This is a genomic window from Alloprevotella sp. oral taxon 473 str. F0040 (genome assembly GCF_000318095.2).
GTDB lineage: Bacteria > Bacteroidota > Bacteroidia > Bacteroidales > Bacteroidaceae > Alloprevotella.
On record NZ_KB290714.1, the window covers coordinates 249017 to 306687 of the forward strand.

General features: G+C 48.2%; 44 protein-coding genes and 1 tRNA gene (1 of these 45 cut by a window edge). 13 read left to right on the forward strand and 32 right to left on the reverse strand.

The window, feature by feature from the left end:
• The 21 genes from HMPREF9999_RS10700 to HMPREF9999_RS10710 form a co-directional block, all read right to left on the reverse strand.
• Positions 1-586 (reverse strand): carboxypeptidase-like regulatory domain-containing protein (locus tag HMPREF9999_RS10700; RefSeq protein WP_009436995.1); only part of this gene is annotated, 586 nt, incomplete at its 3' end.
• Positions 587-928: 342 nt separating this feature from the next.
• Positions 929-2011, reverse strand: a complete 1083-nt coding sequence (gene queG / locus HMPREF9999_RS03545; protein WP_009436996.1) for a tRNA epoxyqueuosine(34) reductase QueG — start codon at positions 2009-2011, stop codon at positions 929-931.
• A gap of 79 nt (positions 2012-2090) precedes the next feature.
• Entirely contained in the window at positions 2091-2702 is a 612-nt protein-coding gene (locus HMPREF9999_RS03550; protein WP_044063029.1) for a polysaccharide deacetylase family protein, read from the reverse strand.
• A gap of 91 nt (positions 2703-2793) precedes the next feature.
• On the reverse strand, positions 2794-6168 hold the full coding sequence (locus HMPREF9999_RS03555; protein ID WP_009436998.1) for a DUF2723 domain-containing protein: 3375 nt from the start codon (positions 6166-6168) through the stop codon (positions 2794-2796).
• A gap of 459 nt (positions 6169-6627) precedes the next feature.
• Entirely contained in the window at positions 6628-7083 is a 456-nt protein-coding gene (locus HMPREF9999_RS03560) for a hypothetical protein (RefSeq protein WP_009436999.1), read from the reverse strand.
• Positions 7084-7120: 37 nt separating this feature from the next.
• Positions 7121-7498: a DUF1634 domain-containing protein gene (locus tag HMPREF9999_RS03565; RefSeq protein WP_009437000.1), complete on the reverse strand. Its 378-nt coding sequence runs from the start codon at positions 7496-7498 to the stop codon at positions 7121-7123.
• A 27-nt stretch (positions 7499-7525) separates the two neighbouring features.
• On the reverse strand, positions 7526-8368 hold the full coding sequence (locus tag HMPREF9999_RS03570; RefSeq protein WP_009437001.1) for a sulfite exporter TauE/SafE family protein: 843 nt from the start codon (positions 8366-8368) through the stop codon (positions 7526-7528).
• 181 nt (positions 8369-8549) lie between these two features.
• Positions 8550-9005 (reverse strand): biotin/lipoyl-containing protein, encoded by a 456-nt coding sequence (locus HMPREF9999_RS03575; RefSeq protein ID WP_009437002.1) that lies wholly within the window; start codon positions 9003-9005, stop codon positions 8550-8552.
• A 6-nt stretch (positions 9006-9011) separates the two neighbouring features.
• Positions 9012-9290, reverse strand: coding sequence for a hypothetical protein (locus HMPREF9999_RS03580; RefSeq protein ID WP_009437003.1), 279 nt, complete (start codon positions 9288-9290; stop codon positions 9012-9014).
• A 35-nt stretch (positions 9291-9325) separates the two neighbouring features.
• Positions 9326-10879 (reverse strand): acyl-CoA carboxylase subunit beta, encoded by a 1554-nt coding sequence (locus HMPREF9999_RS03585; RefSeq protein ID WP_009437004.1) that lies wholly within the window; start codon positions 10877-10879, stop codon positions 9326-9328.
• Positions 10880-11381: 502 nt separating this feature from the next.
• The gene (locus HMPREF9999_RS03590) at positions 11382-12074 is read right to left on the reverse strand and encodes a hypothetical protein (RefSeq protein ID WP_157049596.1); all 693 of its coding nucleotides are present in this window, start codon (positions 12072-12074) and stop codon (positions 11382-11384) included.
• 232 nt (positions 12075-12306) lie between these two features.
• Positions 12307-12999, reverse strand: a complete 693-nt coding sequence (locus tag HMPREF9999_RS03595; RefSeq protein ID WP_157049597.1) for a hypothetical protein — start codon at positions 12997-12999, stop codon at positions 12307-12309.
• A gap of 214 nt (positions 13000-13213) precedes the next feature.
• Positions 13214-14245 (reverse strand): YeiH family protein, encoded by a 1032-nt coding sequence (locus HMPREF9999_RS03600; protein WP_044063034.1) that lies wholly within the window; start codon positions 14243-14245, stop codon positions 13214-13216.
• 143 nt (positions 14246-14388) lie between these two features.
• Positions 14389-15135 (reverse strand): 2,3-diphosphoglycerate-dependent phosphoglycerate mutase, encoded by a 747-nt coding sequence (gene gpmA / locus HMPREF9999_RS03605; RefSeq protein ID WP_009437010.1) that lies wholly within the window; start codon positions 15133-15135, stop codon positions 14389-14391.
• A 255-nt stretch (positions 15136-15390) separates the two neighbouring features.
• On the reverse strand, positions 15391-15801 hold the full coding sequence (ybeY, locus tag HMPREF9999_RS03610; protein ID WP_009437012.1) for an rRNA maturation RNase YbeY: 411 nt from the start codon (positions 15799-15801) through the stop codon (positions 15391-15393).
• Positions 15802-15974: 173 nt separating this feature from the next.
• A complete protein-coding gene (gene ruvB, locus HMPREF9999_RS03615) occupies positions 15975-17021 on the reverse strand; it encodes a Holliday junction branch migration DNA helicase RuvB (protein WP_009437013.1) in 1047 nt (348 codons plus the stop codon).
• 179 nt (positions 17022-17200) lie between these two features.
• The gene (locus HMPREF9999_RS03620) at positions 17201-18163 is read right to left on the reverse strand and encodes a DNA/RNA non-specific endonuclease (protein ID WP_009437014.1); all 963 of its coding nucleotides are present in this window, start codon (positions 18161-18163) and stop codon (positions 17201-17203) included.
• Between the two features lie 167 nt (positions 18164-18330).
• Entirely contained in the window at positions 18331-19470 is a 1140-nt protein-coding gene (locus HMPREF9999_RS03625; RefSeq protein WP_009437015.1) for a carbohydrate binding domain-containing protein, read from the reverse strand.
• A 41-nt stretch (positions 19471-19511) separates the two neighbouring features.
• Positions 19512-20498, reverse strand: coding sequence for a DUF5689 domain-containing protein (locus HMPREF9999_RS03630; protein WP_009437016.1), 987 nt, complete (start codon positions 20496-20498; stop codon positions 19512-19514).
• A 13-nt stretch (positions 20499-20511) separates the two neighbouring features.
• Positions 20512-21591, reverse strand: coding sequence for a hypothetical protein (locus HMPREF9999_RS10705; protein ID WP_009437017.1), 1080 nt, complete (start codon positions 21589-21591; stop codon positions 20512-20514).
• Between the two features lie 60 nt (positions 21592-21651).
• Entirely contained in the window at positions 21652-23241 is a 1590-nt protein-coding gene (locus HMPREF9999_RS10710; RefSeq protein ID WP_009437018.1) for a hypothetical protein, read from the reverse strand.
• 282 nt (positions 23242-23523) lie between these two features.
• On the opposite strand from HMPREF9999_RS10710, the gene HMPREF9999_RS03640 reads away from it, so the two are divergent.
• The 4 genes from HMPREF9999_RS03640 (at position 23524) to HMPREF9999_RS03655 (ending at position 28036) form a co-directional block, all read left to right on the forward strand.
• Positions 23524-24663, forward strand: coding sequence for an endonuclease/exonuclease/phosphatase family protein (locus tag HMPREF9999_RS03640; RefSeq protein WP_009437020.1), 1140 nt, complete (start codon positions 23524-23526; stop codon positions 24661-24663).
• A gap of 173 nt (positions 24664-24836) precedes the next feature.
• Entirely contained in the window at positions 24837-26201 is a 1365-nt protein-coding gene (gene hisS / locus HMPREF9999_RS03645; protein WP_009437021.1) for a histidine--tRNA ligase, read from the forward strand.
• A gap of 70 nt (positions 26202-26271) precedes the next feature.
• The gene (gene prfB / locus HMPREF9999_RS03650; protein WP_009437022.1) at positions 26272-27387 is read left to right on the forward strand and encodes a peptide chain release factor 2; all 1116 of its coding nucleotides are present in this window, start codon (positions 26272-26274) and stop codon (positions 27385-27387) included.
• 169 nt (positions 27388-27556) lie between these two features.
• Positions 27557-28036: a CYTH domain-containing protein gene (locus HMPREF9999_RS03655; protein ID WP_009437024.1), complete on the forward strand. Its 480-nt coding sequence runs from the start codon at positions 27557-27559 to the stop codon at positions 28034-28036.
• Positions 28037-28287: 251 nt separating this feature from the next.
• Here HMPREF9999_RS03655 and nrdG read toward each other — a convergent pair whose 3' ends face one another.
• The 4 genes from nrdG to kbl all read right to left on the reverse strand — a co-directional run bounded on the left by nrdG (position 28288) and on the right by kbl (position 34542).
• On the reverse strand, positions 28288-28758 hold the full coding sequence (gene nrdG / locus HMPREF9999_RS03660; RefSeq protein WP_009437025.1) for an anaerobic ribonucleoside-triphosphate reductase activating protein: 471 nt from the start codon (positions 28756-28758) through the stop codon (positions 28288-28290).
• A gap of 192 nt (positions 28759-28950) precedes the next feature.
• The gene (gene nrdD, locus HMPREF9999_RS03665) at positions 28951-31050 is read right to left on the reverse strand and encodes an anaerobic ribonucleoside-triphosphate reductase (protein WP_009437027.1); all 2100 of its coding nucleotides are present in this window, start codon (positions 31048-31050) and stop codon (positions 28951-28953) included.
• A gap of 391 nt (positions 31051-31441) precedes the next feature.
• Complete coding sequence (locus tag HMPREF9999_RS03670) at positions 31442-33010, reverse strand: oligosaccharide flippase family protein (RefSeq protein ID WP_052316474.1); 1569 nt, start codon at positions 33008-33010, stop codon at positions 31442-31444.
• Positions 33011-33354: 344 nt separating this feature from the next.
• Positions 33355-34542, reverse strand: a complete 1188-nt coding sequence (kbl, locus tag HMPREF9999_RS03675) for a glycine C-acetyltransferase (RefSeq protein WP_044063036.1) — start codon at positions 34540-34542, stop codon at positions 33355-33357.
• Positions 34543-34879: 337 nt separating this feature from the next.
• On the opposite strand from kbl, the gene HMPREF9999_RS03680 reads away from it, so the two are divergent.
• Positions 34880-35833, forward strand: a complete 954-nt coding sequence (locus HMPREF9999_RS03680; protein WP_009437032.1) for an NAD-dependent epimerase/dehydratase family protein — start codon at positions 34880-34882, stop codon at positions 35831-35833.
• Positions 35834-35936: 103 nt separating this feature from the next.
• Here the strand turns inward: HMPREF9999_RS03680 and HMPREF9999_RS03685 are convergent, their stop codons facing one another.
• The 5 genes from HMPREF9999_RS03685 to HMPREF9999_RS03705 form a co-directional block, all read right to left on the reverse strand.
• Positions 35937-38579, reverse strand: coding sequence for a hypothetical protein (locus tag HMPREF9999_RS03685; protein WP_009437033.1), 2643 nt, complete (start codon positions 38577-38579; stop codon positions 35937-35939).
• 6 nt (positions 38580-38585) lie between these two features.
• Positions 38586-39380: a GLPGLI family protein gene (locus tag HMPREF9999_RS03690; RefSeq protein ID WP_157049598.1), complete on the reverse strand. Its 795-nt coding sequence runs from the start codon at positions 39378-39380 to the stop codon at positions 38586-38588.
• A 1042-nt stretch (positions 39381-40422) separates the two neighbouring features.
• Positions 40423-42501: a protein-disulfide reductase DsbD family protein gene (locus tag HMPREF9999_RS03695; protein ID WP_009437039.1), complete on the reverse strand. Its 2079-nt coding sequence runs from the start codon at positions 42499-42501 to the stop codon at positions 40423-40425.
• A 94-nt stretch (positions 42502-42595) separates the two neighbouring features.
• Positions 42596-43681 carry a TlpA disulfide reductase family protein gene (locus HMPREF9999_RS09920; RefSeq protein WP_009437040.1) on the reverse strand — a complete coding sequence of 362 codons (1086 nt, stop codon included), beginning with the start codon at positions 43679-43681 and terminating at the stop codon, positions 42596-42598.
• 840 nt (positions 43682-44521) lie between these two features.
• Positions 44522-46660, reverse strand: coding sequence for a DEAD/DEAH box helicase (locus HMPREF9999_RS03705; RefSeq protein WP_009437042.1), 2139 nt, complete (start codon positions 46658-46660; stop codon positions 44522-44524).
• 500 nt (positions 46661-47160) lie between these two features.
• Between HMPREF9999_RS03705 and HMPREF9999_RS03710 the strand changes: the two genes are divergently transcribed.
• Positions 47161-48066: a helix-turn-helix transcriptional regulator gene (locus HMPREF9999_RS03710; protein ID WP_009437044.1), complete on the forward strand. Its 906-nt coding sequence runs from the start codon at positions 47161-47163 to the stop codon at positions 48064-48066.
• Positions 48067-48334: 268 nt separating this feature from the next.
• On the opposite strand, the gene rpsT is transcribed toward HMPREF9999_RS03710, so the two are convergent.
• Positions 48335-48589, reverse strand: coding sequence for a 30S ribosomal protein S20 (rpsT, locus tag HMPREF9999_RS03715; protein ID WP_009437045.1), 255 nt, complete (start codon positions 48587-48589; stop codon positions 48335-48337).
• Positions 48590-48750: 161 nt separating this feature from the next.
• Positions 48751-48825: transfer RNA gene (locus tag HMPREF9999_RS03720), tRNA-Glu, on the reverse strand.
• 277 nt (positions 48826-49102) lie between these two features.
• Here HMPREF9999_RS03720 and recO point away from each other — a divergent pair.
• The 7 genes from recO to HMPREF9999_RS03755 form a co-directional block, all read left to right on the forward strand.
• Positions 49103-49825, forward strand: coding sequence for a DNA repair protein RecO (gene recO, locus HMPREF9999_RS03725; RefSeq protein WP_009437047.1), 723 nt, complete (start codon positions 49103-49105; stop codon positions 49823-49825).
• 99 nt (positions 49826-49924) lie between these two features.
• A complete protein-coding gene (gene dapB / locus HMPREF9999_RS03730; RefSeq protein WP_044063037.1) occupies positions 49925-50680 on the forward strand; it encodes a 4-hydroxy-tetrahydrodipicolinate reductase in 756 nt (251 codons plus the stop codon).
• Between the two features lie 134 nt (positions 50681-50814).
• Complete coding sequence (locus HMPREF9999_RS03735; protein ID WP_198144616.1) at positions 50815-52239, forward strand: S26 family signal peptidase; 1425 nt, start codon at positions 50815-50817, stop codon at positions 52237-52239.
• A 153-nt stretch (positions 52240-52392) separates the two neighbouring features.
• Positions 52393-53178: a WbqC family protein gene (locus tag HMPREF9999_RS03740; protein ID WP_009437051.1), complete on the forward strand. Its 786-nt coding sequence runs from the start codon at positions 52393-52395 to the stop codon at positions 53176-53178.
• 217 nt (positions 53179-53395) lie between these two features.
• On the forward strand, positions 53396-53560 hold the full coding sequence (rd, locus tag HMPREF9999_RS03745) for a rubredoxin (RefSeq protein WP_009437052.1): 165 nt from the start codon (positions 53396-53398) through the stop codon (positions 53558-53560).
• A 281-nt stretch (positions 53561-53841) separates the two neighbouring features.
• On the forward strand, positions 53842-54303 hold the full coding sequence (bcp, locus tag HMPREF9999_RS03750; protein ID WP_009437054.1) for a thioredoxin-dependent thiol peroxidase: 462 nt from the start codon (positions 53842-53844) through the stop codon (positions 54301-54303).
• A gap of 342 nt (positions 54304-54645) precedes the next feature.
• A protein-coding gene (locus HMPREF9999_RS03755; protein ID WP_009437057.1) for a hypothetical protein crosses the window boundary here: on the forward strand, positions 54646-57671 show its 5' portion. The gene runs 778 nt beyond the window's last position; only the first 3026 of its 3804 coding nucleotides appear in the window; the start codon lies at positions 54646-54648; the stop codon falls past the right edge of the window.

Sequence of the window (57671 nt, forward strand, 5' to 3'; positions counted from 1 at the left end):
CATCATTCACGGTGATGGCACCTTGGTCGAGCACTAACTCCTTGGTGACGTAGTTGATGGATTGAGGCACATCTTTGAGCAGTGTCGCAGTTTTGGTGCCCACAAATGACACCGTATTTTTATAGGATTGTTCTCTACGTCCCATCACATCGACTGTGGGCAGGTTGCCTTCATGTTCGTGAAGCATGAAATCCACATGACGATGAGCGTCTTTATTGTCAGAATTTCCGAGAGTGATGGCGCGTTCTTGTGCCACATATCCCATGGCTTGTACACTAAGAATATACTCACCAGCAAGGAGGTTGCCAATCTGGAAGAAACCACTTTTTCCACTATTCACTTTAATCTTTGTTCCTTTCACCGTGATAGAGGCTCCTCCGATAGCATTCCCATTGTTGTCGGTGATTTGTCCGCGCAATTCGAAGAGACGAGTGGTAGAATCGTGTAGTATCACTGAAGCGGGAGAAGAGATGGGGGAAACTGCTGAACTAAACGGTTTACTCTTTGTTTCGCTATGGGCATGAGCGTTGGAAGGCGTAGCTAAGGCTGTCACCAATAGTGCCACAGGAATGAGTGGGTAAGTCATAAGAAGTAAGTAGTTTGACGTAGAAAATTAGCATGGGGAGAGCGTTCTGTGTGGTTGTCTCCCCATAGTTCTGTGTAAAATCGATAAGGGAATGTGTCCTTTCCACGACAAAGTAGCCTACACATAGAGGTAACTTTGCCATTTTAGATCAGTCACATCGCATGGTGCACGTACTAAAGCGCACACAAAATTACGTGCTTCCCCTTATTTACGATGAAAATTTTACAATTTTTCTACACCAGTTTCTTATAAAATACTCACATCTAGTGATGAAATGAAGCTCATTTGCCGACCGATGATATTTAATAAATCTAGAGGGCTAGCTCAGCTCTAGTATTATTCCTAATACTTGCTTTTGAGGTTGGGATCAATCGCCTCGATGTTGCGCTTTAACCCCTCGTATTTGGCGCGTTTCACGGCAGAACCTTTGAAGAGGGTGCGATATTCCTCGATGGTGAGATGGCGCCAGTCTTCCCAAGTCATGGCAAGGAGGGCTGGAGAGGGCTGGAATGCCTCGATATTCGTGGGACGCGCCAGACGATTCCAAGGGCAGACATCTCCACAACGGTCGCAGCCGTAGAACATTTCTCCCATTTGTTCGCCTGTACCTTCGGGGAGCGTGTCGCCACGATATTCGATGGTGAGGTAAGAAAGACATTTTCTAGCATCCAATCCTCGTTCGCTGAGGCACTGTGCAGGGCAGGCACGCAAGCACTTTGTACATGGACCGCAACGATTCTCCACGGGCTGGTCGTAAGCATCGGCAGGGAGCGTGAGAAAGAGTTCTCCGAGGAAGAAATAACTCCCAGCACCTGGGATAATTAACTGAGAGTTTTTACCAATCCACCCTAGTCCCGACTTCCATGCCCAATATCGCTCATCGACTGGTGCGGTGTCGGTGAACACGCGTGAACCTTCTAGTTGTTCCGCTGCATCTGGATGTCCCGTCTCTATGAGATGTTGACGGATGTTTCCCAGAAACTGGAAAAGGCGCGATTTCATTTCATCGTGATAGTCCTTGCCTCGGGCATAGCGCGCAAGTGGGATGTAGCGTTCTTGCCGTTGTCTTTTTAGGCGTGGGCTGGGAGACTGAGCAGCTGTTGTGCTATCTTCCTCTATCGTTTGATCTGCTACGGAGGAGTTGGGGCTTTCCTCAGCGTTCGTCTGTTTTGCTTCTGGAACAAAGGTGTAGTAGTTGAGCGCAACAGAAACGATGCACTGCACTCCTTCGACCAGAAGGCGAGGGTCACGGCGTTTCTCTTCATTGCGTTCGAGATAGCTCATCTCTCCGTGCATACCACTGTCGAGCCATTGCTGACGGCGCGCTGCATGCTCGTCATCCATGGGGAGGGCAGGAGAGATGCCGCAAGCAAAAAAGCCGAGGCGTTGTGCTTCGGCTTTGAGATATTCGGAAGAAAGAATCATGTGCTGTGTCTGTGTTGAGAGGGCGGTAGAGCGAACCGCTGAAGTGGGATGAGAAGGCATAGGAAATCGTGGTTATCGGTTATGGGAAAACCTTGAATTCGTAGCCTTGTTTGAGCAACCATTCTATGGCGCGAGGGAGCGCATATTGGAGTTTCTCGTAGCTCTTGATGCTGTCGTGGAAGGTGATAATGCTACCATTGCGTGCATAGTGGCGAACATTGGCCAGTACATCGCGACCATTGAGCCGAGTGGAGTAGTCGCGAGTGACCAAATCCCACATCACGACACGATATCTACGAGAGATGGCATGATATTGTGGCCATTTCATCCATCCGTGGGGAGGACGGAAGAGATCAGTATGGAGATATTCATTAGCGCGTTCAACATTGCGCACATAACTACTGATGCCGTGGAGATGCCCCGAGATGTGGTTGAAGGTGTGGTTGCCGAGTCGGTGTCCGCGACGGCGCACTTCTTCAAAGATTTCTGGATATTTCCGGATATTATCGCCCACCATGAAAAACGTCGCTTTGACGTTGTATTGATCCAACACATCGAGCACCCACGGCGTCACCTCAGGGATGGGGCCATCGTCAAAGGTGAGATAAACCGCATGGTCATTGGGATCCATACGCCAGAGAGCATTTGGATAGAGCCAACGGAGAAAAAAAGCGGGTTGTTCGATAATCATAGCGTGCACTCAAAAGAGGGGGCAGAAATCGCAGTCAAGAAGATAGAAATCTGCCCCAGACTTTGAGAGTCTGGGGCGAATTTCGGAGAGATTATTCAGCTTCGTCAAGCATTGCAGGCATAGCATTTTGCTGTTGCTGCATTTGCATTTGGCGTTCGCGCTCCATCATGCGCTGGATGATCACTTGTCCAGCAGGAGTGCGCTCGAGATTTTTCAAGAAATTGTCGTAAACCTTCGCTTCAGGAGCCTTGATTTCTGTAAGTCCTTCGAGAGCTATTTGCAGCACTTGTATCTTCTGCATGAGCGTGTTGCCATAAGAGGCGAGACGACTCTCGGGAAGGGTGCTTGCCCAGTTCATATATTGCATGGTGTTTTTAGCAACCGCGGTGAGGATGCGACGAGCATCGGCATCACGACCAAGCTCGTGATAGAGCTGTGGCATGAGGAACTGGCGACCGTTGGGGCTAAAGCCAAGCGAGAAGAAGTCGTAAGGCACTTGTTGAGCAGGGAATACTTGTTCGCACTTGTTGAGCACTTCTAAAGCCTCCTTCTTGCGGCCTTCCTTCGCCAATTGGGCGGCGAGCTGCACCATACGCATACGATGGGTGTAGCACATGCGCATAATCGTTTGGTCAACATAAACATTGGGATCAGCAATGTTGCCAAAGCGGAACTTCTTCATGAAGTTGTCATACATGCGCTGTGTATCAACCATCTCATTCTGAGAAGCAAAAGGAGTGATGCGCGCGGCAAGTCCTTCGAGCATGAGGAACTTCTCAAGTCCTGCTTGTGAATCGCTACCCAGTGTCGTGCTCATGTAGAGTGGACGAGTCCAGTTGTGGCGAGCGAGCATCTCATACATCATGATGTCGTTCTTGAAGAGTTTGCGCTTTCCTTTGAGGGAAATCACCATCTTGTCGGGGATGCTGTCTTTTCCGTTAGGCAATTTCATTCCGCTGCGCAAAACGGCGGCTTTGTCTACGGTCATTACGAGCGAGTCGGTGGGGATGATGCCGAAGTCTTTGTTGCGCACGAAGTTGTCCATCACATAGGAGAGTTCAAATGGATCGACTTTTTTGCCTTCTGCTGCGAATTGCTTCTTGAGTTCTTCCAACTTGTCGTTCATCGGCTCAATGAGAATGAGGTCGTGTCCACCCACATTGTCCACATATTCCCAACGATTCCAAGTGATGGGGAGTGCAGGACTGTTCCAAGCTGGACGACGCATTTGGTCGATATACCAGTCGGTGGAGAGATAGGAAAGGTTGCAGACACGAGCATCTGTGCGATTGCCTTCTACATCTTGGTTGTACCAGAGAGGGAAGGTGTCGTTGTCACCATTGGTGAAGATAACTGGATTTCCCTTTTCGTCGAGCGAGTTGAGGTAGTTCAAACCGAAATCGCGTGCGGCAGTGCGGCCAGAACGATCGTGGTCATCCCAAGTTTGGCTCACCATTTGCAGCGGAACAGCGATGGCAATGACAGAAGCAATGCCGGCAGCTGCGAGATGAGGCACTTTTACACGGCGAAGACCTTCGACGATAGCGGCTACACCCAAACCAATCCAAATGGAGAAGGCATAGAACGAGCCTGCATAAGCGTAGTCGCGCTCACGAGGTTCGCTAGGTGTTTGGTTGAGGTAAAGCACAATGGCGAGACCTGTCATGAAGAACAGGAAGAAGACCACCCAAAACTGTTGGATACCTTTCTTTCCCCGGTAGGCTTGCCAGAAGAGGCCCGCCAAACCAAGCAACAAGGGCAAGCAGAAGAATACGTTATGTCCCTTGTTGTTTTTCAAATCATCGGGCAGGAGTGATTGATCGCCGTAGAGAGCATTGTCAATGAAGGGGATACCAGTGATCCATTGTCCATGTTCCACTTCTCCATAGCTTTGAACATCATTTTGTCTACCAGCAAAGTTCCACATGAAGTAGCGCCAGTACATGAAATTCACCTGATAAGAGAGGAAGAATCGGAGGTTGTCCATCTGTGTGGGCATCTCTCCTGTAAAGCTATAAGGCTGTCCTTCGTATTCGCCAGAAACATCTACAGTCTTAGTGTCTACACCACCGAGCCATTCATTGTAAAGGCCTGCATGCTTGCGTGAGTGCATGCGAGGGAAGAGCATCTTTTGTGCGCTGGGGAACACAGGTTGTGTCGTCACCTCCACCACATCATAGCGGTCGGGTTCGTTAGCATTTTGCTTTTCGTGGCGTTGCACAGTCTCTTCCTTGGAATATCCAAGAGCTTGTGAGGTATAGGCCTCCCCATAGAATAAGGGTTTTGTGCCATACTGTTCACGATTGAGATAAGTGCCGAGGGAGAAAATGTCTTCAGGAGAGTTTTGGTCCATGGGAGGATTGGCGACAGAGCGGATGACAATCACCGCATAGGTGGAGTAGCCAATCATGAGCATGAGCATGCACAAGAGAGAGGTGTTGAGTGCGCGTTTGCGTACCACGTATTCTCCATCGCGCTTCCAGAAGAGGAGAGCCCCTAAGAGTGCCAATACCACAATACCAATGAAGAGAGGGCCAGCGATTCCTTTGCCATAGAAGGGAATACCCAACATGGCAACACTAGCAAGGTAGAGAGAAACGGCAGTAGTGCGGTTGTGCTGTGTGGTGCTCCAAATGGCAGCACCTACCACGCCGATGAGGGCAAGGATGTAGATTACCAAACCGGTGTTGAATGGCAGGCCGACGGTGTTCACGAAGAACAATTCAAACCAGCCACCGACTTTCACGATGCCTGGTACCACGCCATAGAGCACTGCGGCAACGAGCACCACGCTCAAGCCAAGTGCAAGGAGAGAACCTTTGAGGTTGGCGTTGGGATACTTCTTGTAGTAGTACACCAACACGATAGCGGGCAAGCAAAGGAGGTTGAGCAGGTGGACACCGATGGAGAGTCCTGTGAGGTAAAAAATGAGGACGAGCCAGCGGTCGGAGTGTGGCGCATCGGCATTGTCTTCCCACTTGAGAATCAACCAGAACACCAAGGCAGTGAACATGGAAGAATAGGCATATACTTCGCCTTCTACAGCAGAGAACCAGAAAGTGTCGCTCCAAGTGTAAGCCAAAGCACCAGCCACACCACAGGCAATAATCGTAACAGTCTGCGCCATATTTTCTACCACACCCTCAGTGCAGATGAGTTTGCGTGCCAAGTGGGTGATACTCCAAAAGAGGAACAAGATGCAGAATGCCGAGAGGGTGGCACTCATCACATTGATCCAATATGCCACTTGCTCAGGGCCAGAGGCAAAGAGGGAGAAAAACTTGCCGGTGAGCATGAAGAAAGGTGCACCAGGTGGGTGTCCCACTTCAAGGCGATAGGCAGTAGTGATGAACTCGGGGCAGTCCCAGAACGAAGCCGTGGGCTCTACGGTCGAGATGTAGGTAAAGGCTGCGATGAGAAATACGAGCCAACCTGTGATGTTGTTGATAAGTTTGAACTGTTTCATTGTGGCACGGATGTGGTTACACCTGTTGCTAATAGAGATTACAGCAGAAGAAAGGGTAGTGATGCACTGCGTGTTGCGGCTTTTGCCTACGTCGCCGTAGGGGGCTGCGATACATTAGAGCACTAACTACCTAGTATCTTGCAAAAGTACAAAGTTTTTTTTGTTTTCCTCCCACGTTTATGTTAGAATATCGCAAACCCCTTATTTTTTCATGCTTCGTAGTATTGACAAGCAAGTCGAAAAGCGCAGGATACATACGTTGTTGTCTTCGTTTTCTGGTTCAGTAGCGTGCGATTTCCGTATAAAAGGAAGACGCCCGCGTCAAAACAAGGTTGTTTTGATGCGAGCGTTGTATGATAGAGGAAGGGCATTTAACAGGAATCTTCATAAATTCTTGTTTCTGGTGCCGTCTGAGTGAACCGAAAATGATGGAAGATTAGATGCCCCAAGAATGTAGGCTTAGAAGCGATAGTGCATACCTACGGTGAGGCGACCAGAACTTGCTCTGCTAATGAGGCCAGTGACTTCGGTGGTAAGGAAAATGTCATCTGTGAGTTCTAGTTGCATTCCACCACCAAAATTTGCTCCGATGTAGCCAGTTTCCCAGCCCACCCCAGCTTCAATACCAATGAGAGGGTACAAAGTGATGTGTTGGTTCATGGGGAAGAGGTAGTGCCCATTCACACCAATGATGAGACTGGGGAAAAAAGCGGGCATGGTAGATGCGCGACCTTCGAGACGGATGGGGGAGTCAAGATGATATTGCGCTTGAACACCAAGCATCAAACCATCTCCAGCCGAGATATGTGCACCAAAAGTTGCCAATTGATTTTCCTTGAAGGTGTTCCTCTGCTGTGCCATGCTGGGAAGAAGCGTAAGCATGGCTGCGATTGCTAAGAAAAGACGTTTTTTCATACAGGGTTTTGTTTGTTGTAAAATAATGGATACAAAGTTAGTGGTGTACACCACCCAGAGAATTACTGATGATGACCGTGAGCACGATGGCGGTGATGGCCACGTAGAGCCAATCTTGCTCCACGATGAAGTCAAAAAACGAGAGAACCACACGGGCGATTGGTGTGAGGATGAGGACAATCACGCCTACTTGTATGCAACTTGCGGCATCGCCATGGAGGATGCCTTGCCACAATCCACCGAGTGTGGTGAAGTTAAATTGCGCTGCTGCGTTAGCGGCTTCAAAATGTCGATAATCTGGCACGGGGTCTAGGCCATGCTGTATGAGATAATAGACGCCGCCAATGGTAGCAAGGAGACAAGCGAGAATGACTCCCCAACGGAGCGTGTTGCCTATGAGTTGTTGGATGTCCATATACGAATGCTTTGAAGCGTCTTTGGGTTAGTGATTGAGTCCTCCTGTGAGTCCCATGTAAATCATATTTATAGCTACGGCGAGAATGGCATAGAAAAATATCTTGCGAAGCAACTTTACGTCTAATTTCTTGAGTAGTCTTGCTCCAGTAAGTGCTCCAAGTAGCACGCCAATCATCACAGGGAAGGCGATGCCTGGCACGATGATGCCGCGCTGGATGTAGACCACAGCTGAGGCGCAGGCGGTGACACCAATCATAAAGTTGGAGGTGGTGGTGCTGACTTTGAAGGGAACCTTCATGCAACCATCCATCGCAATGACTTTGAGTGCGCCAGAACCGATGCCCAAAATGCCAGAGAGGAATCCTGCTAAAGCCATCACCGAGAAACCACCTGCTACGTTGGTGAGTTGGTAAGCCTGTTTGGTGCCATCCTTTAGGGGATATTCGCCATAGAGTTTGAGTTTTTGAGCCATGGCACTGCCTTTCACATCCGTGTGGTCGGCATGTTTGCGACGTTGTGCGAGTGCTGTTGTGGTGAGTGCCAATCCGAAGATGATGGCCAGTACACTATTATTGAAATATAAGGCTACGGCAGCTCCAATCACAGCCCCAATGGTGGTGGCAATCTCGAGCAACATCCCCAAACGAATGTTGGTGATGCCTTCTTTCACGTAGGCAGAGCCCGAACCGCTAGAAGTGGCAATGGAAGCAACTAAGGCTGCTCCTACGGCATAGTGAAAGTCGATGCCAAAACAAAGAGTGAGTAGGGGGATAACTACCACACCACCTCCGAGTCCTGTGAGCGAGCCTAGTAGTCCTGCAGCATAAGCTCCAATGAGAAGGATGAGTGTAAAAGCTAATACAGTCATACTGTGTAGAAATCTTGTGGCTACGCTATTGGAAGCGTGCGTGTTCGCTTGCAAAATTACGACTTTGAATGAGTTCGTTGGCTTTTAGTGCGTTAAAAAAAGCCCCTTGCTGTGCTGCAAGAGGCTTTTTTCGTATAAAGAACGCAAAAAACTGCGTATAGTCAAAGGAAGTATCAGTGGATTAACCGATGGTGAGGAGGGTAGTGCCTTCGAGCACGCTGTCGCCAGCGGCTACGCAAACACCAGTCACCGTACCGTCGCACTCAGCCGTGATGTTGTTCTCCATCTTCATGGCTTCGAGCACCACCACAGTGTCGCCCTTCTTCACGGCTTGACCAGCAGCCACAAGCACTTGGGTCACTACACCAGGGAGGGGAGCATTCACAGGTTCGCCAGCACCAGCGGCACCTTTAGCTACAGGAGCAGGAGCGGCTTCAGCTTTAGGCGCAGCAGCTACGGGAGCTGCAGGTGCAGCAGCGGCTGCTACTTCGGGCAAATCGCCTTCAGTGAGGGGAGCTCCGAGGATTTCCACGTCGAAGGCCACGCCATTCACGTTGAGTTTGGCCACTTGGTCGCGGAGCGATTCGATGGTCACGTCGTAGCGTGCGCCATTGACCGTATAACTATATGTTCTCATTGCGGATTATCTATTGGAAAAAGGGTCTTGAGTGAACTGCAATGCGGGGTTGTTCCACGCAAAGTTTTGATTGGTGAGGGTGAGCACATCGTGTTCTTCATCGTGCACTTCCTCACATTCATACTGGGCAAGGGCAAGACTGATGAGACCTGCGTAGATGGGCATCTCCGCTTCTGTGGGGTGATAGCTTGCGCCATCTTCTTCCACCGAAACGATGGTGCCGCGATGCTCACTCAGCGAGATGCGCACCGTGCGTCCACCAAAGTTATATTGAAATATTTTCATATTGTCGTCTAAGAATTTAGAGCGGTTGTGCCCGATTAGAGAGGCTCGTTACCGTGCTTCTTGGCAGGACGGCTATCGTTCTTACTAGCGATTTGCTCGAGAGCGCGACAAACGCGGAAACGAGTGTTGCGAGGCTCGATCACATCGTCGATGTAACCTTCAGCAGCTGCCTTGTAGGGGTTGGTAAATAGCTCGTTGTATTCCTTTTCCTTCTGAGCGAGGAAAGCTTTGGGGTCAGCTTCTGCTTTAGCAGCCTTTGCACTGAGGATGGCCACTGCACCACTTGCACCCATTACTGCGATCTCTGCAGAAGGCCAAGCGTAGTTCACGTCGGTCTTGAGTTGTTTGCTACCCATCACGATGTGCGAACCACCATAGCTCTTGCGGAGGGTTACAGTCACCTTGGGCACAGTAGCTTCACCATAAGCGTAGAGCAACTTAGCACCATGAGAGATAACGGCGTTGTATTCTTGGCCCGTACCAGGCAAGAAACCAGGAACGTCTACAAGGCTCACGATGGGGATGTTGAAGGAGTCGCAGAAACGTACGAAGCGCGCTGCTTTGCGGCTAGCGTTCACATCGAGCACACCAGCGTAAACCTTAGGTTGGTTAGCCACGATACCCACGCTTTGACCATTGAAGCGAGCGAAACCGATGATGATGTTTTGAGCGAAGTCGCGTTGTACTTCGAGGAATTCACCATTATCCACCACAGCACCGATCACTTCATACATGTCATAGGCCATGTTGGGGTTGTCGGGGATGATTTCGTTCAAGAGGTCTTCCTTGCGGTCGATGGGATCGAGGCATTCCAAACGAGGAGCGCGCTCGCGGTTGTTTTGGGGGAGGTAAGAGAGCAAGCGACGGATGAGACCAGCAAACTCTTCTTCGGTCTTAGCACTGAAGTGTGCCACACCACTCTTCTTGGTGTGCACGCTGGCACCACCGAGGTCTTCTTGTGAAACGTCCTCGCCTGTCACGGTCTTCACCACTTTAGGGCCAGTGAGGAACATGTAGCTCACGCCTTCGAGCATGACAATGAAGTCGGTCAAGGCAGGAGAGTAAACCGCACCACCAGCGCAAGGGCCGCAGATGCCCGAAATCTGGGGCACTACGCCAGAGGCTTCGATGTTGCGTTGGAAAATGTCGGCAAAACCAGCCAAAGAGTTGATACCCTCTTGGATGCGTGCACCGCCAGAGTCGTTGAGGCCGATGCAGGGTGCGCCCATTTTCACAGCGAGATCCTGCACTTTGCAGATCTTCTCGGCCATTGTCTTAGAGAGCGAACCACCATTGACGGTGAAATCTTGAGCATAGAGATACACCAAACGGCCGTTGATGGTGGCACTACCGCACACCACGCCATCACCGTAGAAATGTTTCTTGTCCATTCCGAAGTCGTGGCAGCGATGTAGCTTAAACATGTCGAGTTCTTCGAAGCTACCTTCGTCTACGAGGAGGGCGATGCGTTCGCGTGCCGTGGCTTTGCCCTTGGCATGCTGCTTGTCGATTGCTATTTCGCCACCGCCGAGACGGGCTTTTGCGCGAAGCTCTACAAGCTGCTTGATTTTCTTTTGTTGTTCACTCATATTTTTAGTGCGTTTATTTTAGAGTTATGGATTGCAAATCTATCTGAATTCTAGTCTGATAAAGCCTTGTGAGTGCAGTCGCATTGATAGGCTGCACCGTGCTGTTGGGCTGGCTATATAGGTGACCATCCTTTAGGTTGGCTCAAAATAGAAGAAAGTGTGCAATCTTTGCGCAGCAAAATTACAGATTTATTTTGAGGTGACCAATGATTTCCCCACTTCCTGTGAGATAAATACGCATTATTGCCTTGCGCTTGTGGCGAGGGGACTATGTACAAATCTGTGAGGGTAGATTGAAATCTCCGACCTACACAAAAAAATCTCCGACATTTCAGAAAGAAACTCGGAGATTTTTCCTAAAAAGTCGGAGAAGATTTCAAAACTCTCGGAGTTTTTTAGAGTGACTCTCTGAGAGTTTTATGACAATGCTCACAGAGATGTTGAAATCACTGCGTTGTCGCGACACAATGCACTAGAGGGTAGTGAGCATTGTCCCGCAGATTTAGAACTTCATACCGAAACGGAGGGTAAGACTCTCGTTGGATGAGTAATCGTAAATGTCGCCAAATAAGTACTCTCCGTAATAATGGAAATACCTCTCTCTCACGGTTTGGACAGAAAAACCGAGGCCGACGACGAATTGCTTGATTTGTACACCTGCTCCAATGCTCCAATACGTGCTATGGCTATGGGTAACGGCAAGCCCTGTTTTGAAATCAATGTATGGGGTTACAATGGATGGTGTGGGAATCTCAAAACGAGGGTTGATGATAAGGTTTACATCAGTGTGATTGCCTTCTTTATCGATTCCATCGTACCAATAAGTTGTGTTAAGACCTCCTCCCAAGTAGAAAAAACGGAAGAGTTGCGCGCCCAAAGTAGCGTTCATGTCAAATGCGCCTCCAATACCGATGTCTGCCAAGGCGGCAAAGCGTGGAGAAAAACTACGACGAGGAGCGTAGCGTTGACGACTACGTGGTGCTTCTGCTTTAGTAGTGCTCTCTAGGTTATAAGGCGCATCCAGCGTAGTAGCCTCTTGGGTGGAGATTGTAGCAGGGAACCCGAGCGTATTTGCCGAAGGAGCAGCTGGGTTTTCGCTGGTGAATGCCACTAGTTCTGAGTTGAGCACATGTTGCGCTGAAGCTTCCATTGTGCCTAGACAGACCAAGACTAGCGAAAAGAGGATTTTGTTCATGTTCATTGTTAGTTTAGTTAAACGAATCGTGAAGGCTCAACAAGGTTTAGTCTTCTCGACCGCTAGCACTTTGCGATGAAAGTCTATCAATATCCAAGATTTACGATGTAGTTTCGTAGCACTTTGGCAGTGTGTTACGAATACTATTGAGGAATCTATTATTGATGTGTTGAGAAGTTCTGTGTTATTGTGTTACCACGCGTTGATGAAGGCCGAAACCTTCTCCTATTGATTAGAATTTAATACCCAATCGAAAGGTAACTCCATCGTAAATGTAGTTGGGGTAATAGGATCCTATGCAGCCCCCCCCATCTGGGCCGGTGTAATCTTCGTTGGTGACTTGCATGGTATATCCGATGCCAAGAATGAGATTCTCGAGTTGAACACCAGTGCTGAAGGCAAAATAGGGGCCATGTTTGTGGGTGACCGCCAAGCCCGACTTGATATCGATGAAGGGTGTCACGATGGAGCGCGTGGGAATCTCAAAACGTGGATTGATGACGATGTTGATATCGGCGCGATCGTGGTCGCTGATGAATCCATCATGCCAATAAGTTACGTTGAGACCTCCGCCCATATAGTAGAAGGGGAGGAGCTGCGCACCCACAGTGGCGTTGATGTCTATCTCGCTTCCGAGACCGATTTCTGCCAAGGCGGCAAAATGTGGTCTGAATCTGTGGAGTGGACCGCGATAGTGGCGACCGCGTGGCGCTTCGGCAGTAGTTGCGGTGCTCAAAGTCGTAGGAGTGGGCAGGATAGTGGCTTCGATGGTGGAGGACTGCGCAGTAAAATCGAATAGACTAGTGGCAATTACTCCAGATGCCTCGTGAGTGAGGGCTGTGGCTTGGGGAGTAGGCACATACTGTGCGGAAGCTGTCATCATGCCTAGGCAAGAGGAGATGATAGAAAATAGAAGTTTCTTCATAATCATTGCGTTTGTGAATCTTGTAAGTCAAGATGAGTAAGTGAGAAATATAGTTTTCAAGAATAACTTCTGCGACAAAGGTATGTAAAAAAAACGGAAAACACTGCTTGATTGCTGTATAATTTACGATTTTTCTAGAGATTTTCTCTAGCCATTACGCCTATTATTTTAGGACTTAACTCTCTATTTCCTAAGACTTCTTCGTGTAGTCGTCTTAGGAAATAAAGCCAGCCATAGAAAGTCCTTTCACAATAAAGAAGCCACCAGCCACGAGCCAAATGTAGAGCACCAAGGCGAGGACGAAAGGACGCCAGCCCGCTTGTCGAAATTTGTCGAAACTTGTTTCGCAACCCAAGGCAGTCATCGCCATGGTGAGGGCGAATGTATCGAGGGTGTTGATGGTGCTAGACACGGAATCAGGAAGGGAGAGGAGAGAATTAAGCCCGATGGCAAGGAGAAAGAGGAAGGCAAACCATGGAATGACGACTTTGCGCTCGCCCGATGCAGAGGTGTTGTTGTGTGTGCGCGCAAACCATCCGAAACTCAGCAGGACGGGAACGAGCATAATCACACGAATCATCTTGACAATCACTGCCACGTCTGCCACTTCTTTGCCCATGGCGTTGGAAGCTCCCACCACATGGGCCACTTCATGCACGGTGGCTCCTGTGAACAAGCCCATTTCACTCGTGGAGAGTGGGAAAAAGCCATTGCGATATAAGACGGGATAGAGAAACATGGAGAGTGTGCCGAAGAGCACTACGGTGGATACGGCTACCGCAGTCTTGTAGGCTTCGGATCTGAGCGTGGCTTCTGCTCCCAGCACGGCTGCTGCACCACAAATAGCACTACCTGCGGAGGTGAGTAAGGTGGTTTCGCGGTCCATCTTGAGCCATTTGCCCACGAAAATCCCTAGCACCAGGGTGCCGCAGACGACTATGAGGTCGAGACCTATGGCGGGCAGCCCCACTTGTGCGACATCAGCGAGCGTGAGACGGAATCCAAAGAAAATGATACCGATGCGCAAAATCCGTTTGCTGCAAAATTTCAGCCCACTACGCCAGGACTCGGGGAGAAATCGGCCAAGTGTGTTGGCGAAGAGCATACCGATGAGGATGCCGATGATGAGAGGAGAGAGAGAAAGATGCTGAAAGAGAGGAAGGGTGCTCAAGGCGGTGGCAGCTCCAGCAAAGAGAGCGACGAGGAGAATGCCGGGAATAGATGGGAGAGAGGAGGCGAAGTTCATACTATCGTGGGGTGCTCAAAAGAAACTCGGCTTGAGTGCAAGACCCAAGCCGAGTGTGTAAAAGTCAAATGCTGCTTCTCCTAACTATACATCTAGTAGGGAGTAGCCTGAGTGTGCTCAGTGCAGCAAGCGGCAACTTAGGTTTATTTCTTACCTTGGTTGGCTACTGCTTCTTGGAGCTTCTTGATTTCTTCGGGATCGCCGAGGAAGTAGTCCTTCACGAGGTTGAGGTCATCGTCGAACTCAAATACGTAAGGAAGAGCAGTGGGGAGGTTGAGGCTGATGATGTCCTTGTCGCTGATGCCCTTGAGGTGCTTGATCACACCGCGGAGGCTATTACCATGAGCAACTACGAGGAGGTCGTCTACCTTCTTGAGAGTGGGGAAGATAACCGCAGTCCAGTAGGGGAGCGTGCGACCGATGCAGTCCTTCAAAGACTCCGTGCGGGGGAGTTCTGCATCAGCTACTTCAGCATAGCGAGCCTCATATTTGGGGTTGCGTTCTTTGTCGTCTTCAGCGATAGCATCGGGAGCGATGTCAAAGCTACGACGCCATACGAGCACTTGCTCCTCACCATACTTAGCAGCAGTCTCGCTCTTGTTGAGACCTTGGAGCATGCCGTAGTGCTTTTCGTTCAAGCGCCAGCTCTTTTGTACGGGGATCCAATCCTCGTTCATGGAGTCGAGCACGTTGTTGAGGGTCTTGATGGCGCGCTTGAGGTAGGAAGTGTAAGCCATACCGAATTTGAAGCCTTCCTTCTTGAGGAGTTCGCCAGCCTTGCGAGCTTCACCCATACCTTTTTCGGTGAGGTCTACGTCGGTCCAACCCGTGAAACGGTTTTCGAGGTTCCATTGGCTTTCGCCATGACGGAGGAGTACGATTCTTTTCATAAGAGTAAATATGATGTGTTTATGAGATTGTTGCTATCAGATGTCTCAGCATTGCTGAGAGATGAGGGAGTGTGCGGAGCTTTCGCCCAAGGCTAGACAACCTTATGAACTACTGCGCTCAATACCACGTTGCAAAGATACTGCCAACGGCGGACATAGCCAAGATGTTTTACGGATTTTCTAGCAGATGCTTTGCCTATTTGCTGCACTATGAGGGGAAGATACTACGCTTGCGTGTGTGCTTTCAGCCTATCCTTAGCGGAGGGCAAGGGCTGCATCTTCAGCAGCTTCCATGATTTCTCGCTCACCAGGGCCTTTGTCGTTGATGCCCACGAGGTGGAGCACGCCATGCACGAGCACGCGATGGAGTTCGTCGTCATAGTTTTTGCCCAGCATCTCGGCATTGGTGCGCACGGTGTCGAGGGAGATGTAGAGATCACCTGCCAGCACTGTGCCAGCACTATAGTCGAAGGTGATGATGTCGGTGTAGTAGTCGTGCTGGAGATACTGCCGATTGGTAGCGAGGATTTCCTCGTCGTTGCAGAAGATATAGTTGATTTCCCCTAGTCTGCGGTCGTGCTGCGCAGCGACACGGCGCAACCAGGCTTCTTCGGTGCGAAGGTCGAGCGTGGGAAGGGGAAGGGAAAGACTATTGAAAGTGATCATTGTGGGGAGTCAGACTTTAGACATTAGGGGGCGCAGACCTTTTTTTGCTCGCCGCGGTAAGCGTGGCTCGAGCTATTTAGACGTTAGACACCCTAGCGGTTCTGGTGCTTGTGGTATTTCTGTTCTTGCTTCTAGTCATTCGCGAACTTTCGGCTAGAGTTACAGCCACTTTGTTAGAACAACGTGGGTTCCGCTGCGGCTGGACTGCCATATTCAGGGGTGCGACCGAGGTGGATGTAGGCTTGTTCGGTGACTTCGCGTCCGCGAGGGGTGCGGCGGATAAAGCCTTCTTTGATGAGGAAGGGCTCATAGACTTCCTCCACGGTGCCAGCATCTTCCCCAATAGCCGTGGCGATGGTGCTGATGCCTACAGGGCCGCCCTTGAATTTGTCGATGATGGTGAGCAAAATCTTGTTGTCGATTTCGTCCAGGCCATACTTGTCGATGTTGAGTGCCTCGAGAGCATAGCGGGCTATGGGCACATCAATGCTGCCATTACCTTTGACTTGAGCAAAGTCGCGCACACGGCGCAAAAGAGCGTTGGCGATACGCGGAGTGCCACGCGAACGTCCTGCTATTTCTGCAGCAGCCTTGGGAACAATCATCACGCCCATCAGGTGTGCCGAACGTTGGATGATGTCTTTGAGTGTGGACGAATCGTAATACTCCAAGTGGAGATTGATGCCGAAACGTGCACGGAGGGGAGCGGTGAGCAGACCACTGCGTGTGGTAGCTCCCACGAGGGTGAAGGGGTTGAGGTCAATCTGTATGGAACGTGCCGCGGGACCTTTGTCGATCATGATGTCGATGCGGTAGTCTTCCATGGCAGAATAGAGATATTCCTCAACAACGGGCGAAAGACGATGGATTTCGTCGATGAACAAGACGTCATTCGGTTCGAGAGCGGTGAGCAATCCCGCCAAATCTCCAGGCTTGTCGAGCACAGGCCCAGAGGTGAGTTTGAATCCCACCTGTAGTTCGTTGGCAATGATGTTGGAGAGGGTGGTTTTGCCCAGCCCTGGAGGGCCATGCAATAAAGAGTGGTCGAGAGGTTCTCCACGACGGCGGGCGGCTTCTACGAAGATACGCAAGTTTTCCACCACCTTGGTCTGCCCCGTGAAATCGTCGAACGATAGGGGACGTAAGGCGTTTTCAAACTCGCGCTCGGTTACTGCCGGTGTATGTTGCTCTGATCGGATGTCGAAGGTGTCTTCTGTCATACTGCAAAGGTAATGATTTTTTGGGGGATAGGCACAAAAAGGGTGGTGCAATCGCACATGTTGGCGATGACACCACCCGAAAGAGTGAAGATTTGAAAGAACGGAACACGAAGACTCCTTAATGGTGATTACGCATCAAAAGGAGTTGGTGAATTGTTCTTCCTTTCGTATAGGTTTTGCTACAATCCCCAAGCTGAGAGAGTCAAGTTGTTTTCCACGCGCTGCTCCACATTGTCGGGAAGATTGTGGAAGAAGTTGATGCCAGTGAGCTTTTCCAGAGACGAAACACTCACGGCGTGTTTACCCATCTCCTTGGCTTTGCCTGTTTTACCATAATTTTTGTGTTCCATCCAGAAACCAATGCTGCTATATACACCATTTTTTACCTTGAGCAGTGCCATAAAATAGTGGTGAGGAATGGGCATTCTACCATTGGCAGCGTAGCCGTAGGACGAAAGTGGGGAGAGTGCGCCACCTTTCACCACGTAGAGGGTGTCGGCAAAGGAGGAACTGCGGCCTAAATCTTGTACGAGTGTTTCCAGCCCTGTCCAGTATTGCTGGTTGAAACTAGCTAGTTGCGGACTCATATTGCCCATGTAGAAGGTTTGGTCGTTGGCTTCTCGGGAGAAAAGGCGGTCGGCTGAGGCGACTAAATGGCCGTGGTCGTAGCCGCGTCCGAAAGAAAGGTCGCTCGGAATGGCCCATGCTGTGGGGAGTTTGGGGTCGCGCGGATACTGAGGTTTGATTTTGTAGTCCTTACGTCCCACGGCCTTTAGACGGGTCTGGGCATCAAAGCGAAAGGCAACCCAGCGCGAATGGAAAGACTGTGGGAGATAAGCGTAGGCATAGTTGAGGATGGAGTCGCGTCCATGAGGATTGATCACTCTGTGTACGATGAAGAGTTCGCCATTTTCTCCTGTGAGTGCAGGCATCTCTAAGCGTGCAGCATCGGCACGGCCTTGAGCATCTAGTTGTGGAGAAGGCTGAGGCGTGGGCTGGTCTGGAGTAGGATTGGGTTTTGGTTTGGGCTGGTCTGTGCCACCACCCCAGTTGATGTTGGGATTGTCTTCCTTTTCACAAGCGGTGAAGGTGAGACAGAGAGTGCAGAAGAGGGGAAGGATGAGACGAAAGTATCGAGTCATAGTTGAAGGGGTTGTGCTGTCCTGTGAAAATGTAGAGGAACTGGAGCGATTTCTGTAGTCTAAGTGCAGGTCGTGCCTAAGAAAAAGGCACGCAGGTGTGCCATAACATCAACTTTTAAGGTTGTTGCATGGCACATCTGCGTGAGAGTACGGGAGAAGAGGTGGAATTACTTCTTCATCAAAGTCGCGTTGTCAAGCAAGAATGCAGACTTACCTTTAGGAATCATTACTACGAGACTGAGTGTAGTAGTGGCTTTGAGATCGAAAGTGTAGCTCACGAGTGTCCATTCTGAGGTGGAAAGATTGTCGTGGTAGCCCTTTTCATAGATGTAACTCTTGCTGTCTGCCTTGCCATCCTTGACAGGTACATAACCCAAACGGCAAGAAGAACCTGCGGCTGTGCCACGTACATAGGCAGAGAAGGTGTAGGTGCCAGCCTCGAGAGTGAGGTCTGCTGAACCTAAACGCTTGTTGAACTTATCTTCTCCACTTACTTCTACAGAATACTTACCTTCTTGTGCAGTGGTGCTTTGTTTCAATGTGGCATTGCCTGAGCCAGAAGTAGGTGACCAGTGCTCGGGTTTTCCATCGACCCAAGTCTCAAAGTTGCCATTTTGTAAGGCTTTTGCTGTGCCTGGGTTTGCAGGATTGTCTGGTTTGGGCGTGTCGGGTTTAGGAGCTTGTGTAGCCTTACCAGTAGCGACGGTGAGATTCTTGATTTCCCAGGTAGAACCGCTTTCGGCATTGGTGTTGTAGCGGAAGGCGATGCGTACCTTTTTACCCATCCAGGCAGCAGGGATGTCGAGGTCTGCCTTGGTAAAGGTCTTCCAATCGCGGCCTTCTGTCCATTGTTGGTTGAGCAATGTCCAACCTTCAGCAGCCTTTTGAGCATCGTATTTGTCGGTGATCAAGAGTTGCTGATTCTCGTCGCCCTTGTTGTAGCGGAACACATACTCAAAAGCTATGTGTGCTTCCTTCACCTTCGTGAGGTCGATTTCAGGGCTTACAAGGTAGTAAGTGCCGGCAGTAGTCTTCTTCGTTGCATTGTCGTAGCCCGAAGCCTTGGCTGTTTTGAAGTCAATCTTCCATTCACCTGCCCCTGCTGTGGTCACTGTAGTGAAAGCACCGAGTGAAGTGCTGAAACTCTCGCTCAGGAGCGTTCCGTCTTGTGGCGTGGTGGGGTTTGTAGGATTGGTTGGGTTTGTGGGCTGGTCAGGCTTCACATAAGGAGCTTCCACCTTGGAACAAGCTGTGAAAGCGAGGCTGCATGCAGCGATAGCAACCAGGAACAGTGCGTTCTTTTTCATGTTTATAAGAGGTATTGAGGGTTATGATGTTGGAAGATGAACTATTTGATGTCTTTGACATCGCGGAGTTGCAACTGCCAACCTGTATAATAGGTCATGACACCGGTATAGGTCTTTGCTACTTCTGGAATCGGAAGGAAGGAAATAGCATTGCGCACGGAGGTGCGGAGGGAGAGGCTCACGGGATTGCTAGAATCTTGTGGCAGAAGCTGGAGAGGACGATCCACTCCAAAACCTGCATCATAGAGTTCTTTAGGGGCAAAAATCTTAGGTAGAGGTTCTTTTTTACCAGAGAGTTGTCCTGTAGCAGCCTTGTTTTTCTCTGCACCCATCACGTCAGTGGCAATACCTCGCACAGACACGAGCATAGGATTAACAAGGTAGGATTGGTTGGCTCGATTGCTCAACCATTCCACACCCTCTTCAGAGGTGAAATCTCGCGGGGTAAGTTCAGGAGCCTGAGGGTTGGGGGTACCTACCAAGGTGATGTTGGTGGCCACATCATCCAAAAACATAGGACCGAGTCGGAGATTGCCACTTGAGGTGTAGTAAGGACGTCCCACTTTAGGAGTCTTGCTGTAGTTGCCGATATAGAGATTCTTGAGGTTTACTCGAATGCGCTGCCCAAGTGGGAAGTAAGGATAGAGTTGAGAACTCTTAACACCTAGAGAAATGCACTGGTCATCGAGCTCTCCAGCCTTAGAACCAATGTGGCGTACGATGAGGGTTTGGTAGAGATTACCCGAAATGTCGTTGGCCACTACCACACCTTCAAAGAGGAGGTCTTCATTGACTTGTTTGAAAGTGTTGTTCTGGGTAAGCACAGAGCTAAACTTCTGTTTTACACTCAAAATATTAGTGTTGGCAGCTGGTAGCGATTGTGCTGTGATTTGAGGATGATGGGTAGCATCTTGGTTGTCTACACAGGCTGTGAAAGAAAGCACCATAGTAACGATGGAGCAAATGAGTGCTGCCATGCGAAACGACTGCCTAGCGATGTGAGCGAAGGGAGCATATATGTGATTCATAATGAACTATGCTTTAGAATTTGAAACCGAGGTTGAGGAAGAAGTTGAAAGCATTGGCATAATAGTACTTGGAATTGCGAGAGAACTTATAAGCCTTGCCTTCGCCTTTGGTGTAGACACCGCCACTTTCTCTGTAGTAGAAGTCCGAACGGTTTTGCTCGTAGCCACCTGTGCGTAGGTTGCTATTGTTGTTGATGTTCTGAAGAGAGAGGTTGATGCTCAAACTGCGGCCGTGTTTCAAGCGGATGAAGCGACCAATAGAAGCATCAATCATGATGCCACCCTTAAACTTCTCTTGAGCAGCAGCATAGCTAGCTACTTCCTGGCCTTGTGCATCGAAGAGTACGCCTCCATCTCGTTTCACATCAGCTTGCGCCACATCGAAGGCAGGGCGTCCTGCTCCGTCTGTGCCAGTAGCGGTGTAGAAGTGTCCATCGCCAGCATACGTGCTGTTGAGGCGACGATAGGGAGAAAAGTCTACATAAACTCGGTCATAATAGTTGGCCGAAGCCTCAAAGAACCACTGACCGAGGTTGTAGCGTGCGCCAAAACTCAAAGCAGTGAGAGGAGTGTTGCCCACGCGCATGTCTTTGGCTATCACACGCAAGGGCATAGCCTGCTTGGTCACAGGGTTTACCACCGAATTGAGTTTTTCCAACTCTGCGGGATTCATACCCTCATAGCTCACTTGAGCATAAGGATTGTTGGTGTAGTAGGCATCGCCCACTGAGGCCAATACTTGGAAAGAGAGGTTGGTCGTAGCTTGCCAGTTGAGGGCTGCCTCCACTCCGTAGTGCAACTTCTCCACATTGCTCATGGTGAGATAAGTGAAGGTAGATTGTTGGTCGTTGTAGAAAGCTGTTTGTTCCACCTGTCGGCCGAAGCGTGCATAGTATCCACTCACTTTACCGACCACATTGCCAAAACGGAAAGCATAGCTAAGGTCAGCGTCATAAATATCCTCGTTAGTGAGATTATTGACAAAGTTGTTTTGTGCGCGTGGAGCGACAAAAGCGTTGCGTGAGAGAGGAGCTTGAGAAGCGGCACTGAGTCCAAGCGCGAATCGGTGATTGCGTGTGAGGTAGTAGGCCAATTCAGCCTTACCACCGCCACCTAGGAATTGTGCATTGCCACTCTTACCGGAGCTATTATTCTAATAGCGACCATTCTCCATCAAGCCTTCACGTTCCATCGTAGTGCCATCCACATGACCGCTCAAGTGCATTGTCCAATGGAGCGTAGAATATTGGTATTGTCCCCAAAGGTTGGCCTTGCGCACATTGATGTTGTAGTCATAACCAAAGCGGTCTCCCTTTTGGATCTGTCGATTTGGATGACGAAGGTCATTTTGTGCTTCAGGAGACTGCGCTCCATAGTCGTTCACCGCAAATTTATCGATGTCGGTGTAGCGTTCGCCGCCCAAAAGATCCGCCATCGTCTTGTAGTGCATGCCGTGAGTGCTGTTGAGCTGAACACCAAGGGCAACCTTCTGACGGGCATTGATTGTATGGTTGAGCGTACTGCTCAGTGCAAATACATTCTGATCATTGTGACGACGTTCTTGATAGTAGAGAGCATCTCCGCCAATTGCGTTCTGCTGACGATTCACGAAGTACATCTCGTCCCAATTTACCTGACGTGCAGCTTTACTGCCCGTCCAGCGGTTGTAAAGCAGCTGCCATTGCTCATAGAGGAAGGGTTCTTCGTCTACATTATGCTCCACACCTTGCTTCGTGCTGCGGCTGTCTTTCCACACGTTGCCCACACTCGAAGGAAGGTTCTTGTAGTAGTCTGGACGTGGGTCGGCAGCATTGCCATTCCAGCCTAGGGCTGTGTTGCTATACATATTATAGGTGTGCCCGATGCTGGTGGTCAAGCGCGAAGTGTGCTTGTCATTTTCCCAGTCCCAAGTCAAAATCGTGGTGGGTGAAAAGGCATGTACTATGCGGCTGTTGCGCACTTCTCCTCCCTGGTAGCCCCAGTTGGGGTTGTAGTAGTGCGAATTAGCCAGCCAATAAGCCTCTTCTGTCGAAGCACCTTGTTGAGCACGGTCAGTGGGTGCACCATAGGTGACGAGAGAGAGTGAGTGATTAGCGTTGAAACGCTTTTCTGCAGCCAAGAAATATGCAGCAGAGTTGTAGTAAGTACCCTCGATATATCCGCGAGTGGCTCCGCGATAGCCCACACTAGCTGCCCATGCCCAACCATTATTATTTAGTCCAGAAGCATAGGTGAAGAGTGCGCGACCGACATAGCTGCGATTAGCAGCAGAGAGAGAAATCTTGCGACCTTGTGCAAACTGCGAGGCACGTGTGTTGTAGCTCTGACCACCTCCGATGCCTACCACGCCAAAGGTGGCAAACTCATAGGGATCTACACCTTCGCGGTTGCGGGTGGCATCGTTCAAACCTCCGAGCGAAGCATAGTTGAAGCGTCCCATCTCCACATCGTTGAGGAGCAGACCATTCATGTAAGTCTGTGCATAACGATTGTCGTAGGCACGAACGCGGAAACGCATCGGGCTAAAGCGGAATCCCACCTCGCTAAGGAAGGGATCGTTTTTAGCCACGATGGAAGACACCGCTTGCGAGGTGTTTACTTCGTCGTCAAGTTGTGATTCTGTGAAAGTGAAATCAGCATTATCATCATGTCCACTGATGGAGTCAGTGACCGCTGATTGAGCAAAACTTGTAGCGCCAGCCACGCACCATGCACTCACTAGCAGGAATACTCCTTTTTTCATATAATTGGGGAGGATAAATTGTGAGGTTTGTCTATACGTTTTCGTGAGAACTTATCACCTTTCAGGTCATATCTCAAGTAAAAGCTGCAAAGAGCAGCAAAATAGCATAGGGCAAAGATAGAAAAAAAAGCAATATCCGCCGTCACTCCGTACTGATTTCGCACCTTTAGCAGGCGTTTTTTAATGTTTCCTCATATTTTCAGCAATTTCGCAGCCTGCAAAAGGCGTGTGTTCCAACAATCTTCCGTAATTTTGCTGCGTAAACTATCCCTTTACTTCACAATGAAGCAATTTATATTGGCTCTTTTTGTCCTCATCTTTGCAGGGCAACTCAGCTCCGCAGCACAAAAGAAGGTGCTCTATGGAGTGGCTTTCTACAATGTGGAAAACCTGTTTGACACCACCCATGATCCTGGTAAGAACGACCACGAGTTTCTGCCCACGGGTTCCTACCAATGGACAGAACAAAAGTATCAATCTAAGCTCCGCAATATGGCACAGGTCATCAGCGAACTGTGCACAGAAATGGGAACTACCAAGTGCCCTGCGGGTGCTGCCGTAGTTGGATTGAGCGAAGTGGAGAACGAACACGTGCTCCGCGACCTTTTACAACAACCCTCATTGGTGAATCGTGGCTACAAAGCCATTCATTTTGAAGGTCCTGACCGTCGTGGCATTGATGTGGCTTTGCTCTACAACCCCAAGGCGTTTCAAGTGGAAAGCGCGATGCTCGTGCCTTTCGTTTATCGCGATTCATTGCAGCCCAATGTAGATTTAGGTTTCTATCAAGGAGCTGATGGGAAAATTCAGCCCTATTCCAATAAGAATGGTGAACTCATTGGCGATACCACCTATATCACCCGCGGTTTCCTCACCGTCGGTGGTCGTCTAGGGGGTGAGAAGTTCTATTTTATTGTCAATCACTGGCCTTCTCGTGGTGCGCAAAGTCCTGTGCGTGAACGTGCGGGCTACCAAGTGCGCAAGTTGAAAGAAGCCCTTTTGACACAAGATCCTGGTGCGCGCATCGTCATCATGGGCGACCTCAACGATGACCCCAACAATGCCTCTGTAGATGCACCCGAATCGCTCGGAGCGAAGCACAAGGAGTCGGACATCACTTCGCCCGATGATTTGTACAATCCTTGGTGGGATATGCTCTATCATAAAGGTATCGGCACACTCCACTATCGTGGCAAGTGGAATCTCTTCGATCAAATTATCTTCTCTGCAGGCCTTCTCGACAAGTCTCAGCCTGAACGTTTGCATCTGCTCACCCATGCTGTGTTCTCGCGCGACTATCTTCTTCAGCAGGAAGGTAAATATAAGGGAACTCCTAAGCGCACCACCGCTGGTGGCGTATGGATCAATGGCTACTCCGACCACCTTCCCACGCAAATTTTCTTGGTGAAAGACGTGAAGTAAATCGCCATTATTTCTAGCTCTTTGGTGAATCATGAGCTGCATAAGGCTCGTCTTCGTCCGAGTGATTGGCTAGAATTTCAATATACTGCAAGAGCACGATGGAGTAGGAAGGCATGCACTTTTCACTTCGCTCTTCTAACTTTTAATTTAATAGTCCAAGGCCTACATATATTATGGCACAGAAACCCTCGGTACCCAAAGGAACCCGCGATTTCGGCTTTGTCGAGATGGCGCGTCGCAACTATATTTTTGACACCATTCGTAGTGTCTATCGTCTCTACGGCTTCTCTCAAATCGAAACTCCAGCTATGGAGAATCTTTCCACCCTGATGGGTAAGTATGGAGAAGAAGGTGATAAACTCCTCTTTAAGATTCTCAATAGCGGTGACTTCACGCGTTCTGTTTCTACTGAGCAATATGAAGCTGACTCCGCAGCAGCTCTCGCTGCCAAGTTTTGTGAGAAAGGTTTGCGCTATGATCTCACCGTACCTTTCGCACGCTATGTGGTGCAACATCGCGAGGAACTCCAACTCCCCTTCAAGCGTTTCCAAATCCAACCCGTATGGCGCGCCGATCGTCCGCAGAAAGGCCGTTATCGTGAGTTTTATCAGTGTGATGCCGACGTAGTGGGTAGCGACTCCCTTCTCAATGAAGTCGAATTGATGCAGATAGTGGATGAAGTGTTCACGCGTTTCGGCATCCGTGTTGCCATCAAAATCAATAACCGCAAGCTCCTCACGGGTATCGCAGAAGTCCTAGGTGCGGCAGATAAAATCATAGATATTACCGTAGCCATCGACAAACTCGACAAAATCGGCCTCGACAAGGTGAATGAAGAATTGATGGCTGCCGGACTTTCTGCCGAACAAGTGGAAACGCTCCAGCCCATCATTTCCCTCTCTGGTACGAATGCGGAGAAAATCGCTACCATGCGCCAGGTGTTAGCTGCGAGCGAAGTGGGCTTGAAGGGGTGCGATGAACTCGAGTTTGTGCTCAATACACTGGGTGATTCTTTGAAGAATGTCCTCGAACTCGACCTCACCCTTGCTCGTGGTCTGAACTACTACACTGGTTGCATCTTTGAGGTGAAGGCCCTCGATGTAGAAATTGGTTCTATCACGGGTGGTGGTCGCTACGACAACCTCACTGGTATCTTCGGCCTTCCTGGCCTTTCCGGTGTGGGCATCTCTTTTGGTGCCGACCGCATCTACGATGTGCTTAATCAGCTTGAACTCTATCCTGCAACCACCGCAGCAAGTGTCGACCTCCTCTTCATCAATTTCGGTGAGAAGGAAGCTGCGCACTGCTTGAAGTGGGCACGCGCCACTCGCGAAGCAGGCATCTCCACCGAGGTGTTCCCCGATGCAACGAAGATGAAGAAGCAGATGAACTATGCCAACGCTCGTCAAATCCCCTTCGTCGCTCTCGTGGGAGAAAGCGAAATGGAGCAGAATCTCATCGCGCTCAAGAATATGACTACGGGCGAACAGCAACAGGTGTCGCTCGAACAACTGATTCAGCTCATCCAAGCTCAATAATTTAAAACCTAATCTTTGTCGCTGCAAGGGGAAACTCTCCTTTGCAGCGACAATTGGCACAAGATATTGCATGATCACTGCAGAACAACTCAAAGCCCTCCAAGACCGTGTGGAGCAGCTCCACCGCTATCTCGACATCGAAGCTAAGACGATGCAGCTTGCCGAGGAGCAGATTCGCACCCAAGACCCTTCGTTTTGGGACGACCGCGCTCGCGCTGAGGAACAAATGAAGCTCGTGAAAGGGCTAGAAAAATGGATCAATGGCTATAAAGAAGCCAAGTCTATGACAGACGAATTGCAGTTGGCCTTCGAGTTCTACAAAGACGAGATGGTGACTGAGGAGGAAGTGGATGAGGCCTACACCCGTGCGCTGACGTCTATCGAAGATTTGGAGTTGAAGAATATGCTTCGCCAAGAGGAAGATGCGATGTCGTGCGTCGTAAAAATCAATTCCGGTGCAGGCGGCACGGAGGCGCAAGACTGGGCTTCTATGCTCATGCGCATGTATCTCCGTTATGCTGAGGCGAATGGCTACAAAACTACTATTGCCAACCTTCAAGATGGCGATGAAGCAGGCATCAAGACTGTGACTTTCGAGGTGGAAGGCGATATGGCTTATGGCTTCCTCAAGAGCGAAAACGGAGTGCATCGCTTGGTGCGTGTGAGTCCTTATAATGCTCAGGGCAAGCGCATGACTTCCTTTGCCTCTGTATTTGTGACTCCTTTGGTGGATGACACGATAGAAGTTTATGTGGATCCTTCCAAAATCAGCTGGGACCTCTTCCGCTCAGGTGGAGCTGGTGGACAGAATGTGAACAAGGTGGAGACTGGTGTGCGTTTGCGCTACCAATATGTAGATCCTGATACAGGCGAAGAGGAAGAAATCCTCATCGAAAACACGGAAAGCCGTAAGCAGCTAGAAAACCGTGAGAATGCGATGCGTTTGCTTCGTTCTCAACTCTACGACCGCGAACTGCAAAAGCGCAAGGCAGCGCAAGCTAAGATTGAAGCTGGTAAGAAGAAAATCGAATGGGGTTCGCAAATTCGCTCCTATGTCTTCGATGATCGCCGTGTGAAAGACCACCGCACAAACTTCCAAACTTCGGATGTGAATGGAGTGATGGATGGCAAAATCGACGGTTTCATCAAGGCCTACCTCATGGAATTTGCAGAGAATCCAGAATAATAGGCTACTGCTCCTTCATCGTCACATCTATTGCGGATGATTGTCGAGAAGGAGCGGTTTGTTTCGTGGAATAAACGCCCTCTTGCGTACGCATGCGCGCGATGTAAAAGGTAAGCGGTTTCTCTCTCATTCTGTCCCTTTCTTTTTGACTACATGATTATTTCTGCTTATGGCTCTCGAAATAGAACGTAAATTCTTAGTCGTTGGCGACTATCAGTCCGCTGCTACTCACCAAGTGCGTATTACACAAGGTTATCTTTCGGTAGATACGGGCCGTACCGTGCGCATCCGTCGTTGGGGAGATAGTGGTTTTCTCACTATCAAAGGCGCTTCCACAGACAATGGTCTTTCGCGCTTGGAGTGGGAAAAAGAAATCACCCTTGAAGAAGTGGAACTACTCCTTCCTTTATGTCTGCCGGGTATCATCGACAAGACGCGTTGGCTTGTGCCGTGTGGCGATTTTACCTTTGAAGTAGATGAGTTCCATGGGGATAATGCTGGTTTGGTGGTGGCAGAAATCGAACTTCCCTCAGTGGATGTCACCTTTGAAAAGCCCGAATGGCTCGGGCCAGAAGTGACTGGCGACAGACGTTACTATAACAGCCAGCTCACTAAATCCCCTTATTGCACATGGCAAACAAAGGAGTAGTCATAGGCGAATAGTTACGCGTAGGAGGCCTTCTCTGAGGAGGGTACATCTTGTGTGGATTATATTGTCTCAACTGACTCTTTTAGTAATGAAGATTCAAACAAGCGATGCTTGAAGATCAGGTCTGGATGAGGATTCCAGATACCTACCTCTTCAAGCATCGCTTGTTGTTTTGTCTATCTTTCTATTGGAGGGTGTGGAGTCGTGAATGAAAAGACCATCTTCCGCCATCCACATAGGGAAACTTATTCTCATTTCTTCCAAAAGCGGTGGGTGATGTCTTCGCTTTCACCATCTTCGTCATAGCGATACAATCGCTGATTGGTGGAAGGGCTGCTCAAAGGGCCTAATTCGGCGCGCCAAGCTCCTATCTTGACGTAGGTGGGAGGAGTATATTCCGAGAAGAAAAGAGGCAGTTGGTCGCGACCACTGTACCATCCTGTGTGGAGGTGGGGATATTCTTCACGAATCGTGGCTAGGAGTTCCAAAACACTTCGTGGATCGTTGTCTCCTCCCATGAGCGAAAGACACGTGATGGTTGTACCATAGTGTTCGGCTAAGGCGCGCAGACGATCGAGGGTGAGTTCTTCTCCATTGTCTCCCCAAAGATAAGTGCTGTGGCAGCCAGGACAAGCGCATGGGCAGCGGGATAGGTTGATGGCAAGGGTGACTTCGTCGGGAAATTCTTGGAAAACGATGTCGTGATTGACGTATTTGAGCATCTGATTATTGGGAAGTCAAAGGAAAAAGATATCTACAGGAAGGAAGATACCCTTAATCGGATGGAAGTATATCTGAGACTAAGGGAAAATCGTCCTACAAAATAAGCCACGCTCTACCATAGCGTGGCTTATTGATTGAGATTTGGCTAGATCATTATGAGATGAAATAGAGAAGCATTGCACGCTGGCAACTTACTTCTTGGGCATCACTGCATAATATCTGCGTTCTGCTTCGCGCTGGCGGTCGATGGAGAAGTTTGACACGCGCTTCAGATAGCCGATGATGCGTGTGAGATAGTCTACATCTTGGCTCTCGCAGTGAGGGCACTTCGAGAGATAACGCTTGTCGATGTGTCCGCAGCTGTTGCAGAGCGTGTTGGGGATGTTGAACGTGAAATAATTGCAGCCCTCTTGTGCGGCAACGCGGAGAAGATGACGATATTGCGCCTGTGAAAGATGTTCCTCGAGGTTGCAGTGTAGCGCACTTCCACCCGTGAGGTGGTCGATGTAGCGACGGCCGTGGAGACGGAACTTCTCGATGGGGTCGATGTTCTTGTTTTCAACTACATAGAAGTAGCTGTTGTAGCAATCGCGAGGCACATAGTAGCCATCCTCGCGATCCCAACGGGCATGTTTCACGCCTACGTTTTCGGCAGGAATCATTTCGCAGTTGAAGAGCAAGTCTTTAGAGCGATATTTCTTGTTGTAATGTTCGATGAGCGAGAGGATGCGTTCCACAAAGTTGGCATATTCTTCGTTGTCGCTGATGGTGATGCCCAAACTTTCTGCAGCTTCTACAATGCCGTTCACGCCAATGGTGAGGTATTGACGTTTAATGTTGATGTAGCCAGCATCGAAGAGAGGGAGCAAGCCACGTTCGCGCATCCAGTCGAGATTGGCGTTGTAGGCCATCTGCACCTTGTGCATGAGGTCGATGATGCTGTCGAGATATTCCACATAGTCGCGACCCTCACGTGTAGCTTGTTGTACGCAGCGGTTGATATTCACCGTGAGCACAGACTTAGAACCTGTGCTTACACCGCCTGCTCCGAGGGAGTAGGAGAAACCGTTGTCTTGGATTTCATTGCGCAGACGGCAGCAGCTCGCGAGAGAGTCGGCGTTGTCACTCATGTAGGTGAAGAAGGAATGTCCCTTCGCATACATTTCTGCGGTGAAATCGCCATATTCTTTGTCTATCACATCGCCATCTTTGCAGAGCAAGGCCATTGTTTCCACGGGGAAGGTCAAAACAGTCTTCGTGCGCTCGGCATTAAACCAGTTCATGAAACGTTTTTGCAACCATGAAAGAGGTTCCCACTGTGGGCGAGAGCCATCGGGGAAGATAAATTCTCCGAAGAGCGATTCAAAATAAGGACGGTCGTAGTAGGAGATGTTCCAGAACACCGACTGGAAGTTGCGTGCGCCTGTGGGTTGGTTGATGGAGTAGACGATTTGTTCAAAACAGTCGGTGATGACCTTGTCGAGGGTGCGCTGGCGTTTAGAGAGGTCTACCACCTCATCTGCGCGGAGATGGTAGTTTTCACCATATTCCTTCTCAAGGAAGTGGCTCATGTACATCAAAAACTCCACAGTAGCAATTGCACCACTGAGCATAGAGCTCACGATGAAGACCATGTTGATGAATCCACCGCAGAAAGATTTCAGATTGGTAGGCGCAGAGGAGTTGCCACCGATGGACTTCGTGCCGTTGAGCAACCAAGGGTACATCGTGATAGAGGCACAATAGTTTGCCAAAGACGTTTCGTCGTTCTTGTAAATAAAGTGGTGGTTGAGCAAATCAAGGTAGCGATCGGCTGCTTCCTTGCCATACATGTCTTTGAGGCGGTCGCAGAGTAAACGACGGTTCAGACGAATAAAGTCGCCCTTGGGGATTTCGCCGATGAGTGTCGCCAAGTTTTTGTTCTCTACATTGGCGTTAGAGTCGAACTTTGAGCCAGTGGCAGCATTCGCCGCGTTGCAGTAGTCCACCAAGAAGCGGAGCTTTTGCAGTGTTTGGCGATCTTCGGTGTGTTGGTTGCGATAGACGATAAAGGCTTTTGCTGTAGCAAAGAATCCTTCCGCCATGAGTGCCATTTCCACCTGGTTCTGAATTTCCTCCACACTCATATTTTCGGTAAAGAGCAATCGACGGATGAGCCCCTCCATTTGTGTGGCACTGAGTGAAGTGCCTGTGGCAGCGGCTGCTTTGAGAATTGCGTTCTTGATTTTGTCGAGTGAGAAAGCCTCAGGCTTTCCATTACGCTTCGTGATGGTGTGAGGGAGTGAGTACATGGCAGGAGAGGGGGATTGGGGTTAGGTGAGATTGGTTTTATACGGAACGAAGGCAGCAATACGACCATTTAGCCGTAGTTATTGCGTTCTAAGAAATCTGTGATGAAAAATCTGTGGATAGAATTTCCTCGTTGCGTGGATTTTCATGGCAAAAGTAAGAGGATTTTTTTACATGTCCAATTATTTTGAAGACAATTTTCGGATTATTTTTCGGCATATTTTGGAAGTGCTTAATAATCAGTGTGTTTTCAAAATGGAAAACTTTTCTCACTACTTTATTTTCTTTTGCTGTTGAAAATCAGTGTGTTATGATTTTATTTGGAAAACTTTAGATTTAAGGTTTGGATATTTGTGTGTAGTAATGGGTAACTTTGTCGTGCTCGATTGAAAATTAATATTTCTTGCGAAAGCGTGCAAGGAATCTAGAGAAAAGGCTTGTAGATTCGAGAAGGAAGCGCAGGGAATAGCACAACGAAATCGCAAAAAATAGTGTTCCAAAGCCATATCGAACTACGTAGTTTTCGTGTCCTAGTGAAAACCATCCTCCCAAAAGTAGAAAACTCTGGGTGAGCGTACGACGAAGGGTTGCTTTATCCATCGAAAAGCCAAATTGGTGAGCGTAGACCACCCAAGCAACGATGAGGTAAAGCAAATCGGCCAAAGAGAGTGCTGCTCCTGCTCCGGTGAAGCTCCATAGTGAGTAGCATACCGCCATGAGCGTGACAAAAAATAAGGTGTAGCTGCTCTCAACTAGCAGATATAGCCGGCTGCGTGCATGAGCCAGCGCAAGATAGCCTATGGGTACAGCAATGGCTTTGAAAAAGAGATAAGGTAGTGCCCAGTGCGCCATAGTCACCGCTGTGGCAAAATCCGAAGTATAGAGTAGGCGCACCAGCCAAGGCAATGTAGCGGCAAAGAGGAGAATGCTAGGAGTGGCCAACTGCACCAGCACATCAATCTGTCGATTGACTGCGACATTTTGATGCGAACGTTCTAGGGTTGCCGCGGACAGACGAGGGAAGTAATCTGCATCCATAGCTCTGAAGAGCAAGCGCGAATAAGAAACGGTGACTGCAAAGCCAGCAGCATAGATCCCCACAGCTTCGAGACGTTGTAGAGGTTCGCTATTCGGCGAAAACTGCATGATAATCATGCGTACCAACCATTCTCCCCCCATCATGATAAAGCCTGCAATGGCGTAAGCAAGTCCGAGATGTATGAAGCGCCAGCCCCTTTTTAAGAAAGACCATGAGCGCAATCGTATACGGTAGCTTACGGCGCGATGGCTCATGCGAAGTGTGAGCAGCAGTTGTGCTAGGGAGGAAAGGCATAAAGCAGGGAGAACACCCGATAGCCCCCACAGTACATAAGCAGTGGTGGTGATGAGCAGCGTGGTCACAGCTGTGAGGAGTGAAAGCAATGCGATGCTCTTCACACGTCCCACCCCTTTGAGTATGGCCATTTCACCGCCACTCAGCGTGCTGCAAGCCACGATGGGAGCCACAGCTGCGATGGTGAGCACGTTGCGCCAATCATCCCACAAGAAAGCTGAGAGTAGTGGAGCAAAGAAGAGTGTGATGAAAAAGCCTAAACATGCTGCCAGCAGAGTCCAGCTGCGCACCAATGTAGAGAAATGCTCGATGGCGCGCGTGTGGCCTAAACGATGCAGTCGTGCTAAATGTTGCACTGCACTAAACGATAGGCCAAGATTGGTGCTTGCTCCTAGAAACTCAGCAGTGCGATTATAGTTATCGATGAGTCCCATACCAGCAAGTCCCAAGAGCACGGCGGTAATTTTATTGCGTACAATTGCAATGAGCGCGTAAATCACTTGCACACCACCAAAAAGTCCCGTATACTTGAGTACACGAGCGATAGAGGCTTCCTCATGACGATTCTTGTTATCTTCATGATCTTGAGCAACCTCGTTGCGATCTTGGGAAGTGGAGTTGGGCATCATCTGATTTTGGGAAGTTATCGAGCTGAACGGAGCAAGGAAGTCTCGACTGAGAAATAGCATTCAGCCCAGCAACTAAACGGTTACTGGGCTGAATAATTATAGTAAATGAGAAGAAAAATCGTTCTTCTCAGTGTAGAAAGTGATTGTTTACCCCAAATTGGTCATTAGATCCTGAACAGATTTTATTTGATTGTTGAGCAGATGCTTTGTCGTTGGCTCGAAGGCGTAGCGGGCTACGTCGAGGACGAATGATAAACAAGATGCCAACAAGAAAATAAAAGATGACAGGAAGTTATCTTCTCAATATCGAGCTGCACTATAACGGTCTAATGACCGATTGGGGTTTACTTCAACACACCGAGTTCTTTGCCCACCTTTACGAAAGCCTCGATGCAGCGATCAAGATGTTCGCGAGTGTGACCAGCAGAGATTTGTACTCTGATGCGCGCTTCGCCCTTGGGCACTACTGGATAGTAGAAACCAGTCACGTAGATGCCTTCATCTTGCAAACGTGCAGCGTAGTCTTGTGAAAGTTTCGCATCATAGAGCATCACAGCGCAGATAGCACTTTGTGTAGGTTTGATGTCGAAGCCAGCGGCCAACATCTTTGTACGGAAATACTCCACATTTTCTACGAGGCGGTCGTGAATCTCATTGCTTTCATCGAGTATCTTAAACATTTCGATGCCCGCACCCACCACTGAAGGGGGAATAGAGTTAGAGAAGAGGTAAGGACGGCTGCGTTGGCGGAGCATGTCGATAATCTCTTGGCGTGCTGTAGTGAAACCACCCACAGCACCACCGAAAGCTTTACCGAGTGTACCTGTGTAGATGTCTACACGTCCGTAAGTGTTGAAGAATTCAGAAACACCACGACCAGTAGCACCAACGACACCGGCAGAGTGACTTTCGTCTACCATCACCAGCGCGTCATACTTTTCTGCGAGATCGCAAATTTTGTCGATGGGAGCCACGTTGCCGTCCATAGAGAACACACCATCAGTCACGATGATACGGAAGCGTTGCTCTTGTGCAGCTTGCAATTGGCGTTCGAGATCTTCCATATCTGCGTTGGCATAACGATAACGCTTAGCCTTGCAAAGGCGCACACCATCAATGATAGAAGCATGGTTGAGGGCGTCGGAGATGATGGCATCTTCTGCTGTGAGCAGAGGTTCAAACACACCACCGTTTGCATCGAAGCAAGCAGCATAGAGGATAGCATCGTCTGTCTTGAAGAAACGTGAGATAGCCGCTTCAAGCTCCTTGTGCATATCTTGCGTACCGCAGATAAAACGCACAGAAGACATGCCATAACCACGGGCATCCATAGCATCCTTTGCCGCTTGGATGAGGCGAGGATGATTGGAAAGGCCAAGATAGTTGTTGGCACAGAAGTTGAGCACTGTCTTTCCGCCCACGTTGATCTCGGCTTGTTGAGGACCTTCGATGAGACGTTCGTTCTTGTAGAGGCCAGCTTCGCGGATGGCAGCTAGCTCAGATTGGAGGTGTTGCTGAAATTTACCGTACATAGTTTGAGATTGGGCGGAACACTCCGTCACATTGGTTGATTGAATGATGTGACAAAGGTAATGAAAATCTCTAGATATCGCCCCCTCTTCCTGGGAAAATCTTGCATGTATCCTATTTTTGCCAAAGAAAAGAAGGAATATATTGCATAAAAGTTGCATATTTCCTAAGAATGAGCGGATTTCTGAAAAAAAATGCCGTATTTTCTTTTGAATATTTATGGGCAATCTGTAACTTTGCCTTTGCAAAAATGAAATATGCTCATCCTTTCTGCGCTCTTTAAGGCAGAAAGCACGACAATATCTCACACTTCTCATATTTTATCACAAATAAGTCTCAATGAAAAAGATTTTGGTCATTGGTGCCACTGGGCAAATCGGCTCTGAACTCACCATGAAACTACGCAGCATTTACGGTAATGATGCTGTGGTGTGTGGCTACATCAAGGGTGCTGAGCCCAAAGGTGTACTCCTCGAATCAGGCCCTGCTGCCATTTGCGACGTCACTGACGCTGCTTGTTTGGATGCGGTAGTGAAGAAGTATGAGATTGATGCAATGTTCAACCTTGCCGCCCTGCTTTCTGTAGTGGCCGAAGGCAAACCCCAGTTGGCTTGGAAGATTGGCGTAGATGGCCTTTGGAACGTGCTCGAAGTAGCGCGCCAAAACGGTTGCTCTGTCTTCACTCCCTCTTCCATTGCTTGCTTTGGCCCTGAGACCCCTGCTGATAACACTCCACAAGACACCATCCAGCGTCCACGTAGCATTTACGGAGTCACTAAGGTGACCACTGAGCTGCTCTCCGACTACTATTTCCGCAAGTATGGCGTAGACACTCGTTCAGTGCGTTTCCCAGGCCTAATCTCCTACGTCACCCCTCCTGGAGGCGGCACCACAGACTATGCAGTTGATATCTACTATTCTGCTGTGAAGGGCGAAAAGTTCATCTGCCCCATCGGTGCTGGCACCTACATGGACATGATGTACATGCCCGATGCTTTGAATGCTTGCGTACAACTCATGGAAGCCAACCCCGATCGTCTCATTCACCGCAATAGCTTCAACATCGCAGCCATGAGCTTTGAACCTAACCAAATCCTCGCTGCCATCCAAAAGCAAGTGCCAGGCTTTGAAATGGAATACCAAGTGGATGCGCTCAAGCAATCTATTGCTAACTCATGGCCTAACAGCCTCGACGATTCTGCCGCTCGTGCAGAGTGGGACTGGAAACCTCAGTTCGACCTCGACACCATGACCACAGATATGCTTAAGAATCTCCGCGCCAAATTAGGCTAAAGGTTACTTCAGCTTTTTTCTGTTGAAATACGACAACGCAGCTCCTTTTGGGGGCTGCGTTGTGTGCATTATAGGAGATTGATTTTTAAGTTTTCGGCTTTGCCTAAAGATTGATGTGAGCAGTGAGGGTGATGGACAATGGACGGAGATGATAAATCGTGTGAACTTCTTCTAGTTCCTCGAGCGAATGCGTGATCAATGAGCGCGTGTTAGAGAGATTATCCCCATTGAGATGTAGTTCTATTGACTTAGATAGTTTAAATTTCAGTTCCCCTCCTATAAAATAAAAGTCTTTCTGCTCAGTTCCTAAATGATTGTTATGTGTATGACTGATATGTAGCTTTAGAAACATGCGCGAAGGCCAAAGCCTCAGATGGAGGTGTGCGCGTTGTTCTAAATCACTAGTAGTGAAGGTGTGGAGAGTAGCCTTTGAACGATGGTGTTGCCATGTGGCATTGTAGTCCATACGGCAGCCATTGAAGAGGTCAAAACTGAGCGCACCTCTCAGTGCATAATGGGTGGTGTGGTAGGTGAGGAGCGATGATTGCCGCAGCATTCCCCTTTCTCCTCGACCAGCAGTAGCTGATAGTTCGCATTGAAGCGTTTGCCAATCTATATCTTTGCGCCCATAAGCCGTAATTGAGTATTGATGGCTATGATTAGGACTGTAGGCAGCTTCAACCACCGTATGCGCCTGCGCATCTAAGGTAGTGCCATAGGCGATGTTGCTCCACATGCGATTCCAATTGCCCTTAAGATGTGCAAAGAAACCGTTGAAAAGATCTTTATAAGCCATGTCAAACTGTGCACTCGCCTTGTGGTTGTCATGGAGTAGTGCACGATAGCGAGACAAATTTTTGTAATTCTGCATCACATTGGCCGTCAATAATCTATCCCAACTCGTTTCTTGCGCAGCATAGTCTGCTTTAGCGTTGAGAGTCGTCTCGTTTGTAATCTTCCATAATAATGACCATGAAGGAAGACACCTCGCTTGTAGACGATGAGCATCAGTGGTTTCTTCGACAATCTGGCTATTGTCTAAAGCTGTGTAGTGAAAGGTAAAGGGAAGTTTCAGCGTAGATTGAAAACTCCCTTTGGTGTAGTTGACCACTGGGCCAACACCCACGATAGCCTGTATGTGAGTCAAGTGTCCATTAGGAGCGATGAGCGCATCGGGGTGTGATAGAGAAGTGGTGGCTGTCGTATAGGTTGCATCAAAATGCGCCGTCCCAGACAATGTCCAATTTTGGGTGCGGAGGTTTTGTAGTAGTTCCACCTTGTTTGACGTGGAAATTGTGGTTAAATCCACGTCCTGTCTTGCCCGCATGTCGCCACCGATGGTGAGTGCCTGAGGAGATGATGAAAAGCTCTGGGTGGAGTTCCATTCAAATCCTCCTCCCTTAGAGGTGCGATGCACCCAGCGTGTGCGATTGAGCAGCCCTAGTGATCGATAGTGCAGAGCTTGTTGGATAGCCGTAGCCTTCGGAGTCCCTAATGATAGTGGTACAGACTTTCTATTCTCAGATAGAATCTCCCCTTTCCCTTCTTCCCATTGTCCGAAAATGGAGAGCGAATTATTGAGATAGTGGCGTTGGAGATTCTTCTCGTAGGTGAGTTGTAAATCAGCCGTATGTGTGTGCGTGCGGTCGGCTATGTTTTCACGGAGCAACAACTGTGAGGCATCAGGCAATAGATAACGAGTTTGTGCGAAAGAGCTTCCTCTCGATAGGTTGTAGCCATAATTGAAATTATATTTTATAGTTGCACTGTCTGTGAGCTTTGCCAGATTGTTGAGATGTAGCCCATGTTGGTAGCCCAACCAGCTATTACCGATGGCTGGAGTTGCGTGTTTCACCAAATCCATCATGTGCCGGTTAGTGTTAGCTGAAATCCCATAGTGCACTAATGCAGCATTGAGTCCATGCCCCATGTTGTCGCCGCTGTATTGCAAGAGGTGTTGCTGAGCTTTGCCAAAGTACATAGCTCGTGCGGTTCCCTTCCATAGCAGTCCCTCACCGTAAACACCGCTCCCTACTTCGACCGATTGGCTCCAAATGCCTTTGGCCTTATTCTTGAGCTTTAGATTGATGGCAGCATTGGCAGAGGGCATTTGATCTCGTAGAGCATGGGCATGTTCGTGATTCTCCAACACTTGTACCGTGGCCACATCTTCCGCCTTGATGCTCTGTGTAGCAAGGTTATAGCGACCTTGCAGCATATCTAGATTTTCAATGTAGAAATGGTTGATGGGAGTGCCTTGATATTTTATATTGCCATTGTCTTCTATGGTGATGCCTGGCAGCTTGCGGAGTACATCAGCAATAGTTCGATCATAGTCCTTGAGATAAGCCGAAACTAGATAGTTGAGGGTATCTCTATTGCTCCACATTTTTTGCGATCTCACCACAGCTTCTCGCAACTTGATGTCTTCTTTCTCGACTGAAAAATCGAAAGTTTGTGTTTGGTTTTTAATGGGAGATAGCTGCCTCTTAATGCCAAATCCTGTCACCTTAATCAAGAGCTCACTAAGCGAGGTTGTCGTTTGTAGTTGATAGTAGCCTAGTTTGTTGGTCATTGCATAGGCTACTACCGAAGAGTCGGAAGGTTGAAGCAGAGCCACGATGCTTCCTTCCACAGGAGTTTTTCCGCAGCGCACAATCCCCTTTATACTTGTGGGGAGGGACTGAGCAAAAGCTGTGAATTGACTTAAAGTCAAGAGCATCGCCAACAAGAGTCTTTGCATCATGCCTAATCAGAAGTCTAATGGTTGAAATTGGGCAGGTTTCATGTCTATGGGCAAAGTACCTATCATCATAGTACCATTCATAACCGTAACACTTTCTATTTCTTCTGCTTTGATGTAGTAAGCTGGGTTACTAAGATAATTCGGGTTGCCAAACAATCGATTGCGCAGTTTGACAAATTTGTTGCGCCCACATTTGATGCTGCGTTCTGGCACAATATAGCTCACCTTTTCCTTGACAGCCTCTACCTTGCGACACTCAAAATGATGAATACCATCGTCCGACACAGCCCGTAAAATCAATCCTGGTAGACCTTGGAGTCGCCAAGGCCCAAAATGGCTGGGGAGTTGCTCAGTAAACCATGCCACCCACTTTCTTCCACCATATTGGGCTTCTGCTTTTTGGCAGATGTAGCCGCAAACCGTGTCGCGATCAGTAAGAAGCTGCCACTTCATGGATGGCATCTTTTCAGTAGTAAGATATTGATAAGGAGGAATAGTTTCCACTGAGGTTATTTGCCCTTGTGGGTAGTTTTGCCAAGTGGTGGGTACATACAGCAATTGTTCGCTTTTGTCGTTTTCACTCTTGTGCCGCTTGTAGCCCATGGTGCAAGCCAGGTGTTGAGCTATTTGGGTCGTAATCCCATATTTCACTTCGACTTTTCTTCCCTGGGCGTTGAGGGTATGACAGGTATAGTCATAGTCTGCCACCAGTAGAGTATGCGCTATGCTATCTTGAGATTGTCCATGAATCCATAAGGAAAAGATGAAGTTGATAGCCAAAAAGATGAGTTTCTTTTTCATGATAGATGGATTTTTCAGAAAGGTCGTTTTTTGGGGGGATTCCCCATTAAGGAGTACAATAAGTAGTGCCGATTTGTGGCTTTTTAAAAAAGTCTCCAAGGCAAAGATAATCATTTCAGCTTAAATAATGATTGTCTTGCTCTTTTTTTAGAAAGAACAGCGCAGAAGGTCTAGGTGGAGAGGCTAAGGGACACCATCATAGTTGGTAGAATTTCTCGAAGCATGGCATCAAACTGTTGGAGAAAATGAAAAAGTTCTCCTAGTTTTTAGAGATTTTCTCCCACGAAATTTCAAAAGTCTCCGACGTTTTGGAGCAGGGCAAGGAGAGGGAGCAAAAGACAAAGTCTGACGATTTGTGAAAATAGCTCTCTCACGCGTGCGCGTACGCGCGCACTACACCAATTTCTCACTTTTTGCTTTCACAACCTTCACAGAAATCTTTGTAACTTCCTTATATCTAGTGATATACAAGGGGTTTTCGGACACTTTTTAACAGTGTGCGCTGAAAGTCGTCTTTTTGTTGCCATTTTTGGGGCGAAATAGGGAGGAAAATGAAGGGAGTGTTGCAAAATCTGAAATTCTAGCTTTTAGAGCGGGGGTGTGAAGGTTGTGAAGGTTTTTTGTTCAAAATCCCAGGGAAGGCGCGTGTACGTGCGCGCGTGAGCATCGGCTTGGGAAAGACTCTTTCTCGGGGGAGAAAGGGATTGGAAGAATGGATTGAATTCGTGATGTCCGATAAAAGGGATTTATCTATTTATTTTGCTAAGTACATTTTGCAAAATTATGGGTGTTCAAAGTTTTTTCGTCACTTTTTTGCTGTTTTTTCTCACTTAGGGGAGATATCTACCCCTATATGTGTAGAGGGCATTAGTTGATGGAGCATGCCACTGCTAGAAAAAGTAGCGGAAAATCGAAGTATGGGAGACTTTTCCAGAAATGGGGATTTCTAGGGAAGAGGGCACAAAAATCCCCCATGACTGGAAAGTCCAATCATGGGGGAACAAACTCAATCTGATATATTCGAGTGAAGAACAGACGGTCTCTATTCTGCCGTCTTTTTGTAGGCCTTGATGCCGTTGTTGAGGAAGTCTACATATTCCGAGATATTCTCGTTGTAGCTACGGCTAGGCCCTAAGGGCTGACCTTCGCCATCGAGAGCAATGTAGAAGGGCTGAGCATTTGCACCAAACTTGTTGCGCTGAAGATAGCTCCAACGGTCACCTACGGTACGGAGAGTGGTGATTTTACCATTTTCTTCCACTTCTATGGGTGCAGGAAGTGCGGTCTTGTCGTCTACATAGAGCGAGATGAGCACATAGTCCTTGTTGATGAGGTCGCGTACTCGTGCATCGCGCCATACTGCAGTCTCCATCTTGCGGCAGTTGACACAGCCAAATCCGGTGAAATCTAGGAGCACAGGTTTGCCCGTTTGGCGAGCATAAGCCATACCCTTTTCGTAGTCCGTGAATTTGGCTTCTACCTTCACCACATCAAGGTTGAAATCCTGTGTGCTCATGGGAGGAGCAAAGGCACTGACAGCCTTGGTGGGTGCACCCCAGAGGCCAGGAATCATGTAGATGGCGAAGGCGAGAGAGGCGATGCCAAGGAAGAAGGAAGGCACGGTGGTCTTGCGCTCTGTTTCATCATCGTGGGGAAACTTGATAAATCCGAAGAGATAGCAAGCCAAGAGGGCGAAGAGGGCAATCCAAAGGGCAAGGAAGGTTTCGCGATCGAGCAAACGCCAACCATAAGCCAAGTCGGCTACGGAGAAGAACTTGAGGGCGAACGCCAATTCCAAGAAACCGAGGGTCACTTTGATCTTGTTCATCCACGAACCGCCACGGCTGGTCTTCTTCAAGAGGGTGGGGAAGAGAGCGAAGAGGGTGAAGGGAAGTGCCAGTGCAATGGCGAAACCGAGCATGCCGATGGTGGGAGCGATGGCGCCACCGCCAGAGGTGCTGACACCCACGAGGAGAAATCCGATGATGGGACCGGTGCAAGAGAAGCTCACCAAAGCCAAGGTGAAGGCCATGAGGAAGATGCTCAGCAAACCAGTGGTGCTGGATGCTTTAGAGTCGATGGCGTTGTTCCACTTGGAAGGGAGGGTAATCTCAAACCCGCCTAAGAACGAAGCACCAAAGGCTACAAGCATGGCGAAGAAGAGAAGATTGAAGATGGCATTGGTGGAGAGGTCGTTCAAAGCTGAGGCTCCGAAGATGGAAGTCACGATGACGCCAAGTGCCACGTAGATGATCACAATGGAGAGGCCGTATGTGAAGGCATCGCGAAGGGCTTTGCGACGATCGCCACTGCGCTTGAGGAAGAAGCTCACCGTCATGGGGATGATGGGCCACACGCAGGGAGTGGCGAGTGCTATAAGACCGCCGATGAATCCCAGCCCGAAGATGACCCAAAGGCTTTGGTTCAAGTGATTGCCATCACCAAAAGCCTTGAGTGCCTCGATAGAAGGCTCGTAAATCTTACGAAGTGTAGCACTATCGAGTTCGGCTACACTAGCCTCGTTGGCTGTTAATTCAGGAAGGAGATCTGAGCTTTCGCCAGTGACAGAGATGGTGTCTACCAGTCCGTCAATAGGATCGTTATCAGCGTTGTTTGCTGCTATGGCTTCCTCTTCTGCTGCTTTTTTTTTATCAGCAGCGGCAGACTTAGCAGGGCCATCGGCACCTTTCACGGAGCAGTCCACGCTGGTGGGTGGTAAGCAGTTCTCATCGTTGCAGGCACCATATTTGAGATAGCCTTTGAGGCTGTAGTCCTTTTCGAGGAGTTCTACGCGCTGAGTGAATAGTGCTGAGCCTTCAAAGTAGGTGACAGGCATGTCAAAGATGGGGTCTTGTTTGTGTTTCAAACCAGGGCCTTCTTTGAGTTTGCCTACGAGACGAACTCCTTTGAGGTTGTCTGTGCCGAAAGTGGCAGCCGTTGGGCCACCAGGGCCTATGTTGGCACCATAGACGTGCCAACCTTTGTCCATTTTACCTGTGAAGACAATGTCAATCTCAGTGGGACTAACGCGCTTGTACGACACGTTGAAGGTCACCTGTGCCGCAACAGAGAGTATGCTAGCCACGAAGGTGAGTAGGAGAAGGGTGAGTTTATGTTTCATCGTGTAGTTTTAGTGGAGTGAATGAGAAGTATTTCAGAAGTCTTGAGTCAGGAAGGCGTTGCTTGCTGAAGCAATCAAGAAAAACTTCTCGCTATTATTTGAGGAGTTCGGCCACCTTAGCTTCGAGTTCTGCACCGCGCAGACCGAAGGCTACGATTTTACCTTGCTTGTCGATAAGGAGAGTGGCAGGGATGCTGCGGATACCGTAGATTTGTCCAGCTTCGCATTGCCAGCCTTTGAGATCGGAGAGTTGAGGCCACTTGAGACCCATGCTAGCGATGGCACCTGTCCAAGCCTCTTTGCTCTCATCGAAGCTCACACCCACAATTTCCAAACCCTTGCTGTGGAAGTCTTCATAGAGTTTCTTCACATGGGGCATCTCTTTGCGGCATGGGCCACACCATGAAGCCCAGAAGTCTACGAGGGTGAGTTTATTGTTCTTGACGAAGCTAGAGAGAGACTTCATTGCGCCAGTGGGAGTGGCCATCTTGAAGTCGGTGAAATCCTTGCCTGGTGCGCGGAGAGCTTCAAGTTCCACCTCTTTACCAAGTTGCTCCATGATGGGCTTGAGGAGGTCGGTTTGGAAGCAAGCTGGTTTGCTGGCGATGAGTTCCTTGATATCGCTTTCTTCCATCACTCCAAGATATTGGTAGACGAGGGCAGCATTGTACATCGCCTCTGGATGAGTCTTTACGCTTTGTTTGACAGTAGAAGAAATCTTGCCGAGATCTTGCAGGTATTGTTCATAGAGCTTGTTGAACTCTTGAGTCTCGGTCTTTCCAGCTTGTTTGAGTGTCATGAGCTCACGAGTGTAGCCCAAAATCTGAGGTACAAGTGGGGTGATTTTGCTCTGCACTTCGTTGAGCAGATGGTTTTCAGTTGTACCGCTCACAGTATTGGTGGGTAAGTCTACGCGCACGTCACCATTGAGTACGGCAGCAATGGCATTGTCAAATCCACTTTTCTCAGTGAGGAGGATAAAGGGCTTGTTGTCTGCTGTGCCAGAGAGTGAAAATTTACCATTGGCATCCACTTTGAGAGAGTCAACTCCAGAACCTTGAAGATTTTTATAGTAGACAGTCTTTACGCCTGGTGAAGCTTTTCCTTCAAGGACAAAGCGTTGTGCGAAACTAGTGCCGAAAGCCGACAAAAGTGCGAGGGTGCAGAGCATTTTCTTCATACGTGTACTATGGGAATAATGGGTGAGGTGTCTGTGTTTCTCGGGAGAAAACTTTAGATAGGGAATCGTTTGTTCTAATTATAGGAGAACTCACGGACAAAAAATGTGACGTTTCGAGACAGAAACGTACTACTATTGTTGCAAAAATAATGATTCCTTGCCATTGGAACAAATGTTTTGTATCTTTTCGCGTAAATTCTAGTTTGAAATTGCTAGTTACGAAAGTTGAAAGGACGTGCACGAGCTAAATGCGTGAAAGTAGCTATCGGGATGAGCCGTGAACTGGTGGAAGAGTGGTGATTACCCTATATAAAACGAAAGTAGCCATCTTCCACTGAAGACGGCCATCTTTCGAACATAGACATAACAATTTAAATTCTTACTCTGATGGGCAACAAGCTTGATTTGAACCAAGCGGCCTTGCTATCAGATTGCACTGCAAAGGTAGACACTTTTTGAACCTTGCACAATACTCACTTGCAGTGATTTTGTGTAATCCACTATGAGAGTAGGGGCGAAATCACTAGTTGTAGTGAGCGAAAATCCTGAAATCACGTTGTTTTGTAATTTCAAATTTGCAAAAATGGAGTTTATGGTGGTTGAACCTCTTTGATTTTCATCATTTTGATGAGTTCTTTTTGCTACTGACACAGTGGTGAGTCGGAGAATAACGCTATGAAATGTCTATATTGTTGGCTTTTTTGCTCTAGGGCATACCTACTTTTATGTGATTGGGGATCTTGACCTACCTACTTTTAGGTGATGCCTCTGTTGTTGGGCTGCCCGAAAATGCATCAAAGTGGTGAAAATGCCGAAGCAAATTCACCACTTTGGTTGAAATTAGCGACTGAAGAATTGCATCCAGTCATCTTTTTTGTATTGACTGTCTTGACGGTTGCTGGAAGAGTCGTAACCACCCTTTTTGCCTTTCTTGTATGAGGGTTTGGCATCATAGCCCCCGCGGTCGGATTTGCGACTTCCTTTGCCGTAGGATTTTGTGCCGCGGTCTGAGTAGCGGTCTGATTTGTCGCGGTTGCGGTCTGATTTCTCGTAGCTGCGTTCTGATTTTCCGCGCTTACCTTCGCGACCACGAAGACGTTGGCTTGGGTCGGCATCGCTGCGGTCGGCATCGTCTACGACAACACGGCGTTCACCTACTTTGGCTTTCGCCATCTTGGCCTTCACCAGTTCTGCATCTTCCTCGGGCACTTCAAAGAAGGAACAAGTGGGCAGGAGGTCGATGCGACCAATCTCTACTTTGCCCTTGACATAGCGATTGACGAGGTTGATGATTTCGCGCGCGAAGAAGTTGTCTTTCTTACCGAAATTGAGGAAGAGACGCTTATAGCCTTCTTCTGCTTCTTGTGTGCTACCTCCTTGTTTGGCGCGCTCTTTGCGCTGTGCGCGACGTTCTGCAGCGGCTTCACCCTTTTTGTCGGGGCGATCGGTGGGCTGTACGATCTCGGGAGCATTGGCATAGTAGGAAAGGAAGCGGCCAAACTCGTTTTGTACAAGACGTTTCACGAGTTCTTCCTTGCTCAACCACTCGAGTTTGTGCATCACTTCGAGGAGGAAAGGAGCGATTTGCTCTTCGTCCACCTCGGTGTGTTCGAGTTCGTCGATGACTTTGTAGAGTTGTTTGCTGCAAATCTCTTGAGGTTCGGGGAGGATGCCGACTTCAAACTTCTTGCCAATGACGCGTTCGATGAGGCGCACTTTGCCCTTTTCGCGGATGTGGATGATGGAGATAGATGTGCCTCGCTTGCCTGCGCGACCGGTGCGGCCAGAACGGTGAGTGTAGTTTTCGACATCATCGGGCAAACCGTAGTTGATGACGTGGGTGAGTTCGTTGACATCAAGTCCACGTGCGGCAACGTCGGTAGCTACAAGGAGTTGGGTGCGGTGTTGGCGGAACTTCTGCATCGTCAAATCGCGTTGGGCTTGGGCTAAATCGCCGTGCAACGCTTCTGCGCTATAACCGTCTTTGATGAGCTGGTTGGCTACCTCTTGAGTTTCGAGGCGCGTGCGGCAGAAGATGATGCCATAGATGCGGGGGTAGTAGTCGACAATGCGCTTGAGGGCTGCATATTTGTCTTGTGCCTTGACGAGATAGTAGGTGTGATTCACGTGTTCTGCACCTTCGTTGCGGCTACCGACTACAATCTCTTGGTAGTCTTTGAGATAGCTCTTGGCGATGCGCTCAATCTCTGGTCCCATGGTGGCAGAGAAGAGGAGAGTCTGACGCTTTTCGGGGAGCGCAGCAAGAATCTCGTCGATGCTGTCGGTGAAGCCCATGTTGAGCATTTCGTCAGCTTCGTCGAGGACGATGTTGCGGACACTGTGAAGTTGCGCTACCTTGCGGTGCATCAAGTCGATGAGACGGCCTGGAGTGGCTACAATAATCTGGCAACCCTTTTTGAGTTGACGGATTTGTCCTTCAATACTCGTACCACCATAAACGGCTACGACGTGGAGTCCGTCGATGTAGCGGCTATAGTCTTTCAAGTCATCGGCAATTTGCAAGCAAAGTTCGCGTGTGGGACTGAGGATGACGACTTGGGTGGTGCGGTCTTTAGGATTGATATTTTGCAAAACGGGAAGACCATAAGCTGCGGTCTTACCAGTGCCAGTTTGTGCCAAAGCGATGATGTCGCGATGACGTTGGCTTTCGGCAAGTGCTTCGGTGTCGAAGTCGGCATCGGCGGTCATCTCTGCGATGACTTCGGTGCTTTCTTCGGCAGCCTCTGTGATATCGGCACCTTCTGCTGAAATAGCTGAAGCTTCTTCAGACATTACTGATGCTTCTTCAGAAGTGTGTTCGCTATCGTTAGCCGTGGGAATAAATGTGTTGGGGAATGAGGGGTTGTGGAGGAGGACGGGAATCACAGCCTCTTGGACGGGAGTGGGGTTTTCGTAGCCCATCTCGCTAATCGCGGTGAGGAGTTCTTCTCGCAAACCGAGTTCTGAAAAACTTTTCAAGGAGTAAAGGGGATAAATAAATGAGAAACTACGGTGTTTTCTCGTAAGAAATAATAGATCGGAGCGTTCTGTTCCGATTTCACCCAAATTGTCTCCACTAAGTCGCGGAGGGGGAGCACTGCAACCAGGCTCTGCTATGGAAGAAAAAACACCAAACTTGAGAACAACAATAAGCGTTTGGGCGCGTTAGCCATATTGATTCCAATCAATCCTGCGCAATATTTCGGCTTAACTCCAAAAATAGGGGAGTGTCTGTGACTGCTCTTGAACTGCGCAACACCATTGTTGTCTCGTCCGTTTAGCTCATTGTCGTGCTTTACACGCTGCAAAGGTACGGTTTTCTGTTGAGATACTCGGCTTTTGCTGGTACAATCTCTTGATATTCATTCTTTTTTCGTAGCTTTGTAGAGTATCTGCTATGTCGGCTTGCGCATTGACCCTTTGCTTTGAGGCGGTGTAGATGTTTTTATTTTTGATTTTGTGACTCAAATCATTGTGCTATGGAATATGACTCTCTTACTCGTGCTTTGCAATTGGCAGAAATTTTAGCTGAAGGTCAGTTCTTGACTGTGGCTCAAATGGCCGAACGCAGTCATTTGCATCCTAGAAGGGTGTATCGCTTGTTGGAGACCTTTCCGAGGGTGGGGTTGACTCTTGAGCAGCAGAGGCATAGCTACCGACTGAGAGCTGATGCTCCTTTCTTGAAACGAGTGACTTCTTTTTTGCATTTTACGCCAGACGAGGTGCTGACCCTCCGACAGATTCTTACAGCGGTGCCGAATAGTTCGGTGCAGGCTCGGCTGTTGCGTGAGAAATTGGAACGGTCTACGAGTGAGAGCTTGTTTATTCCGCCTGATGTGGACGAGGTGACAGGTCGCAACATCCGCACTATGTTTGAGGCTATCGAAGGGGAGCGTATTGTGGTGTTGCGCGGATATAGTTCTTCGCGCAGTCAGAAGCGTGATCGCTATGTCGAGCCTTATGCTTTCTTACCTGGTAATCGGGATGTGCGTTGCTTTGAAATTAGTACGCGTACGAACAAAACCTTTAATCTCTCCCGAGCGGAATCGGTGGAAATGGTGGATTTGCGTTGGACTTATCGAGATGAGCATCGCCCGCTGTTGGTCGATTTGTTTCACTTTTCAGGAGAAAGTACGACATTGGTGACGTTGCGTCTTGGAGTGTTGGCGAAGAGTGTGCTGCTCGATGAGTATCCGCAGGCAGAGCGCAGATTGACTCAAGAAGACGATTCACATTGGTTATGGGTGGATGAGTTTTGTTCGATGAAGGGTGTGGGGCGTTTTGTGATGGGGCTCCTTGAGGATATTGAGATTGTCGATGCACCAGAGCTAGAGGCGTATATTGTGGAGCAAGTGTCTCGAGCTGCCTCTCGATTTGTGCAGTAGAGGAAGGTGGTGTTGCGATAGAATGGGGGGCTGTGGTTGAGTTTGGATGGAGTTTTCTTCCTGTTTATCCACTTGAATTAAGTGTGAGAGATAGACACAAGGATTAGACAGGGGGAGTTCCGTTTTATAGTATAGGGCTTTTAATTCACCCCTGGCCATGAAAGTCGCTGCTAAGCCTTAGGTCTAAAGAGAGTCAGGGCATAAAGCGCAAAAAAGCCGTTCCTTTGATAGGAACGGCTTTTAAATTCTAATTAAAGAAGGCGGAAGTTTAAGCCAACTTGCTTACGTGAAGCATGAGGCTAGACTTGATGTTAGCGGCCTTGTTCTTGTGGATGATGTTCGTCTTAGCGAGCTTATCGAGCATCTTCTGTACTTTAGGAAGAAGTTCAACTGCTACAGCTTTGTCGGTAGTAGCGCGGAGCTTGCGAACTGCGTTACGCATAGTCTTAGCGTAGTAACGATTGTGCAAGCGACGAGTGGCGGTCTGACGAATTCTCTTTACCGAAGATTTGTGGTTTGCCATGTGAAATGGAGTTGTTTGATTGATTAAAACTTAGAATTGACTGCCGGCACTCTTCAGCAGGAGGAATTTAGAACGTCTCACGACGGTGCTGCTTCAGACGTAGCCATTGCGAACGTAAAAGAATTGGGGAATTCTTTGCAGAACTCCCCACTTCGATTACTTGGTAGTCCCTAGGAGAGTCGAACTCCTCTTTAGAGAATGAAAATCTCTCGTCCTAACCGATAGACGAAGGGACCGTGCATGTGGGGCAGCGTCGCATCATTTAAGTGTGCCGTTGTTTCCCGATTGCGATGCAAAGGTAGAGACTTTTTCTGAAACTACCAAGTCTTTCTCCGACTTTTTTTCGTTTTTGCGCGTTTTTTCTTTGTTTTCCTCGTTTTTTGCCCATAAAAGAGCCTTTTTTCTTTGGACTTTCGCCTAAATCAACTTTTCAATGTACCTTTGTCTTCGTTGAAAAGAAACGCTCTTTTGAGGGCGAAAGATGAAGATAGATATGACTATTGACGACTATATATGATTATTGACGACGAAATACTGATTTTTCACGCACTTCGATATAGCGACGACCAACTCATTGTGGAAGGCTTGGCGCGAAATTATGGAAGGGTTTCTTTCGTGGTGCGTATTTCTCATGCTCCGCGAGCCAAAGTGCGGCATGTGATTTTCCAGCCGATGGCTGTGCTGGAAGTGCAATGGGAAGAAAAGCCACGTGCTAAGTTGATGCGACCGATAGCGGCTCGTGTGTCGCAACCTTGGAGTTCGCTGCATACATCTCCCATAAAGGCTGCAATCACGCTTTTTCTCGCAGAGTTTTTGTTGCAGGTCTGTCGTCACGAACAGTCTGGCGAGCTTTTCTTCGATTATCTCTTGCATAGTCTCACATGGTTGGATACCGCGGAGGAGGGTTTTGCTAATTTCCATTTGCTCTTTCTCATGCGCTTGGCGCAGTTCTTAGGTATTGCTCCGAATACGTCGGACACAGGATTGCCTTTCTTTGACCTTATGGCAGCTGAGTTTGTCTCACGCGCGCCCGCGCACGCATATTATATATATGGTGATGAGGCTAGAGCTTTCGAGCAACTCTTGCGTATGAATTTTTCAACGATGCATCTTTTTCAACTCACGCGGACGCAGCGAAATCGCATTCTAGAACTCATTCTTACCTATTATAGACTACATATTCCCTCTTTGCCAGAGTTAAAGAGCTGGGAGGTATTGCGAGAAATTTTTACGTAGTTATTCAGGCTAAAATCAAAGAAAGATTTGCGACAGTCGGCAGAAAACTGTATTTTTGTCCTTGAATCTATAATAAATAAGCAGATAAATCAGCAAAATATGAAGATAGCACTCATAGGATATGGCAAAATGGGGCACATGATTGAAGACATCGCTAAACAGCGTGGCCATGAGATTGTGTCGATCATTGATGTCAATAATGTCAATGACTTCGAGAGTGAAGCCTTTCGTTCGGCAGAAGTAGCCATCGAATTTACAAATCCCACTGCGGCTTATGGCAATCTGCAAAAGGCTTGGGCGCAAGGTGTAAAGGTGGTGAGTGGAAGTACGGGTTGGATTGCTGAGCATGAAGCAGAACTCAAAGCTGCTTGTGCGAACGAAGGAAAGACCCTTCTTTGGGCTTCTAACTTCTCCCTCGGAGTTGCTATCTTTGGTGCGGTCAATAAGTATTTGGCGCATATCATGAACCAGTATTCTGACTACGAAGTGAGCGTGACAGAAACTCACCATGTTCACAAACTGGATGCTCCTTCGGGCACTGCCATTACGCTTGCTGAACAAATCGTGGATCGCATGCAGCGCAAGACGCATTGGACGAAAGGTGAGGTGCAGGAAGCTGATGGCACGATAACAGGTAGCCAAGAGAACGCTCCTGATGCACTTCGCATTGATGCTATCCGACGTGATGAGGTGCCTGGTATTCACACGGTGAAATATGATTCGTTGGCAGACTGCATCAGCATCACCCATGATGCTCACTCGCGACAAGGTTTTGCTCTAGGTGCTGTTCTTGCTGCTGAATATGTGGCTAAGCACGAAGGTTGGCTCACTGCTGAGGATCTCTTCAATTTCTAGAATAATATGTGTGAATCTTATTATGGGAGTCTTGCAGATTGCAGATGATGCTTGCAAAAAGTAGGACTTCGTTGCCAAAGATTCTACCTTCTATTTCCTTACTATCCATCATAAATCCTTGATTTATGCTCAAAATGCCTAAAGTCACGCGCCGTCAATGGGTACTCTTTGGAGTGGTTACTGCGCTTTATCTTCTTTTCCTTCTCTGGGTTGAGTCTTGGTGGGGACTCCTTGTTGTGCCCTTCATCTATGATCTCTACATCAGTCGTAAAATCAACTGGGGATGGTGGCGCACTAGTCCTGACCCCATTGTGAGAACGGTGATGAGTTGGGTGGATGCGATTGTTTTTGCACTCGTGGCTATCTACTTTATCAATCAATACTTCTTCCAAAACTTCGTCATCCCCTCTTCCTCGCTCGAGAAGACTTTGTTGACTGGGGATTATCTCCTGGTGTCTAAGCTAAGTTATGGCCCTCGTATTCCACAAACTCCCCTCACGATGCCCCTCACTCAGCACAACCTTCCAGTGTGGCTAGGAGGTGGTAAGAGCTATATCGAATGGCCACAATGGGATTACCGTCGTGTCAAAGGCTTGGGACGAGTGCAGGTGGGAGACATTGTGGTTTTCAACTATCCTTCGGGAGACACCGTAGCCAGCAACTTCCAGAATCAAGACTATTATGGGCTTGTGTATTCCACGGGTGCGCAGGCGCTCGGTATCAACGAACCCAGTGACTCGCTTTCTCCTCAAGAGCAACGCGCAGCCTTTGCCAAGATTTATGGTATAGGGCAGCAGATACTCAAGCAAAATGCAGAAGTGGGAGAAATAATTTCTCGTCCTGTTGATCGTCGTGAGAACTATGTTAAGCGTTGTGTGGCGATAGCTGGCCAAACGCTCCAAATCAAAAACAACGACATCTATGTGAATGGTAAGAAACAAGCTCGACCAGAACACATGCAGCTCGTCTATAACGTGCGTTTCAAGCAAGCTCCTAGCGTAGATTTCTTGAAAGATAATGGCGTAACGCGTGAAGACTTGTCTCGTGCAACAGATGGCCAGGTTATTAGCATGCCGCTCACTGCTCAACTCTACAACTACTTCAAGCAGCATCCCGAGGTAGCTACGATTGATGGTAAGGAACCTAGCTGGAATCACTGGCTCTTTCCGCTCAATATGGCCAAGAATTGGACAACTTCTGATTATGGTCCTGTTTGGGTTCCACAAAAAGGGGCAACTATTCAGCTCACGCTTGAGAATCTCCCCTTATATGAACGTTGCATCGCCATTTATGAAGGCAATAAATTGCAGGTGAAAGACGATAAAATCATTATCAATGACAAGGTAGCTAATAGTTACACCTTCAAGATGGACTATTATTGGATGATGGGTGACAACCGTGACCTCTCTGCCGACTCCCGATTCTGGGGATTTGTTCCTGAAGATCATATTGTGGGCAAACCTCTTATGGTGTGGCTCTCCCTTGATTCCGACTATGGTTTGTTCGATGGCAAAATCCGATGGAATCGCACCTTTAAGTGGGTAGGTGATATTCAATAGTCGGAAAGTATCACCCCAAGGCTTGATAAATTCACGTTTAGGTAGGAGCAACGTTGTTGCTACTCTCCATAGATTAAAAAAGAAATGGGATGCACCGCTTATTAAAGATAAGGAAGTGCATCCCATACTTATTTTTATACCTACGATATTGCTATGATTCCGATTCTTACCTCGGCTTATCTCGCACCTGTTCACTATTATACAAAACTGGTTTCTGCGCCCTGCGTTATAGAAGAACGCAGTGAACACTATGTGAAACAGACTTTCCGCAATCGGTGTGTCATAGCCACAGCCGATGGTGTGCAATCACTCACCATTCCCGTTCAAGGGCGTAAGGAGTTGGGTGGCGATCATAAGACGCCCACCCGAGACATGCGCATTATTGATCATAATCGTTGGAGACAGCTTCATTGGAATGCCCTCGTTGCAGCTTATGATCGCACACCTTTCTTTGAGTATTTTGCTGATGATTTTTCCGCCATCTATCAAGGTGAGTACGAGTATCTAGTAGATTTCAATGCAGACCTTCAGCGGTTGGTGCTCAAACTACTCGATCTTCATCCTAAGATAATCGTAAATCAAGACGAGTATCTGATGTTGGACGATGAAGGGAAGTTGGTTAATGAGGGCCATCGAGATGAAGATGTGATGAGCTTTCTCTGTGAGAGTGCATCAACTGCCCCCTCTTTTTCAGAGGGAATTTTGGGAGATCTAGATGAGTATAATAAAAAACAATCCCCCTCAATAGGTAAGTTCTTAGATTTTCGTGAGAATATCCGTCCCAAGATAGACTATCGGTTCGATACTACTTTTAGTCCTGCGCCCTATTATCAAGTCTTTGCTCAACGTCATGGTTTTCTTCCGAATCTAAGTATCGTAGACCTCCTCTTTAATATGGGGCCTGAAAGTAGAATCGTGCTTAGGAATTCCATCGTTTAAGTCGAAAAAAACGACGTCTTAGGAGAGATATAAGCTCAAAATCTTAACCCCAAGTGATAAAATAATCGCAAACGACATAAGTTTGCGATTTTTTGTAGGAAAACATTTGGGAGAATGAAAATATTTTTCCAACTTTGCAGTGAAGGTTATGAGTTGCCGTCGCGGGCACTCCTCCTTTATCTCAACATAAACTTAACAATTTAACGATAGAACAACTATGCAAAAGTATCTTTGCGAGCCTTGTGGCTATATTTACGATCCCGCTGAGGGAGATCCCGATTCTGGTATTGCTCCAGGCACTGCATTTGAAGACATTCCAGAAGATTGGTGCTGCCCCATCTGTGGTGTTACGAAGGAAGATTTCGTACCCTACGAAGACTAATACATAGCCTCCATCGGAGGTAATTCTACATCATTCCCCGATTTGCACGGCAAGTTGGGGAATGTCTTTTTCGGAAGCTGTGAGATGTGGTGACTCTTGGTTCTCTTCAGACCTCAGTCTCCTTAAAGTCAGTCTCCCAACATCTACAGTCTATTCTCTGACGTCTAACATCTATTCTCTAATGTCTAACATCTATTCTCTAATGTCTAACGTCTAGGCTCTAATGTCTAATTTTTATTTTCTAACATCTAATCTCTAATCTCTAATCTCTAACGTCTAATATGAATATCGGCGACAAACTCCCCGAAGTACTCGGTATTGATCAGAATGGTCAAGAAGTGCGCACCAGCGAATATGCAGGTCGCAAAGTTATTCTATATTTCTATCCCAAAGACCAAACCCCAGGTTGCACAGCAGAGGCTTGTTCTCTTCGCGACCATTATAGTGATCTCACTCAGTTGGGATATGAAGTTATCGGCGTAAGTGCTGATAGTGTAGAGAGTCATCAGAAATTTATTGAAGCACACCAGTTGCCATTCCGTCTCATTGCCGACACAGAGAAGACACTCATCAATGCTATGGGAGTTTGGGGAGAAAAGAATCGTTATGGTAAGATTACTATAGGTCTTTTGCGCACCACCTTCCTCATTGATGAAGAAGGGAAAGTAGAAAGCATCTTTACCCCAGGTCAGATTCGCACTAAGGAGCATGCTGCGCAGATTATTAAGCGTGTGAATGGATAGCTTCACCTTTGTGTCGTGCATAAACTTGTGAATAAGATAAGCAACTTGTGCCACGAATGTGAATATTATTTCTATAAAAATGGACAGGCAGTAGGCGAAAAATCGTCATTTGAGTGCGATTTTGCCGTGTGGAGTTGAAAAAACATTATCATAGGCGTTTTTTCTCCCCCAAAACTGCTATGTCCAGTTTTTTTTTTATACCTTTGTCGGCAGATATGTCGTGCTTTCGTGAAAGAGTGAGTTTTTGCATTTTGTAAAACTTGGGAAAATGCGTCTGTACCCCATGCCTATTTTTCTAAAGCAAATCCCAAACAATCGTTTAATTCTTAATTTAATCATTCAATGAAACAGGTTTACAAATTGCTCGCTTCGGCTGCCGTTGTGCTCGTCGGTGTGACTAATTTGTCAGCTCGTAACTGGTCGCCCACCACAGAGGCTGTGACCCAGATTGAAGCTGGCAAGAAGTATGCCCTGCAAGGTATTGTTTCTTCGGGTGGAAGCAACCGTTACCTCCAAGGTACGTCCTTCACCGAGAAATCTTACCTCTCCCCCGATGGAGTCTTTGAGTTCGTTCCCGTTGAGGGAGTCAAAGATGCAGCGGACAATCAAGTTTACTACTTGAAGGTATCTGGCAAGACCAAAGACCAATATGTGTCTGCTCCAGGCAATACAACATTCTACACCTCTTCTACTAACCGTGCATGGAAAGTAGTCGTAAAAAGTGCTGAGAAAAGAGAAAGGGAGCATACTTACAACTGGGAGACAAAGAAGGATAATGGTGATGACACCACTATCGTGCTCAAGGGTAAGGATGCTTATGTTCGCGAATCTATGGTTGAAAATGGTGGTGTCAACAAGTTCGACTTGAGCACCTTCACTTTCGCAGATCGCAACGATGCAGTGGTCATTGTTTCTTACCAGTCTAAGAACCCCAAGAAGAAGGAGCAAGATGCAGAATTCAACTTCTTCCTCACCAATGAAGCAGGCAACCTTTCAGTAGGTAAGGGTACCAACTACAACAACAACGTTTGGAACATCTTCGCAGTTGAAGAGAACGATGCTAAGGCATCTCTCAACAACGTTATGGATGCTACATTCGGCGAAGGTTTCAACATCGAAGACTTAGTAGATCCAACTAAGAAGGATTCTTATGTGCTGGGTAATGACATCGGTCAGTACGATGCTGCTAAGTATAAGGTTCTTAAAGAACTTTACACTAAGGCTAAGAAGGCTGTAGATGAAGAAGTGACTCTCACTGCAGACGAGATGGACAAGCTCGCAGAAGATCTTCCTAAGGCTTATGACGATTTCAAGGCATCTGGTAAGCCCTTGACCGAAGGTTACTACATCGTAGAGTCTTACCGTGCTCATAAGGAAACTGGTTATGACGGTGGTGCTCTCTATGACGAAGGTGCTGTGAAGAACGGTGCTAAGCGTTTGCTCTGGACCTACAAGGGTGGTACCACCACTTACAAGAAAGAGGATGAGCTTAACCACAAGTCTTTGAAGTTTATCTGGAAGGTAGAGAAGGATAATTCAAATCCTGGTTTCTTCTTCTTCAAGAACATGCAAACTGATCGTTACATCAACGAATCAGAAGTTGCAGGCTTCAACCAAACGGTAGAAATGAGCGACAAGCCTTTGGCTTCTTACAACATCGTAGCTAACATCCGCCAAGCAGGCTTCTTTACTTTCTATTCTCCTAAACTTTGGAGAGGTAAAGGCTTCCAAGGTGCAGCTAAAGACCTTTGGGAATTTGGTGGCTTGCACCCTGGTGGTGACCACGAGCGTGTCGTAGTTTGGGATTGGCAAGCTCCTGCTTCTGCTTTCTATGCTCGCACGATCACAAAAGAACAGGTTGATAAAATCCTTAGCGTTGCTAAGCAAGGCATCAACAACGATAAGGCCAATGCACTTGTGAACCAAGCGCAAGCTGCTCTCGACAAAGGCTACACTTACATGGCTGTAGACGGAAATGGTGTACGTCTTGAAAAGGCTAACTCTGGTGACTTCTCTACCGATGAACCTGGTCTCGTTACTGAAGCTGATAAGCTCAAGTCTCCTATGGCTGACAAGGATGAAGGCCAAAACATCGGAGCTTTCCTTGATGGCGATGCTAATAGCTATTTCCACTCTTCTTGGCACAATGGTGCTGATGCTTGGCTTGGTAGCCACTTCCTCCAATTCCAACTTGGTGAAGCTCAAAAAGAACTTTACCTCAAATGGGTGAAGCGTATCAATTCTAATGGTAGCATCAACAACAATGGTGCTCCTGCTAAGGTTACTCTTTGGGGTGCTAAAGACGATGCAGCCCTCGATAAGAATAAGGATAACAAGAAGGACGAGGCTGGCGCTGATGTAGTTGGTGAAGACGGCAACGTCGTTGTTGACTACGATGCTTGGAAGAAGCAAGGTTGGGATTCTCTCTCTGTTGCTACCTTCAGCTATCCTTATGATATTGAAGTTGGCGGCGCTACTAAGAAGAATGCTGCTGGTTACGCTTACTTCAAAGTGCCTGAAGGTTACAAGAACTTCCGTTTGGAAGTTGTGACTCGTGTGGACAATAGCGACAAGCCTAACGGTAATGCTTATTTCCACGGTTCTGAATTCCGTGTTTACCAAGGTAAGTTTGACGGAGTTAACTCTCTCATCTCTTCTGTTCCTACTCAAGACGTGAAGGCTCTCACCGATGCTATCGCTAAGTTGAAGGAAGAAGTAAAGGCTGAAAAGGCTACTCAAGAAAGTATCGACGCCCTCCAAAAGGCTTACGAACAATTCTTGAAGAACTATCCCGAACCTAAGCGTGTGACTGATGCCCTCGCTGAAGCAGAAAAGCTTTCTAAGTCATCTGTAGAAGGAACTGACGTTGGTTACTACAAGGATGGTGCTAAGGCTAAGCTTGCTGAAGTTATTGCTTCTGTGAAGACTAAGCTCGAAGCTCAAGTGAAGACTAAGGCTCCTAACGTAGATCAAATCAATGCTTATCTCGCTGAACTCAACGCAGGTCTTGCAGAGTTTGCTAAGCAACTCATCATGCCTGCAGCTGGTGTTTACCGCATCCAAAGTGCATCTGCAGAAAAGACTCGTGAAGGTCGCATGATGACTGCTATCAACTCTTCACGCGAAAGTCACTTGAAGATGTGGGGTCGTATCAGTGATCCTGATGTCAAGGGTGCTTATAAGGACGAACCTGGTTTCTCTTCTGTTCTCGGTGCATACTGGGATGTTCAGAAGGTGGACAATGGTTACACTCTCAAGAACGTCTACACTGGTCTCTACGCTGCTCCTAAGTCAGGTCAAGCTATGATGACTCAGAGCGAAAAGCCCTATACCTTCGACGTTGTATTTGCTAAGACTCCTGGTTGCTT

What these genes read in the sequence shown, in the direction of transcription:
- HMPREF9999_RS03585 (WP_009437004.1), bottom strand. Translation starts at nt 10,879, where the DNA reads ATGAGTGAACAACAAAAGAAAATCAAGCAGCTTGTAGAGCTTCGCGCA.
- HMPREF9999_RS03690 (WP_157049598.1), bottom strand. Translation starts at nt 39,380, where the DNA reads ATGAAAAAGAAACTCATCTTTTTGGCTATCAACTTCATCTTTTCCTTA.
- HMPREF9999_RS03625 (WP_009437015.1), bottom strand. Translation starts at nt 19,470, where the DNA reads ATGAAAAAGAACGCACTGTTCCTGGTTGCTATCGCTGCATGCAGCCTC.
- HMPREF9999_RS03595 (WP_157049597.1), bottom strand. Translation starts at nt 12,999, where the DNA reads ATGAAGAAACTTCTATTTTCTATCATCTCCTCTTGCCTAGGCATGATG.
- HMPREF9999_RS03575 (WP_009437002.1), bottom strand. Translation starts at nt 9,005, where the DNA reads ATGAGAACATATAGTTATACGGTCAATGGCGCACGCTACGACGTGACC.
- HMPREF9999_RS10710 (WP_009437018.1), bottom strand. Translation starts at nt 23,241, where the DNA reads ATGAAAAAAGGAGTATTCCTGCTAGTGAGTGCATGGTGCGTGGCTGGC.
- HMPREF9999_RS03560 (WP_009436999.1), bottom strand. Translation starts at nt 7,083, where the DNA reads ATGAAAAAACGTCTTTTCTTAGCAATCGCAGCCATGCTTACGCTTCTT.
- rpsT (WP_009437045.1), bottom strand. Translation starts at nt 48,589, where the DNA reads ATGGCAAACCACAAATCTTCGGTAAAGAGAATTCGTCAGACCGCCACT.
- prfB (WP_009437022.1), top strand. Translation starts at nt 26,272, where the DNA reads ATGATCACTGCAGAACAACTCAAAGCCCTCCAAGACCGTGTGGAGCAG.
- HMPREF9999_RS03685 (WP_009437033.1), bottom strand. Translation starts at nt 38,579, where the DNA reads ATGATGCAAAGACTCTTGTTGGCGATGCTCTTGACTTTAAGTCAATTC.
- HMPREF9999_RS03590 (WP_157049596.1), bottom strand. Translation starts at nt 12,074, where the DNA reads ATGAACAAAATCCTCTTTTCGCTAGTCTTGGTCTGTCTAGGCACAATG.
- HMPREF9999_RS03570 (WP_009437001.1), bottom strand. Translation starts at nt 8,368, where the DNA reads ATGACTGTATTAGCTTTTACACTCATCCTTCTCATTGGAGCTTATGCT.
- HMPREF9999_RS09920 (WP_009437040.1), bottom strand. Translation starts at nt 43,681, where the DNA reads ATGAAGAAAATGCTCTGCACCCTCGCACTTTTGTCGGCTTTCGGCACT.
- hisS (WP_009437021.1), top strand. Translation starts at nt 24,837, where the DNA reads ATGGCACAGAAACCCTCGGTACCCAAAGGAACCCGCGATTTCGGCTTT.
- HMPREF9999_RS03735 (WP_198144616.1), top strand. Translation starts at nt 50,815, where the DNA reads ATGCCTAAAGTCACGCGCCGTCAATGGGTACTCTTTGGAGTGGTTACT.
- bcp (WP_009437054.1), top strand. Translation starts at nt 53,842, where the DNA reads ATGAATATCGGCGACAAACTCCCCGAAGTACTCGGTATTGATCAGAAT.
- kbl (WP_044063036.1), bottom strand. Translation starts at nt 34,542, where the DNA reads ATGTACGGTAAATTTCAGCAACACCTCCAATCTGAGCTAGCTGCCATC.
- recO (WP_009437047.1), top strand. Translation starts at nt 49,103, where the DNA reads ATGATTATTGACGACGAAATACTGATTTTTCACGCACTTCGATATAGC.
- nrdG (WP_009437025.1), bottom strand. Translation starts at nt 28,758, where the DNA reads ATGCTCAAATACGTCAATCACGACATCGTTTTCCAAGAATTTCCCGAC.
- HMPREF9999_RS03655 (WP_009437024.1), top strand. Translation starts at nt 27,557, where the DNA reads ATGGCTCTCGAAATAGAACGTAAATTCTTAGTCGTTGGCGACTATCAG.
- HMPREF9999_RS03680 (WP_009437032.1), top strand. Translation starts at nt 34,880, where the DNA reads ATGAAAAAGATTTTGGTCATTGGTGCCACTGGGCAAATCGGCTCTGAA.
- HMPREF9999_RS03620 (WP_009437014.1), bottom strand. Translation starts at nt 18,163, where the DNA reads ATGACTCGATACTTTCGTCTCATCCTTCCCCTCTTCTGCACTCTCTGT.
- rd (WP_009437052.1), top strand. Translation starts at nt 53,396, where the DNA reads ATGCAAAAGTATCTTTGCGAGCCTTGTGGCTATATTTACGATCCCGCT.
- HMPREF9999_RS03600 (WP_044063034.1), bottom strand. Translation starts at nt 14,245, where the DNA reads ATGAACTTCGCCTCCTCTCTCCCATCTATTCCCGGCATTCTCCTCGTC.
- HMPREF9999_RS03580 (WP_009437003.1), bottom strand. Translation starts at nt 9,290, where the DNA reads ATGAAAATATTTCAATATAACTTTGGTGGACGCACGGTGCGCATCTCG.
- nrdD (WP_009437027.1), bottom strand. Translation starts at nt 31,050, where the DNA reads ATGTACTCACTCCCTCACACCATCACGAAGCGTAATGGAAAGCCTGAG.
- ruvB (WP_009437013.1), bottom strand. Translation starts at nt 17,021, where the DNA reads ATGACAGAAGACACCTTCGACATCCGATCAGAGCAACATACACCGGCA.
- HMPREF9999_RS03565 (WP_009437000.1), bottom strand. Translation starts at nt 7,498, where the DNA reads ATGGACATCCAACAACTCATAGGCAACACGCTCCGTTGGGGAGTCATT.
- ybeY (WP_009437012.1), bottom strand. Translation starts at nt 15,801, where the DNA reads ATGATCACTTTCAATAGTCTTTCCCTTCCCCTTCCCACGCTCGACCTT.
- HMPREF9999_RS03550 (WP_044063029.1), bottom strand. Translation starts at nt 2,702, where the DNA reads ATGATTATCGAACAACCCGCTTTTTTTCTCCGTTGGCTCTATCCAAAT.
- HMPREF9999_RS03670 (WP_052316474.1), bottom strand. Translation starts at nt 33,010, where the DNA reads ATGATGCCCAACTCCACTTCCCAAGATCGCAACGAGGTTGCTCAAGAT.
- HMPREF9999_RS03555 (WP_009436998.1), bottom strand. Translation starts at nt 6,168, where the DNA reads ATGAAACAGTTCAAACTTATCAACAACATCACAGGTTGGCTCGTATTT.
- gpmA (WP_009437010.1), bottom strand. Translation starts at nt 15,135, where the DNA reads ATGAAAAGAATCGTACTCCTCCGTCATGGCGAAAGCCAATGGAACCTC.
- queG (WP_009436996.1), bottom strand. Translation starts at nt 2,011, where the DNA reads ATGATTCTTTCTTCCGAATATCTCAAAGCCGAAGCACAACGCCTCGGC.
- HMPREF9999_RS03695 (WP_009437039.1), bottom strand. Translation starts at nt 42,501, where the DNA reads ATGAAACATAAACTCACCCTTCTCCTACTCACCTTCGTGGCTAGCATA.
- HMPREF9999_RS03630 (WP_009437016.1), bottom strand. Translation starts at nt 20,498, where the DNA reads ATGAATCACATATATGCTCCCTTCGCTCACATCGCTAGGCAGTCGTTT.
- dapB (WP_044063037.1), top strand. Translation starts at nt 49,925, where the DNA reads ATGAAGATAGCACTCATAGGATATGGCAAAATGGGGCACATGATTGAA.
- HMPREF9999_RS03640 (WP_009437020.1), top strand. Translation starts at nt 23,524, where the DNA reads ATGAAGCAATTTATATTGGCTCTTTTTGTCCTCATCTTTGCAGGGCAA.
- HMPREF9999_RS03740 (WP_009437051.1), top strand. Translation starts at nt 52,393, where the DNA reads ATGATTCCGATTCTTACCTCGGCTTATCTCGCACCTGTTCACTATTAT.
- HMPREF9999_RS03710 (WP_009437044.1), top strand. Translation starts at nt 47,161, where the DNA reads ATGGAATATGACTCTCTTACTCGTGCTTTGCAATTGGCAGAAATTTTA.